This window comes from Dyadobacter tibetensis Y620-1 (assembly GCF_000566685.1).
Lineage (GTDB): Bacteria > Bacteroidota > Bacteroidia > Cytophagales > Spirosomataceae > Dyadobacter > Dyadobacter tibetensis.
In genome coordinates this window covers 115,344-173,014 of the sequence record NZ_AZQN01000002.1, presented here as the reverse complement: position 1 = coordinate 173,014, position 57,671 = coordinate 115,344, and the positions used below count along the sequence as shown (strand labels likewise).

Here is a 57,671-nt window from a genome sequence, read left to right as displayed (position 1 = left end):
CTTAAACTCCGGATGAGTTATGGGGCTACCGGTAGCAATAATATTGGTAACTATCGTGCCTTTGCAACGGTGGCTCCTAGCGGTGCAGTTTTAGGCACTAACGAAGCGGTGGTTCCAGGATTTAATGTCGCATCTTATGCCAACCGGAATTTAGGATGGGAACGCACGTTTTCTTTAAATGCGGGTGTAGATATGGGGTTCTTCAACGACCGTCTTCGCTTGGCAGTAGATGCTTACAAATCTACAACAGACCAATTGTTATTATACCTGCCTATTCCTGGTGTTACTGGATTTGATGGCTATTGGGTAAATCGTGGAAAAGTAGAAAATCGGGGACTTGAATTTGAAGTAACTGGAAGAGTAATAGCCAAGCCAAATTTCTCGTGGACAGTTAATTTAGTTGGAGCCACAGTAAAGAATGAACTCAAGGATTTTGGTGGAAGTGAACAGTTGATCAGCAATGGTGATACCAAGCGTAATAACTACTTCTTAGCTAAAGTGGGTCAGCCTCTCGTTCAGTTTTATGGTTATGAATCTGACCGTGAAGTCTCCTTGAAAGGAACCAACTACTGGCCAATTGGAGTGGCCGCAGAGCGGATCTTTGTAAAGGATATAGACGGGAATGGAAAAATTGATCTAAATGACCGTAAGGTATTAGGTAGTCCCTATCCAAAGTTTACCTGGGGAGCTACCAATACCTTTAAATATAAAGCCTTTGATTTGAGTATGGTATGGCAGGGATCTCACGGAGCCAAGATCTATAATATAGACCCGAACTATTATGAGACGCAATATGCGACTGCAGCCGTAAGTTCATACCTGAATTATTCCAAGGAGGAGCAAGCTTTTGCTCGGTTGAAAACCGAAACAGATTATAACGTTCAGGATGCCTCTTATGTAGCACTTAGAAATCTTAATCTAGGGTATTCTGTACCTGCATCTGTATCCAAAAAAATTGGATTATCAGGTCTTAGGGTATATGCCAGTGCGGCGAATCTGGTATTTAGTATGGCCAAAAACTATACTGGTTTGAATCCAGAAGGGATTTCTCCTGATTTCGAGGCTGATCCATTGAAAAAGGGATGGCAGAAAGGGGCTTATCCTATCGCTCGTACCATCTCATTAGGATTGAACATTGATCTATAATTGTTACCGTAAATGTATACCATTATGAAAAAGTCTCATTTTATTAAGCTTGCATGTGTATTCATACTATCGGGATGTAACACAGAAAATTTCCTCGACCTAAAGCCAGAATCGGCCCTGGTAGAAGAAAACTATTTTAAAACTACCGCTGAAGTAGAAACTGGTGTATTGAATATTTATGATGCCCTACAAAAGGTGGTGCCTGCTGAAATTCAATTAACGGAACTCCGAAGCGACAATATTTCTCCTGCCAATCTAGAAGGGGAATGGGCTGCGATCGAGAATTTCAACGAAACACCTTCAAATGATTTCGTAAATACCTTTTGGGTTACGAGCTATGCCACTGTAGCTCGTTGCAATATTGTTCTTAAATACTTGCCAAATGTTACCGAGGCAAACAAAAAAGCCGAATTTGAAGGAGAAGCCAAGTTTGTAAGAGCCCTTCAATTTTTCAATCTAGTGCGTTTGTTTGGCGATGTTCCAATGCCATTGACTTCTGTAGAGGTGGACGACGAGAAGTCTTTAGCCCGAGTAGCATCGGCCACCGTTTACCAGCAGATCGTAGCCGATCTTCTGGTTGCGGAGAGTAATCTTCCAGTAAAATGGGATGCTGCCTACTTAGGCCGAGCTACCAAGGGAGCCGCTCAAGCCTTGTTAGCCAAGGTATATTTAACTCAAAAGAACTACGCAGGCGCGAAAGACTTGCTTGAAACGGTAATAGCCAGTAAAAATTATCAGTTGCGTCCCAATTATGCCGATGTCTTCAGTCCTGGTGCAGAAATGAATAATGAAATCATCTTCGCTATTCGCTACCGCTCCGCCGCTAATGGGGAGGGACAAGGTTTTTCGTATGATTTCTCTAAAGACGGCGCTACGAGGGGTTTGAAGCCCATGTCGGATTTGCTTGGATTGTATAGTAATGACAGCAAGCGTATGGCGACTTCGGTTTTGGGTTCTGGCTCGGATGCCTTTGTGAATAAATTTCCCGACGCCGCCAACACGGGTGCCCGCCGCGATGCTGGCACAGATTGGATCGTACTTCGCTATGCCGATGTGTTGCTGATGTATGCGGAAGTATTGACTCAACTCAACGAGGCAGCAGCAGTGGCACTGGCTCCCTTGAACCAGGTGAGAGAACGTTCCAGTTTGTTGCCCTTAGCGGCCGCTGATGTGTCAACAAAGGAGGGCCTCATGGCGGCTGTAGAAAATGAAAGACGTGTCGAACTGGCCTTTGAGAACTACCGCTGGTACGACCTTCTACGTTGGGGAACTGCTGTGGAGGCCATGAAGAAACATTTCAATATTATAGGCCGTAATGTAACGGTGGAAGACTTCCGCCTGCTATATCCGATACCTCAAAGGGATATTGACCTTAGTAAAGGAATCATCAAACAAAATCCAGGTTATTAATATATCATAATCAAATCTATCATGAAATACCTTAGTGAAAAGTTTATTAAAGACGAGGAGTTAAATTGGGAAACCGTAGGTGAGGGCGTTCGCCGTAAGGTAATGGCTTACGATGATCAGATTATGCTGGTCAAGGCGGAGTTTCAGAAAGGAAGTATCGGTCCTATTCACGATCATTTTCATAGTCAGGTGACTTATGTAGAAAGTGGGGCCTTTGAAGTAACCATTGGGGCTGAAACAAAATTATTGAAAACCGGAGATGTTTTTTATATTCCACCTCATGCACCTCATGGAGCACTTTGTACGGAGGCTGGCGTATTAATAGATGTGTTTAGCCCCATTCGTGAGGACTTTATGGTGGCATCTCAGGAAGAGGTAGCTCAAGAGAATGATGTTTAATCAAAAAAATTAATAACTGAATTATGAAAAATAGATCATCTGCCGATTCTGGTACTGACATCGCAACGCCTCTGGACGAAAGAAAGGAAGAGGTAGGTGGACTGCGATGGTGGATCATTGGACTTATCGCCATAGCGACCATCATCAATTATATCGATAGAAATGCCCTGGCCGTAATGTGGCCAGGTATTGCTCAGGATTTGGAGCTTGGTAAGGAGCAGTATGCCGTGGTGGTATCCGTTTTTATGGTCGCTTACGGACTGAGTCAAAGTCTGTCGGGGGGGCTGTTCGACCGGGTAGGCACGCGAATGGGCTTTGTCATTTCCATCGCCTTATGGTCCGTTGCCGCAGCGTTGCATGCAGTGGCCAGGGGCTTAGGAAGTTTTGCCCTATTTAGAGCCTTGCTTGGGCTGGGGGAAGCAGGTAACTGGCCGGGTGCCACCAAGTCTAATGCCGAATGGTTTCCTGTGCGGGAGCGTGCCTTTGCACAAGGGCTATTCAATTCGGGAGCATCCCTGGGAGCCGTTATTTCTGCTCCGCTGATCGCCTATTTCTACGAGATCATTGGCTGGCGTGCTACCTTTTTGCTTATTGGGGCTCTGGGACTACTTTGGATAATTCCCTGGTGGATTATCAACAAGGCTACCCCGGATAAGCATCCTTGGCTTTCTAAGGCAGAGCGAGCTCATATTCTAGATGGTCAGTCTCCTGAGGTGGTTCAAGGAGACGTAGCCTTGCCTCTGAAGAAAATGCTAAAATATAAGCAGGCCTGGGCGGTTATCCTTTCACGTTTCTGTTTAGATCCTGTATGGTGGTTATTTATCAGTTGGCTGCCTATATATCTCCACGATGAATTTGGGTTTGATATTAAACAAATAGGAACCTTCGCTTGGTTTCCTTATGTAGGTGCAGCTATAGGAAGTCTCGGTGGGGGCTGGTTGGTAGGTCGTCTTATTAAAAGTGGATGGCCTGTTATTAAAGCTCGTAAATTTTGTATCACCCTTGGGGGGCTGATCATGTTGCCAGCCCTGATTGCCAGTGCATTTGTTCATTCTCCCGAAGAGGCTATGATTGCCATTTTCGTCGCACTGCTAGGATTTCAGGTGGCTATTGGTAATATACAAACTTTACCGTCCGATTTTTTCTCAGGAAAATCTGTAGGGACTTTGGCTGGTATTAGTGGTACAAGTGCCGTACTAGGAGTTTTAGTAACCACTTGGCTGGTGCCAGTCTTGACCCAAGATAGTTATGTTCCTTTCTTCGGAATGGCGGCCCTGTTGGTGCCGCTGGGAGTAGGAGCTGCATTGTTATTGAGCGGTTCTAGTAAGCCTGTTATTCGTTAATAACAATAGCTTCGGACGCATTAGTTTTCGTTTGCTTTCAGAAAGTAGCCGTACCCATGCAGAATAGCCACCATGACGGTGGCTATTCTGCATGGGTACGGTCTGTGATGCCACTCGTGCGCTCAATCTTTTGGTCTGCGTTCAGTCAGTTTTTCCGGAGTTTCTCCTTTATGAGGTCGTTGACCCTGGCTGCTGATTCTGACAAGGGTTGGTACGAAAATGGAGACTCCCTATTTTGATGATAATTGGATTTTAGTTCTTGAGTGAAGTTAGGGGCTCCCGTTCAGGGTATCACCACACTGCCTTAATTTTTGAAAAAAGTCTTGGTCACCAGAGCCAGTAAGATTGCGCAGGTATAGCTCATTAGAGTTCCAACGAGTACATATTCTGATTTTTTGGTGATATAGGCAGAAGGTATGGTCTCACTAGCTTTGTCGTTGAAGCGTAATAATGACTTGGCGGCTATGAGAAATCCTATGGCTGAGAATTGTCCGATCAGAACAAAAATAAAGATTAGTAGGCGTTCGGTCATGCCTATCCAGCGACCGGCATGGGCCAGGTTATCGTCCAGGTGGGGAACGAGTGCTTCTAATTCAGCACGCCAAGGCTTGGTAAAGATGCCTACCAAAAAGGAAATTGGATTTAGGCTCAGTAGGATACCGGCTGTAAGCGCCAGGTAGCGAGGCTGTTGATACCAGTTTAGCAGGGTGCTCAGTGCTTGGGTCATATGGCCACTGAGGAGTCCGGCCGTAAATACAATAGATAATAAGTGTAAAGCCTGATCCGCTAGGAACCAGCGGGCATTATTCTTCTCTTTGGTGTCGAACTTTATCTTTATTAAATCGATGATCCCATGTATTACTGCCAACAGTATGGCTGGAAGAGGATTACTCCAATTGCCGAGCAGAATTCCGAGCAGTATGTAGGTGCTTAATGCTACGACTCCAATATGATAGTAAAATGGTTTAGACCTCCCACCTTCTTCTCGCTTCGCCAGAACCCAGCTGGAAGGTTGTAGATAAAAGTCGGCCAGTATATGAGCGCCCAGTAATGCGAGTAGTTCAGTCATGATTGTGGTCCCTTTGGAATAGTAACTTAGGGAATTGATTGAGTAATCCCTCCAGTGCCCACCAATTAGCGGCCTGCGCCCTTTGGGATGCTGCCGGTTGACTTATGCCTAGTTCTTCCGACATTTGGGTCAGCGTTTTATTTTGTAGGAGTCCAAAGATAATTTCACTTTGAGCTCTTGTCCAGCTTTGTACTAAAACCTCCAGAAGGTCTAGCAAAGGGCTCCATAGCGGTTGAATGGGTTGAGTAGCAATCCCTATTCTTGATTTTCGTCCTTTCAGGTTATCTGCGAGTTTGCCGGATAGCCGAAAAGCCGTTCCATCAGAAGTTCCGGCCCTATTGGTTAGTTGCTCTATAGTACCTATTCCGATGGCGACTCGAAGATCAAGATCGACTTTGCCTTCCTGTTGCATTTTTAAGAATACTCTTCCCAATATCGCTGCCAGAAGAGCTTGCTGAGGGGTGCTCAATACCCCCTGGAAGCTATCTCCCCTGTATATCTCTGGCAGAATCGTCCAGTCTAACCGGGGATCCTGTTGGAGAATACGTTGAAGCTCCTTTAACCAGATACCCGTTTTTTCCGTTGGGTATCGGGTTGAATTCACCATGTCGGCAGTAATGACAGCATATACCTGTGGCATTTGTTTATTAGGTTGGCGGTGAATGGGTCTCTTCTGGCAATTAACTTATTAGAAAGGTCAATTATAAGGAATAGAGCTTATGTATACAAATTATAAGCATATAGACTTATATAATGAAGTTATAAGTCCAGGGGCTTATAATGAAATTGCATAAGTTTAAGCACTTAAGTGGAGTACTTCAACTGGTGGATGAATTAAAAAAAAGGATTCCTTAGCCCAGATGATGCAGGACGAGTGCATTCCATTCATCTTTTAGGGAGCCCTTGAACATGGCCATTCCTGCTCTTCGATACCAGTAATTAGCATTCCATTCGTCACCTTCTACCCGATGGAGATAGGCATGGATACGGTCAAAAGCAGGGTCACCTTCCCGACTTTGGGCTATTTCATGAGCTTGCTCCCATTCTCCTTTCCCATCGTGCCATAAGGCCTTTAGAAGTACAGGCAGGTTGTCGGGAGGAGTTGGGGCGGCCAGGCTGGAAGAGAAATCATCGAAATTCATCATATTTTTTTATTATCGGATACCAAATTAAAGTCTGCAAAGAACTAAATAACATTATTAGATAGGTAAAAGCAAGATGGACGCTATATGGGTCACAAATTAATTTCTAGGTTGTCGACCCGATCTGGATGACCTACAAAAATTCGATTGGTGCTAAAAAGGAACAAACCGTGCTCAACCAATCCTACCAGTCCATCTAGTTGTTTAGCTAGTGAGACCGGATCTTCTATCAGTCCAAAATCCGTATCGAGGATGTAATTTCCTTCATCGGTAACAAATGAACTCCCATTTTTTTGCCGAAGCACCCCTTGGCCATTAAGTAATTTTAACTCTCTTTGAACCAAACCCAATCCCATGGGAATCACTTCAATTGGGACTTTGAATCGTCCTAATTGTTTCACCATTTTGGAAGAATCGGCAATAATAATATTGGTGTCAGACAGGGATGCGACAATTTTTTCTCGTAAAAGTGCGCCACCGCCTCCTTTTACTAGCCATCCCGCTGAGGTGAACTCGTCGGCGCCATCAATAGTTATATCGATGTTTTCCACCTGACTGATGTCGACCAGAGGGATTTGTTGGGCTATGGCGAGTTCCCGGGTTTGCGTAGAGGTAGGGACAGCCCTAATACTCAATCCAGAACGAACCAAATTACCAATCTCCATAATAGCATAGAAGGCAGTTGAACCCGTGCCAAGGCCAATGATTTGATGATCCTGAATTAATTTGACCGCTTCCAGAGCGGCTCTTTGTTTCTCTGATTTGGCATTGCTCATTTCAAGGGCTGGATATCGGTATGATAACGAATATATTTAAATCGGTGCAACTCGCAAAAGAATCAGGAGCAGAAGACCAAAAAAGCGATAGAAATTTTTGGTTGTTAAAACAATAAAGTTGTGTAAATTCTACTAACTTGCCTGTTAAACACCAAATAAAATTTACACAAAATGCTTAAACCTTTAACCTTGTTTGTCCTTGGATTATTGCTATTCCGTAGTAGTTATGGGCAACAGACATTTCCCAGGAATGGAGTATACGACGAAAGACCCGGGCGTTACGCTTTTATTAATGCCAATATAATGGCTAACCCGCAAACCAATATCCCCAATGGTACCATGTTGATTGAAGATGGGGTCATAAAGGCAGTGGGGGCTAAGGTACCCATACCTGAGGGTACGGTACAGATAGATTTGCAAGGAAGATATATCTATCCTTCTCTAATCGATCTTGATTCGGACTATGGAATGCCCGCTGTTCAGCAGCCTGAGCGGGGGCGGGGGCGTCAGACACCTCAGCTGGAGTCTAATAAAAAAGGTGCTTACGGATGGAATCAAGCCGTCCAACCCGAGGTGAATGCGGGGTCCATATTTATTCCAAATGCTGCAGAGGCTGAGGGGTTACGCAAATTAGGATTTGGAGCCGTATTGGTTCATGCACACGACGGAATCGTAAGAGGATCGGGCGCTTTAGTCTCCCTAACGGACGAAGCTCCTACCCAGGCACTCTTAAAGGAAAGGGCCTCAGCGCATTTTTCTCTAAATAAAGGAAGTAGTACGCAGACCTATCCAGGATCTATCATGGGTGCCGTGGCCCTTTTGAGACAAACTTATTATGACGCAAAGTGGTATGAGGGAAACCCCAAAAAAGAGGGGGAAAATCTCTCACTGAAGGCTTTCAATGAAATTAAGAAACTACCTGCCTTTTTCGAGTCTACCGATAAGTATGGCATTATGCGGGCCGATAAAATAGGGGACGAATTTGACATACAATATATCGTTAAAGGAAGTGGTGACGAGTATCAACGCTTAGAGGAAATTAAGAAGACCAATGCCACCCTGGTCTTACCCCTTAATTTTCCGAATCCATACGACCTAAGTGATCCATGGGATGCAGAATTGGTAAGTTTAACTGATTTAAAACATTGGGAATTGGCGCCCAAGAATGCGGCAATGGTGGCTGAAGCGGGAATTCCATTTGCCCTGACGTTGAGCGGGATTAAAAATAAGTCGGAGTTTTGGAAAAATATTAGATTGGCTATAGCCTATGGACTGAGCAAAGAAAAAGTATTGGAAGCACTTACCATTCAGCCTGCACGTCTTCTCAATGTCGAAAAGGAACTGGGGAGCTTAGCAGCAGGAAAAATGGCTAACTTCCTTATCACCTCCTCCGAACTGTTTGCAGAAAATAATATAATTTATGAAAACTGGGTACAGGGAAAGCGTTATGTCCAGACAGCTTCTGATAGGCCGGATGTGCGGGGCGTATATGACTTACTTATTGAGAATCAGCCCAGCGGAAAGCTGCGTATAGAAGGGACAGTGGACCAACCTACCTTCACCATTTTGATGGTAGATTCAAGTAAGATTTCCCCGAAAGTAAGTCTTGCCAATGAGATCATCACGCTTTCGTTTAAGCCTAAGAAAGAGCAGGCGCAGACATTAAGGCTAACAGGATGGAGAACTTCAAAAGGTTTTAAAGGTGAAGGAGTTGCAGCAGATGGCCAGAAACTGAACTGGTCGGCACACTTGGCGGAGACGTATGTGGCGCAGGTAAAAAGTGACTCTACAAAAGCCACTGACCTGACTGTAGGTCCCATTTACTACCCCTTTGCTGGCTACGGTAATGAGAATATTCCTCAGGCTCAGGAAGTATTGATTCAGAATACCACCGTTTGGACCAATGAGAAGGATGGTATCATGGAGAATACTGACGTACTCGTAAAAAATGGAAAAATAGCCCAGGTAGGGAAGAACCTGAAAGCCGGATCTGGGGTGAAAATAATCAATGGGCATAACAAACATCTTACTAGCGGAATTATAGACGAACATAGCCATATTGCACTCTTTGCGGTGAACGAAGGAGGGCAGTCGAGCTCGGCTGAAGTTAGAATGAGCGATGTAGTCAATCCCGACGATGTAAACATTTATCGCCAGTTGGCTGGAGGCGTAACGGCTTCTCAGTTATTGCACGGGTCAGCCAACGCTATCGGTGGTCAAAGTGCGATGATCAAGTTGAAATGGGGTGGGAGCGTGGACGACCTCCTAGTACCGCAAGTGAAGTCTATAAAATTTGCTTTGGGAGAGAACGTGAAACAATCCAACTGGGGGGATGTACAGCGGTATCGTTTTCCCCAAACGCGTATGGGGGTAGAGCAAGTATATTTCGATCATTTTATCAGGGCTAAGGAATATGCTGCACAGTGGAAAGCATTTAACAATTCAGGGAAAAAGGGCGCTAATCTGGCTCCTCGTAAAGACATAGAGCTGGAAGCACTGGCCGAAATACTAAGCGACGAACGTGCTATCACCTGTCACTCTTATGTGCAGTCGGAAATTAATATGCTGATGAAAGTGGCAGATTCACTGAATTTCCGGGTAAATACTTTTACACATATACTTGAAGGGTATAAGCTGGCGGATAAAATGGCCAGTCGCAAAATTGGTGCGAGCACCTTTGCCGATTGGTGGGCTTACAAAATGGAAGTGAAGGAGGCCATACCTTATAATGCTGCCCTCATGTACCATGAAGGAGTTAACGTAGCCATTAATTCTGACGATGCCGAAATGGCGAGACGTTTGAATCAGGAAGCCGCCAAAACCGTATTATATGGAGGAGTGCCCGAAGAAGAAGCATGGAAGATGGTGACCTTAAATCCTGCCAAATTATTGCACGTCGACGATCGGATGGGTAGTATCAAAGTAGGAAAGGATGCCGATCTGGTCCTTTGGAATGAACACCCATTATCTGTTTATGCACGTCCTGAATTCACGATGATAGAGGGTGCCTTTTATTTCGATCGCCAGATGGATGAAAAAAAGCGGGCAGATATTGCTCAGGAAAAAGCAAGGATTACTCAGAAAATGTTATCCGCAAAGGACCAGGGTAAGGCCACCCAGAAGCCAACAAACGTACAACCAAAAATGTGGCACTGCGAGGATATGGTTGGCATGGATGCTCATCATGGAGATCATTGATTAGATTCTGAATTGGAAACATTTAAAGAGAAAAAAATGAGAAATAAAACATTAATATTTACCATGTGCCAGCTATTGATCACCAGCCTTTTCTTAGGTATGGCCATGGCACAGAACCCTGCACCCGGCCGTATGGCCCAGGGAGTGGTTACCCTGAAAGGGGCCACTATTCATATTGGTGATGGTAATATAATCGAGAATGGTGCAATTAGTTTTTTAGACGGGAAGTTGACCTATGTAGGAAATGCCAATGCGGCCCCCGGAGGAACTGTTCATGATGTCACCGGCAAACATATTTATCCAGGACTAATCTCTTTAAACACAACGGTAGGGTTAAAGGAAGTTGCATCGGTAAGGGCCACCTTAGACTATTATGAGGTAGGGGATATCAATCCACATATTCGTGCTTTGGTGGCTTATAATACGGATTCTGAGGTAATTCCTACATTGCGGGCAAATGGTATCCTATTATCTCAAGCGGTTCCTGAGGGAGGAATAGTTTCTGGAAGTTCTTCCACTTTTTATTCCGATGGCTGGAACTGGGAAGATGCGGTTCTGAAAAAAGATGACGGGGTATGGCTGTCTTGGCCCGCTTATATGTCTACCGCCATAAATGCCCAGGATCTTTCTACCCTAACCAAAAAAAATGAACAGAGACAAGCAGTGGTGGAGTTGTTAAAAACTACTTTTGCGGAAGCGATGGCCTATGCTCAAATAAAAAATCCGAGCCCCGTTAATATCAGGATGGAGGCTATGAAACCAATATTGAGGGGGGACGCAAATCTGTATATCCGGGCAGAACATGCCAAGGACATGATTGAAGCAGTAAGATTTGCTAAAGAATTCAATATTAAAAAAATAGTTATCGCCGGTGGAGATCAGTCCTATAAGATTGTTGATTTTCTAAAGGAAAATGATGTAAGTGTAATCGTGAATCCTACACACCGTCTACCCAATAACGCCGACGAGCCCGTTTATCTTCCCTATGAACTGCCAGGTCTGCTTCAGCAAGCGGGTGTCCGTGTGGCGATTACTTATTCTGGTGAATGGTGGAGAACGCGCAACCTGGCTTTTCTTGCCGGAACGGCGGCCGGATTCAGCAAGATGACATCTGAACAGGCATTGCAGCTGATTACAAAAAATGCTGCTGAAATTGCAGGTGTGGACCAGGAAGTAGGGACCCTCGAAGTAGGTAAGCATGCCAGTATTCTGGTCTCAACCGGTGACCTTCTGGATATGCGGGGAAACGGGATAGAAAAGGCTTATATCCGTGGTGCCGAAGTGAAACTTGATGACAAACAGAAACGGCTTTACATGAAGTACCAGGAGAAATATCAGGCCAAATAATACAGTAACTTAGTAAAAAGCCCCGGAATTCTATCTAACTGGAAGTCCGGGGCTTTTCGTATTTATTATCTGTAGTATTTCGTAAATATTGTCCTTACGGAATCAATCATCAGGCAGTCGATTTAATGATTAGGCAAGCATGATGAAGCCTGTTAAATATTGAGTGATTCCACCGTGCGATTGGTTCGTAAGCTATGGCTACCAGCCATCAATATGGCCAGACCTCCTAAAGAACAAACGGCCATAAGGCCTACCATGGGAAGCGCACTTTGGCTATGGAACATACTGACACTTGCAGAAGTTAAAGCCCCTGCGCCCATCCTCCAGCTACCCAGCATAGCGGATGCACTTCCGGTATGTTTTTTAAATGGGGCCAAAGCCAAGGCAGCCGTATTAGGTCCGGTAAGCCCCTGGCCCATCAAGAATACGAACATCACGGCAATGAGGCTGTACATATCAAACAAATGTGCCCATACGCCTAGTATAAGGAATATTCCAACAATGCTTTGAGTATACAACGTGGCCCGTATAATTTGCTGGCTAGTCCAGCGCTTCAGCAGTAAGTGATTCATTTGGGTAGAGCCGATCATGGCCGAAGCCAAAAGTGCGAACACCCAGCCGTATTGCTGTTCGGTTAACTGATATTGATTCATAAATACATCGGAAGAGCCCGCAATATAGGCAAAGGGTGCGGCGGTTGCCAGACCACCAGCCAGGGTATATACAAGAAATTGTGGCTGGCGTAATACCGTGGCAAAACCGCCCAGAACTGCCTTGGGTTTCAGAGATACCGTCGGATCTGCGACTTTACCCGTCGGTAAAAAGAAGTAAATGGCTCCAATCATTAGGGCCACAATAACGGCCAGAATGATAAACAGCCAATGCCAGCCCAGCCCGACCGTCACATACCCGCCTAAGGTAGGGGCAATCATAGGCGATACAGCAATCACCAGGGTAATAGTAGAAAAAACCTGAGCTCGTTTTTCCGTTGGGAACAGGTCGCTAACCAGAGCCTGAGAAGCTACCAATCCTACACACCCTCCCATAGCCTGTAAAAAACGCATAATAACCAGCGATTCGACCGTATTGGTAAATGCGCAGCCTATTGAGGCTAATATGTATATGATTAGTCCACCATACAAAGGTGTCTTCCGCCCAAAGCGGTCGAGTAGAGGACCATAAATAAGCTGACCGATGCTAATCCCTATTAGATAACTAGTAAGAGAAAGTTGCACTTTATTAATACTAGTTCCCAGGTCCACAGCGATCGCAGGAAACCCCGGAAGGTACATGTCAATTGAAAATGGGCTAATAGTGGCTAATGCGCCAAGTATCAGGATGATATAGGAATATCGTTTTTTACTCATGTGTGCTATTCTAAAATAATAGATAGCTAACCTGATAATGAGTGATTTTGTTCCTAAAGAATTAGAAATGTCACTTCCACTCTAAAAAGCATCAGCAGGGGTTAGGAGGGTGCTATTTAATCTTGGATAATTAAATATATTTGAAACAAAAACGCCCGGCTGATTTTAAGAGCCAGGCGCCATTTTGTATTATAGGAATATTATTTTTTCGTTACTCTTAAAGATATTCTTCGGTTCTCAGCGCGTCCTGCTTCGTTGTTATTACTGGCCACGGGATGTTCTTCTCCGTACCCTTCTGACTCAATTCTTTTGGTATCAATTCCTAATTCAACCAGCGACTTCTTAACCGTTCGAGCACGCTCGGTCGATAATTTCAGATTGGAAACGGCATCACCCGAGTTGTCGGTGTAGCCACCTATCTTAATTTCTGCATCAGGAAAGGATTTTAAAATCAAGGCAACGTTCTCTAATTGTTCCTCAGATTCAGGTTTTAAACGTTCACTTCCCGTTTCAAATAGTAAACGATCGAAATTAAACCAGGTGTCTTTGTCAACAGTGCGGTCAGAGGTTATAAAATCAACCAGACTTTTTTCAACTGGATTGCCCGACGGTGCTATATTGAGCAACATGCCATTAAAGGCTAATTTTCCCTCAGAGGCTATTTCGGACGTTTGTACATTTATAAGGGCGGATTCTTCATGGACGCCTTCCACGGCGATATGAGGTGCTATAACCAGAGAAACTATGGACATCAATTTGATTAATATATTCATAGATGGGCCGGAAGTGTCTTTGAAGGGGTCGCCTACTGTATCGCCAGTTACTGCTGCCTTATGTGGTTCCGATTTTTTATAGAATGTTTCTCCATTAATAACGGCTCCTTTTTCAAAAGATTTTTTTGCATTGTCCCAGGCCCCACCGGCATTATTTTGAAAAATACCCATTAAGACTCCCGACACGGTCACTCCGGCCAGGGTACCGCCCAACACTTCTGGGCCAAAAAGGAAACCGACTAGCACGGGTACAATTAAGGCTATCAGACCGGGCGCAACCATTTCGCGGATAGAAGCTTGGGTGGAAATATCTACACATTTGTCATATTCTGGTTTTGCCGTTCCTTCTAATATCCCTGGTATCTCCCGAAACTGCCTTCGGACTTCTTCCACCATTTTCATGGCTGCTCGCCCCACGGCTGCTATGGCCAAAGAAGAGAAAATAAAGGGAATCATAGCCCCGACGAATAATCCTGCCAGTACATTGGCCTTATATATGTCAATAGAATTGATTCCGGCAACACCACAAAAAGCGGCAAAAAGTGCTAAAGACGTCAGAGCTGCCGAAGCAATGGCGAAGCCTTTACCACTGGCAGCGGTGGTGTTCCCTACCGCGTCCAGAATATCGGTGCGGCCCCTTACCTCTTCCGGAAGGTGAGCCATTTCCGCTATTCCACCGGCATTATCGGCAATAGGGCCGAAGGCATCTATGGCAAGCTGCATGGCTGTAGTAGCCATCATTCCGGCGGCGGCTATGGCCACCCCATACAATCCGGCAAGTTCGTAACTGATAAAGATCCCGGCTGCCAGTACAAGAGTTGGAATCACTGTCGACTCCATTCCCACTGAGAGTCCTCCAATAATATTCGTAGCATGCCCGGTGGAGGACTGGTTCACTATGGACTGAACAGGCCTCTTGCCCATTGCGGTATAATATTCGGTTACAATGGCCATAATAGCCCCAACTACGGATCCTAATAATATAGCATAAAATACATCCATACTAGAAAAATCAACTCCACGGATGGTCATATTTCCTGAGGGCAGCATCCACATCACCAAGGGGTAGCAAACCAGGAGAGTGATGATAATAGATCCCCAATTCCCCCGATTCAGCGCGGCCTGTACATCACCGGTTTCACTACTGATTTTTACGAATAGCATACTAATTATGGAGGCCATCAGACCTATTCCGGCTATTACCATCGGTAACAGAATAGGAGCGATTCCTCCAAAATCGTCCCCTTGTGAGATGATTTCCCGGCCCAGTACCATTGTAGCAAGAATGGTTGCGACATACGAGCCGAACAAGTCCGCTCCCATACCTGCTACATCTCCGACGTTGTCCCCCACATTATCGGCAATGGTTGCCGGATTGCGCGGGTCATCTTCAGGAATTCCAGCCTCTACTTTGCCCACCAGGTCGGCTCCCACATCTGCAGCCTTGGTGTAAATGCCACCACCAACCCGGGCAAATAGAGCTATTGATTCGGCTCCTAAAGAGAAGCCGGCTAATACTTCTAATACTTTTTCCATGGCCAGGCCATTTACATCAGAACTGCTGCCAATAAAAGCCTGGTATAAAATGATGAACAACCCACCTAAACCGATGACAGCCAGGCTGGCAACACCAATTCCCATAACCGATCCTCCTGTAAAGGAAACCTGCAGTGCCTTACTAAGACTTGTGCGAGCTGCCTGTGTGGTTCTGACATTCGATTTGGTCGCTATATTCATTCCTAAATAACCTGCAAAGGCAGAGACAAAGGCTCCAATAAGGAATGATACCCCTATATAAATACTTGAATTTTCTACCAGTGTACCGCTATACCCTAGCAGTATACTTACAATGATTCCGAAAATGATCAGCACTCTCCATTCTGCTCTTAAAAACGCAAGTGCACCTGCGGCGATAGCGTCGGAAATCTCCTTCATGTTTGGGTCGCCAGACGCCTGTTTGATAACCCAACCTCTCTTAAAAAACATTACCAGCAAGCCAATTAAGCCCAGTGCAGGTACTAAATAGGTAATATTGCTCATGCGTACACGTAAGGATTTAGTTAAGAAATTAAACTTTCGTAAATATAGAGATTGCAGAGCCATATCAAAATGGTTCTAGAACATATTTAGGGTAATTCTAATTCTTTTTATGAAAATTAAAAGAGTGTTTTCGGTTTCTATCGCTGAAAATAGGACGGGTTCGACTTATTTATGGCATTATAAATAGCTGTTGGTAAGTATATTAGATAAAAATGAGGTTGTTAGGATCAACATTATTGAGAGGAGCTTAGACAAGCCGCCCCGCTCCTGGTGGAACGGGGCGGCTTTCTGGCAAAGTGCGAGAGCAGCAGTTATCTAAGGAGATGATGATAGCGCGCCATATAATAAGGAAGCAAGTAAAAGGTTCCCTCATGCTCCGACCATCCATCTCCCTCTGAAAGGTTAAGGTCGAAGGAATCCCTGTCCTGACGCACATGACCTCGTTCATCTAGTGGCAGCGCATACCCATCATGTCCCCAGCCCTTTTCTGAGTCGGTTCCTGGTGTGGGATCTTTGATTATGTCGAGACGATGCGTATTGGGCATACTGTATCCGATCAGGTCTAAGGGCATTTTTTGTAAATTCTCCAATATGAAGGGAGTGTGATTTCGGGGCTTATAGTGCTCACGAACCACTGAAGGCGCGTAAAGATGGTTTTCTGGAAAAAGATCGGTACGCACAAATAATTTTTCATCCACTTGTTTTCCGAAGTTCTTCGCTAAAGCTTCATAGATGGTATCCCAGAATGAATTTTTTTGTTTGCTCATATGGAGCCATGCCGTTTCTAAGGCCTGTCTGTACATCAGTATGAGGGCGGGGTCGGATTCATATCGCAACAGGCCATACATACTCATCAGGCAAAGATTATTATCCCAGGGGACCACATTTCCTGAGGGGAAATACTCTTTAGGATGTAAAGCGAATATGTGGTAGTTATGCTTATTTCGTAATAGGGCTGACTCTTGCTCATATTTCGCATTTCCTGTTACATGTTTGGCTACGTTCAAAAAGGACAGCATCATCATGGAATTCAATCCCCGCTGGTCATAACCATAGACAGAATGGAAATACTCGGGAGAAAAGTCTCCCCAACGTGTCACTTTACCATCATAGTCGACGAGTTTATATCCATGACGTAATAAATGATCCATCATGTCTGCAACTACGGCTTTAACCTCCATTTTCTCTTCTACTGTTTTGGCAACCAAATCATAATAAATTCCATAGAAGAAAAAGTGACCCGCCAGTTCATCAGAACTCGTGTCGCATTTGTAGCGGTATTTTCCATCTTTACTCAATGGAAAACGAGGGTAGATATCCTTCCATTGCGGATCAGTTTCCTGTCTTTTTTTATTGAACTCTCTGCTGTACTGTTCATTAACCGGTTCATGCCAATCGGTTGGAATTATGACCCGTGCAGGAAAACCTGGCTCTGGAGTAATGTCACTCAACCATTTGCAGGCTTTGAAGCTTCTGTCTGCCAGTTCTTTAGCAACAGGATCACCCGTGACAGCATAGCGAAAAGCCTGGGCTGCTCCATACATCGCCGTATATTTACCATCATTATCTGAAATAGCTAACCGGGATGTGGTAAGATCAAATTGTTTGGTTAATTCACTATGGGCAATAAAACCCATTCGATTATGGCGGGTTTCTACCTGATTGGTAAAGTAATGCGCCTTTTCTTCCAGAGTCATGGGAGTAGGCGAAATTTGCGCAATTCCCCCTGCCGTTGCAATAAAGGCATTACCATTTGGATCAACAACAATATCTTGAACCCGGTCATCGGGCAGCCATCGTCGGCTGCTTTTATAGCTAAAATGGTTGTTCCTTACCACAATAACGCCTTTCTGGGTGCCAAACCATACACTTCCGTCGGCCCCCGAAGCAGCGCAGGTAAATTGGTTATAGGGTAAGCCTTGTTTGCCTGTAAATAGAGTCCATACTCCCTTCGATAATTTTCCAATGCCATCCTGACTCCCGAACCATAGATCTCCAAAGGAGTCGACGGTCAAGGCGGAAACCTGGCGGGGAGCCCAACTATAATTAGTATCGGCGGGATAAATGGGACGCCGCTTCCCATTGGTCTGAAAATACAGCCCTGTCTCCGTTCCTACCACCAGCTGCTTTCCATACACTACGCTGCTGAGAACTTTCTCGGATTTGTTTCCATCAATAGCCTGCTGGGTTGCCATGGTAAGGCCGGAAAAATCTTTAGTCCAGGTTCCATTTTTGAAAACATATGCTTGACTTTCGGAAAATGCTATTGGCCTGCCCTTATCCATAATAATCCGATGTATCGATCCCAGTATACTTCCATCTGTAGAAGTATATTGGGTGACAATTTCTTGATTGAATTTTTGCTCACTGATATCTTGCCCATAGAGGACCAGGGTAGTAAGACTAAAAAGTATTAGTAGGTTTAGTCGCATAGAAATGTTCATTCTTTTTTAGTGAGAATACCATGCTTTGAAGAATTAAGGCTATCCAAAAAAGAGGAGGCATATCGAAGTGGAAAAAATAATATTAAAATTTTCTCTATAACATGTGACTTTCTAGCGGTGGGGCTGTCTAATTACTTTATAAACTCAATCTCGGTTGAGTTAAATAAAGGAGGGTTAATTATACAAAAGCAGGTGCCTTGCACCTGCTTTTTATTTTATATTTACCCAAAACCTTTGAACGACCAGGGGTGAGAATCTTGTTACTGTATTATTTAACTAGCCAAATTAATCTGACTATGTTCCGCATCCTGGTGATAGCCCTCCTGACAATACCCAACTTAGGTCACGCCCAAATCAAAGAGTTAGACCCCTTTTTGCAAGATGAACTATATCGTTGGGAAAATGCCAGAAAGTATACATTAGCCGTCTTGCATGCTATGCCTGAAGCGCAATATACTTTCAAACCCACTCCTGAAGAAATGGATTTTCGAAATCAAGCTGCACATTTGGCCGACAATATTCTTTGGTTAACCAGTAAATTTGTTTCCAAAGAAACCGCACCTCTATCTGTTAATAGTTTCCAGGGGACTACGAAAGCCCAGCTTATCGACTTGGTGATGCAGACCTTCGATTACGGAGCAGAAGGCTTCCGAAATCTAGACCCACTTCGACTTGCCGAGGAAATTGATTTTGCCGGGCAAAAGATGAGCAGACGACGCATCATCTTTTTAATAAATGATCACCTCACACACCACCGCGCCCAAATGATTGTCTACCTGCGTCTTCAAGGCATTACCCCTCCCAAATACGTGGGTTGGTAGTCCTGCTGCAGCATGTACGCGTTCGCCGACCCGTACAGCTGACAATATTACAGTGTTTAGTCACTTTACTGAAGGGAATATCAGAGCTTGTATTTTCAGAAGAAAATTTATGGGTATGTGGGAAATATACAAGCAAAAATAGGTTTTGGTATAATATTTATGTTACTTCTTGTTATTAGTTCAGTCAGGCTGCCATCGTTTCTATTTAAGGAATCTAACTACTGTCAGGGTCCAGGAGTCTCCATGCCATTTTGCCTAGAGGAAACATTCAGCCATCAAACGTTCGAAATACAATTAAAGTTAACGTATGAATAATTTTATGAATACCCTTATTTGGGGGAACACCGTTATTGAAATAGGAAAAGTTTTACTTTTTTTAGCCGTCAGCTTCTTAGCGATCAAGATTTTTCAAGTTTATATCATAAGTAGATTAAAGACCTGGGCCGACCATACACGGACTTCCTGGGACAATTTTTTAGTTAAACAGGTAGACGAATCTGGGATCCCCATTTTGTATATTTCTGCCACCTACCTCGCCATCACCTCTCTGAATCTACCTGAAAAGGTGAAGCAGGTGGTTCATATTGCCTATATGGTGGCTTTTGCTTTTTTCGTAATCCGAGCCATAAGTTCCACATTCCGGAGGTTTGTATATTCATTTTTAAAGGCTCAGGATAATTCTGAAGCCAAGCGTAAGCAAGCCAGTGGGCTCATTACCATTGTTACTTCCGTAATCTGGGTTTTAGGTGGAATTTTCATTGTAGATAATCTAGGGTATGATGCCACTACCTTGATCACTGGTCTGGGAATTGGTGGTATCGCGATCGCCTTAGCTGCCCAGGCAATACTTGGCGACCTGTTCAGCTATTTTGTGATCTTCTTCGATAAGCCCTTCGAAATTGGAGACTTTGTGGTAGTAGATGACAAAAATGGGGTTATAGAATATATAGGTATTAAAACAACTAGGATAAAAACCCTGAGCGGTGAGCAACTGGTTTGTTCCAATACGGACCTTACCAATTCAAGACTTCATAATTTTAAACGTATGGAGCGCAGAAGAATCGTTTTTGGATTAGGGGTGACTTACCAGACTTCTCATGAACAACTGAAAGCCATTCCTGCCCTGGTGCGTCAGATCATAGAAGCAGATGCGCTGATTCAGTTCGATAGAGGCCATTTTTCAGGATACGGAGATTTTAGCCTGAACTTCGAATTTGTCTATTACGTATTAAGTCCGGACTACGGGGTATATATGGATAAACAACAGGCTATATACCTGGATATATTCGAAGCGTTTGAAAAAAGAAAGATAGAATTTGCTTACCCAACTCAAACCTTGTTTACTCAGGCGGTTAATAGTGAGGAAACGTCAAAATTGGAAGGGACGTTAAATAACTAGTTTAGCACCTCATTTTCATTAAAAAGAGGCTCAGGCCCCTGCTGATTCACTCAGCAGGGGCCTTTCTCTATTATATTATTCTCTATGGAATTTAAAATATCTCCTATTATCCTGATATTCGCAGTTCAAAATCATGCTTATACCTTTTTCCATGTCTACTCGTTTTTTCGCCTGCACTATCGTCCTATTTCCATTGATTCTAATTGGGTGCCAGCGCCCTCTTTCTGAAAAACCTGAAAAGGGTGTTACATTTGAATTAAATAAGACACGTAAGAGTCTGTACGATAGCCTGGCTTATGATATCACCCTATGGATTCCTGAAAAAAGGACGGATTCTATAAGAGGTGAGATTAAAATTCAGTTCCAATTATCCAACAGAAAGTCTCCTGTTATTCTCGACTTTAGTCAGCCCGCAAAAATGGTGCAGGGGGTTCGATACAAAGGAGAAGAATTGAAATATGAAGTTGAAAATGGGCATATACTGCTGCCGGCGCGCCGATGGGATAGTGGATTAAATGAAATTGAAATTTCTTTTACTGCGGGAGATTTGTCACTGAATCGTAATGAAGCGTATTTATATACATTGCTTGTACCTGATCGGGCTTCCACCTGTTTTCCTCTAATCGATCAACCCAATATTAAGGCACGATATACCCTTACCCTGCATACTCCAGTAGGCTGGGAGGCTGTGGCTAACGGGAAATTAGTAGAGAAAAGGGAACTGAAAGATAACTGGTATTATCGGTTTGCACCAACTCAGCCGATCAGTAGCTATTTATTTGCCTTCGCGACTGGTAAATTTTCTAAACGAAATAAAAAAATAGGAGGACGTGAATTTTCAATGTATTACCGAGAAACTGATCATGTGAAGGTAGATCGAAACGCTGATAGTATCTTTGAAATGCATGCTCATGCTCTTGACTGGTTAGAAGAATATACTGGGATTGCTTATCCTTTTGGGAAGTTTGACATTGCACTAATACCCTCGTTTCAATATGGCGGAATGGAACATCCAGGAGCCGTATTTTATAACGAATCTGCCTTGTTTTTAGACGAGAACGCTACCATTAACAAGCGCCTGGCTAGGGCCAATGTCATTGCCCATGAGTCGGCCCATATGTGGTTTGGTGATTTGGTAACTATGGATTGGTTTAATGACGTCTGGCTGAAGGAGGTATTTGCCAATTTTATGGCTGCCAAAATTGTACATCCAACTTTTCCGGAAATGAATCACCGTTTAAGATTCCTATTGGCTCATTATCCTGCTGCCTATGATGTCGATAGAACTCTGGGCGCCAATGCGATAATCCAAGAGCTGGACAATCTAAATAATGCCGGTTCACTTTATGGTGCTATTATATACCACAAAGCTCCCGTAGTAATGCGCCAGTTGGAGATGAAAATCGGCGAAAAATTGCTTCGTGAAAGTTTACAGGACTATCTAAAATTGTATCAGTTTGATAATGCTAAATGGGATGACCTAATCAAAATTATCGATGAAAAGACTCCTCTGGATATGAAGTCCTGGAGCGATACCTGGGTGAAGTCTGCAGGTATGCCCTCATATGAACTGGTAATGAAAGATACTTTGTGTTCGTATGCGCAACTGCCTGATCAGAAGGAGGGGCGAATATGGCTTCAACCATTACAGCTTACCCTGGCAGTAGGTGATTCTGTTCATACCCTGACACCCGATTCTAATACTGGAAATAACGCCCAATGGACAGCAAGTAGCGGACTAAGCGTTTTTCCTAATCCGGATGGCGTGGCCTATGGTTATTTTTCCATGGATACTTTGAGTGTACAGACTTTCCTTTCGAATTACCAGCAATATGCCGATCCCGTTTTTCGAGGCTCCCAACTGGTAAATATATGGGAGGGTTTTTTGCAAGGAGATGGTGGAAAACCTCCGGTCTTGTTAGCAAGACTATTAGGGGTCTTACCTAAAGAGTCGAATTCCCTGTTGGTCGACTATCTTTTGGGGAGGATAAGTTCGATCTATTGGAAATTTCTGACAGAAGAACAACGACAATATTTTCAGCCTCAGGTAGAAACACTACTTTGGAAGCAATTGCTCATTACTAAGGACCTGGGACTTAAGAATACCTTCTTCAAAAGCTATAAGTCCATGGCTTATTCTCCAGAAGCTCAGGAAAAACTAAAATCATTATGGCTGGATTCTCTGAGGATAGAAGGTTTATCGCTTTCTGAAGAGGATAAGATTTCGTTGGCTCATCAGCTGGCCTTATACAATCCAGAACAATCGCAACAGATTTTAAACGATCAAAGGGCCAAGGTACTTAATCCCGATCGTAAGGGGAAGATGACTTTTATGATGCCTGTTTTCAGTGCGGATCAAACAGTGCGCGATTCATTTTTTGACTCTTTAAAATTGCCCGAAAATAGGGAAAAAGAAAGTTGGGTACTGGAAGCATTGCATTTTTTGCACCACCCGCTCAAACAGTTCAATTCGATAAAGTATCTGAAACCTTCCATGGACTTATTACAGGAAATTCAGAGGACGGGTGACATCTTTTTTCCTACCCGTTGGATGGACCATAGTTTTGGAGGGCATTCCTCTCCCGAAGCGGCAGCAATCGCCCGGCAGTTTATTAAGAATCATCCTGATTATCCCGTTTTTTTGAGAGATAAAATTTTTCAGGCCACAGACCTACTGGAAAGAGCGGTTCAGCTAAAATCGGCTCAGTAGGTTGCCGACTCCTATGTTCAGTCTTTTTCTATAGTATAAACGAGGACTTAGTTGACTTTATAAACTATGAAAAAAACTATCCTTGTATTCTTAATAGCATTTTGGGCAGTTGGCCTGGGCTACGCTCAACGTGTAGGTGAACCGTCCCAGTCCTATATATTGCCGGAAGTTCTGGAGAAAATTGATGGAAGTCCAGTGACCAATGCACAGATGTGGACGAGCGAAAGAAGGCCTGAGATTCTACAATTGTTCCGGGAGGAAGTTTACGGAATAACACCTTCTCAAACATTGCCATTAACTTTTATCAACAAAGGGGAGGAACCGGATGCGCTGAACGGTACTGCCACCAGAAAGCAAATTCGAATTCAATTTGGTAAGGATCCAGACCAGTATATCGATTTATTGCTCTATCTACCCAATCATCTTCAAGGTCCGGTTCCTGTTTTTCTGGGGCTGAATTTTGCGGGTAATCAGACGATCCATCCTGACCCTTCCATTATGATCACCGAAAAATGGATGCCTGCCTGGAAGGATCCGGGCATTGTCAACCACCGCTCCAATGAAGTTAGCAGGGGTACCAGGATCCGAAGATGGCCCGTAGACTCCATTCTCAGGAGAGGCTATGGATTAGCCACTTTCTATTATGGAGATGTGTTTCCCGATAAGGCCCAAGGGGCTTCTTCCAGTATTCAAATGCTATTTAACAGCCAGGAAAATCAGAAGTCAGGATCAGAATGGGGAGCTATTGGAGCCTGGGCCTGGGGGCTGAGCCGGGCTATGGATTATCTGATTACTGACCCGACGGTGGCTTCGGACAAGGTTGTGGTAATGGGCCATTCCAGATTGGGTAAGGCATCCTTGTGGGCAGGAGCTCAGGATCAGCGTTTTGCAATGGTTATAAGTAATGATTCTGGGGAAGGGGGAGCCGCTCTTTCTCGCAGGAAGTATGGAGAAAGGATAAAGGATTTGAACAAAAATTTTCCTCATTGGTTTGCTGCTAATTTTAAAAATTACGACGAGAAGGAACAGCAGATGCCCGTGGATTTTCATATGCTTCTGTCCTTAATTGCTCCCCGACCCCTCTATGTGGCCAGTGCCAGTGAAGATCAGTGGGCCGATCCCGAAGGAGAGTATTTATCAGCTCGCAATGCGGTACCAGTATATGAACTCTTGGGGCATAAGGTCAAACTTGGAAATATGCCTCCTCGGGCGATGAATCCGATAGGTCTACCCGGGAAAATCGGTTATCATATGCGCCATGGGAAACATGACATACTTGCATACGATTGGGAGCAGTTTTTAAATTTTGCCGATTATCACTTTGGGAAAAGCACTAATTAACCTTGCTGTAAGAACCTCCCAGCGACTTTTGGGGTTGGTAAGGGGTAGAAATGATGTATAAAACATTTTAACTCCTACCGTTCTTGTGAATATCCGTTACTTTTTACTAAAATTCTTAATCCTTCTCTATTGCTCGGGGCATGGTACAGTGCTTATGGGGCAAAATCTGCTAAGAGATTCAGAAGAGCTCCTCATGGCAGTTAAAATGGAGTTGCCGGTCAACGATTTAGTAGCGCGGTTTGAGGGAGTGGATGCTGACCTTTTAGAAGAGCAGCTGATTATGGATGATGACAGAAAGGTTTTCTGGATAAATGTCTATAATGCGTTCTTTCAGATTCTGGCGAGGGAGGGCCTTGTTGCCCCCGCCATTTTTACCGAGAAAAACTTTACCATAGCCTCGGTGCCTTTAAGTTTGGATGAGGTAGAGCATGGGATACTACGACGATATAGAGCTAAATGGAGTAGGGGTTATTTGCCCAGATTTTGTGTAGCTCCCTTGATAAAAAAATGGGCAGTGGATACCTTGGACTACCGTATTCATTTTGCATTAAACTGCGGGGCCAAAAGTTGTCCCCCAATTGGATTTTATACCCAAAACAAAATTGACCAGCAACTGGATATTGCTATGCTGACATTTTTGAAGTCAGAAACCTCGATAAATTTGGAAAACAAGACGGTAAGAACCAGTCGATTACTACAGTGGTATCGCCATGATTTTAAGGGCAGACGGGGTATTCTACGGCTATTATCGTCGGTATTAGAAAAAGATTTAACCGGGTATCGTCTCAGCTATTCCGATTATGACTGGACCCAGCAATTGGCTAACTATCGACCCTGAGAGATGTTGGTTCGTTTATGACGGGCCGGTGGAAAGTCTGGGGGATGTAATTGTATTTTAGTGCGAAAAAATAAGCTCTATTGAAGGTGGCTGTTTCCGGGATTCAAATAATGGTGTAATTATACGTTCCGCACTTTTTTACATTTCAATTTACCAGTGAAAATCACAATATTGCAATTCTTTTTAATTTGACACAATCTGGATTATGACAAATAGATTATTTGACTTTGGAATGATTGGCCTCGGCGTGATGGGGCGGAACTTACTTCTGAACATGGCGGATCATGGATTCTCTGTGATCGGTTTCGATAAGGATCAGTCCAAGAATGAAGCATTAGAGCAATCGGCAACTCCGGGAACCACGGTAAAAGGCGTTCAGGACCTGGAAGAAATGATCAGCCTTTTGCAAACTCCGAGGAAGATCATGATGTTGGTGCCAGCGGGCAAGCCTGTAGATGACGTAATCGAATCATTGCTACCATTATTAGATAAAAATGATGTAATCATTGATGGTGGAAACTCGCATCATACCGATACCCTGCGTAGAGTTGAATATTTGCAAGGCAAACAAATCCAATTTATGGGCATGGGCGTTTCTGGTGGTGAGCAAGGTGCCCGGTTTGGTCCGAGCATGATGCCAGGTGGGAATGCGGAAGCCTACGAGTTGGTGAAGCCTATGTTAGAAGCTATTGCAGCTAAGGTACAGGGGGTTCCTTGCGTTGACTATTTGGGAAAAAAGGGAGCTGGACATTATGTGAAGATGGTCCATAATGGAATCGAATACGCCATCATGCAAATGATAAGCGAAAGCTATTCCCTGCTAAAACATGGAGGACTTGATAACACGCAGCTTCACGAGGTATTTAAAGAATGGAACGATGGAAAGTTGCAGTCTTTTTTAGTGGAAATTACAGCGGAAATCTTCACGCAAAAAGACGATAAAGGTCCAGGTTATCTTATTGATGTGATTTCGGATAAAGCGGGTAGTAAGGGGACAGGAAAATGGACATCCCAAGATGCTATGGAGTTGCCAGTGGCTGTTCCTGCGATAGATTCGGCAGTGGCTATGCGTACCATCTCCAGCTATAAAGATGAGAGAAAGTTAGCCTCGACCCTTTATCCCGATCCATACAAATCTTCCCCAGCCTCCACGCAGGAGTGGATAAGTCATGTTCATGATGCCTTGTTATTTGGTACAATCCTTAGCTACGCACAAGGGTTGGCTATGCTCGCGCAAGCTTCAATTGAAATGGAAATGGACATTCCCTTACCAAAAGTTGTAAATGTATGGCGTGGTGGTTGTATCATTCGCTCTACCTTGTTGGAAGTATTTTCTAAGGCCTATGCTAAGGATGCTGCCTTGCCCAATATTCTATTGAATCCGGAGCTCGCAGAAATGGTGAACTCGGCTGTTGTAAATACCCGTAAGGTGGTGTCTCAAGCGGCTCTGTCAGGAATATCTACAAGTGCACTCATGGCTTCCCTGGCGTATTTCGACTCTTACCGTTCTGAGAAAATGCCTACCAATCTGGTTCAGGCACAACGCGATTTTTTTGGCGCACATACCTATCAACGTCTTGATATTTCAGGTTCCTTCCATACCGAATGGGGAAAATAAATAAATGAAGAATATGCAAAGTAATAAACGCCCAGGACCTACCATATTGTTTATATTTGGCGGTAGTGGCGACCTCAACTATAGGAAATTAACGCCTGCGTTATATAATTTATTTCTGGACGATTGGATGCCCGATCGTTTTGCTATTGCCGGGATAGGCCGTAGCCCATTTTCTGACGAGGCCTATCGGGAACACCTTTTGGAAGGTATCACCCAGTTTTCCCGCAGAAAGGGCAAGCAGAATGGGCAATGGAAAGAATTTAAGGAGCATGTATGCTATTTACAGATGGACGGCGATAATGCTGCTTCTTACCACCTGATTACCGACCTGGTGAAAGAAAAGGAATTGCAGTGGGGCGTGCATCCCAATGTGGTGTTCTATCTGGCGGTAGCCCCACAACTCGTTCCCTCGATAGCTTCCAAGTTGGGCGAACTGAAGATTTGCTCCGATACGAGCAGCACCCGGATTGTGGTGGAAAAGCCTTTTGGACACGATCTGAAAAGTGCTCATGAGCTTAACGAGTTGCTGACTAGCATGTTTGCTGAAGAGCAAATTTTTAGAATCGATCATTATTTAGGGAAGGAAACCGTCCAAAATATTTTAGCTCTGCGATTTGCTAATGCATTATTTGAGCCCTTATGGAATAGGAATTATATAGACCATATCCAGATTACGGCGGCAGAAAGCGTGGGTCTGGAAGGTCGTGGAGGATACTTCGAACACTCTGGTGCATTGCGCGACATGGTTCAGAATCACATCCTGCAGATTCTCTGCATGATCGCGATGGAGGCACCCGTTTCCTTTGAGGCCAATGAGATAAGAAACAAGAAAGTAGACGTGCTCAATGCCATACGTCGGATCAGAAACGAGCAGGTACACGATTTTGCGGTAAGAGGTCAGTATGGACCGGGATGGAAAAAAGGAGAACAGGTAGTAGGGTATCGCGAAGAAAAGGGCGTAAATCCCCAGTCAGCTATAGAAACTTTTGCTGCGGCGAAATTCTATATCGACAATTGGCGCTGGCAAGGTGTACCCTTTTATGTGCGAACAGGTAAGTTTCTTAATCAAAAGGATACTCATATCACAATCCAGTTCAAACCGGCGCCACATTACGCTTTCCCAGCAGAATCTGCAGACAGCTGGAGGTCCAATCGGCTGACTATAAGTATCCAACCAAATATGGACATTAGCGTGCGTTTTCAGGTGAAGCGACCGGGGCAAAGTATGAACCTCGATCCGGTTGACATGAAATTTGGATACGAAGAGTCGGGCGGAGAACATGCTCCAGAGGCTTATGAAACCCTATTGCTCGATGTGATGGAAGGCGACGCAACTCTATTTATGAGAGCCGACCAAGTAGAAGCCGCCTGGAAAGTAATCATGCCTATTCTGGACACCTGGGCTATTCGCAAGCCAGAGGATTTTCCTAATTATGCTCCTGACTCCTGGGGGCCAGATGATGCCGATGCGCTGTTGGCACGAGACGGACATAGTTGGATAAACACGGTACAAACCAAGGCGTAAGATGAAAATGAATATTTTTGAAAATGTAACAGAGCTAAATGAGGCTTTGGCTCAAAAGATAGCTGTAACGATTAAGGAAGTTGTTAAAGAAAAGGATATATTCACCATCGTTCTGTCTGGAGGAAGTACTCCAAAGCAGCTATTTCAGCTTTTGGCTCAAGAGCCATACCTAAGTGATATCCCTTGGTCTAAACTTCATTTTTTCTGGGGTGACGAGCGTTTTGTCCCGTATCAAGATGACCGTAACAATGCCAGCATGGCGTATGACGAACTTTTAAGTCATGTCCCCATCGTGCCGGAGCAGGTGCACCGAATGAAAACAGAACTTTCTCCAGCCGAGGCAGTTGCCGATTATACTTCGATTTTGGAACGTTATTTCGGTGCTTCAGGGCCTACCTTTGACCTGGTGCTTCTCGGCATGGGGGACGACGGCCATACGCTCTCGTTATTTCCTGGTACAGCCGTTATTCATGAGCAAAACGCTTGGGTTCAGGCTTTCTTTCTGATGGCACAGGATATGTATAGAATTACCCTCACCGCTCCGATAGTTAATAGAGCTCAGATGGTTGTATTTGCTTTGGCGGGAGCTGGAAAAGCACCCGCTCTGAAACAGGTTCTTGAAGGAGAAACTCAGTTAGATCTCTTTCCCTCCCAAATTATTGCTCCCGAAAATGGAAATCTCTTCTGGTATGTTGATCAACAGGCGGCCAGTGAACTTACTCTGCAATGAGATACTTAAATGAGATGTTATAAAAAAACAGCCCTGACTTCTATTCAGGGCTGTTTTTTTATATGTGATTTTAATCTACGGTCTTTTCTCAGTCGTCCTCGCAGTGGATAGTTAACCAAAACTTACAAATGGCATGCAAAAGATTTTTTAATCCCTCAAAACTGGAAGGCTTAATTAAGTAAGAATTAGCGCCTAGCTCGTAGGCAGTATAAATATCATCGGGCGCATTTGAGGTACTGAAAATGATAATTGGAATATGATCCCAGGCCTTCCTTGATCGCAATTGCTTAAGTACCTCCCTGCCATCACGTTTAGGCATATTCAGATCCAATAGTAATAAGGCCGGAAAGGCAGAAGTATCTATTTCTTCCAAATAGTCTAAAAGGGTCTCCCCATCCTCAAAAAAAACTAACGGATTTTTAATATTATTATCTTCCAAAGCAGCCTGGACTAAAAATCGATCATCGGCATCATCATCTGCCATTAATATCTGCCGGTGGTTCATAAATAGGGGCTCTACCGTTCTTTAGAAATTTGAAAATTATCTTCTGTCACCAACAAAGATATAAAATTATGTGACGATTTATTTTTAATTGCCCATACAGTTTGAATTGGGCATATTTCAGACTGCGTTTAGAAGCACAGGGATTTTTATTTTTCAAGCCTGGTCTTGGAATTTGAAAAATGTCTCTATAAGTATAACCAAAGTTATTTATAACTTATATAGAAAAAATTAGATTTTCAACCCAAAAAACATACCAGAAAGGCAAATATTTATCCTATGGCAAGTAATTTGATAAGAATAGAACAAAAGCGAAGGGGTATAACCTTAAGTAAGCTATGGTTTAACTAGGTTACAGGCAATATGCCAGGAATGATCACTGGACCCCATTTCAAGCAAACTACCATAGTGGGGCAGAGTATTTAATGGGAAGAACCCATATATCTTTGACTAACTGTCAGTTACAAATACGGAAGTAAACGTGGATTGAAATAATGAAAATGATTTCAATAAAAGTCAGCAGATGTCAGGGCTGAAGTGATGCGCAAAGGGAGAACGATTGAAACGGGGAAAACTGACTGAATTTATGGTCAACTGTGGAAAAATATTCCCAGTATTTTTAATTAACAGGCTCTAAGATTTATTTGGTAAGCGAAAGAGTTGTAAATTTATAATAACATCCATTACAGGCCTCCTCCTTCTCATAGCAGGATTTTATAGATAGACGGCCTGTAATATACTTAATTAGAATAGAAAAATTAACTATCCAATAAGTTGTTTATGCAAAGACAGACGCAAACGCAAAAACAGACATTAAAGTATTCTCCCCTGCAAATACAGATGTTGAATCTGCTTCATTTAACGACTATGGAGTTGGAGCAGCGGATAAAAGAAGAATTAGAGGAAAACCCTATCTTGGAGGAAGGGAAGGAAGAAACGGTTACAGAAGATTCGGTCGAAGATTTTGACCCGGATTTAAAGAAGGGCGAAGATGATACCCCAGCTGTTCAGGATTATTACGACTGGGACGAATTTAGAGACGATGATATTCCTGATTATAAAACCTATGCGAATAATCAGTCGGCGGATAATGAATTGTATACCAGGCCCATGGTGGATTTTGTTTCCTTTCGGGACGATTTAAAACAGCAGGTGCATTTCTTGAAGTTGGATGAAAGACAGCAGCTTATAGCCGATTTTGTCCTAGATTCATTGGATGAGGATGGATTTCTCCGTAGGTCATGTGACATCATTGCTGACGATATTTCATTTGCCAATAGTTTGTTTATAGATACCGAGGAAGTGGAGGCGATGCTTCGGGTGATTCAGCAGCTTGAACCCGCTGGTATTGCCGCCTGCGACTTACGGGAGTGCTTACTTTTGCAGATGGCACGAATTGAAATTCAGAATCAGACTTGGCATCATGCCCACAAGATTTTATCTGATTGTTTCGATGAATTGGGTTCGCGTAATTATGACAAGATTATGCGTGTGCTTGGTTTGGAAGAGGAGGATTTAAAAAAGGCATTGCAGTTAATTACTACCTTAAACCCAAAGCCGGCTTCAGGCCTTAGGAACGATTCTTTAGTCAACGAAAGCATTAAACCGGATTTTATGCTCTGGTATGGAGATAACGATGACATAGAGGTTCAGTTGACATGGGGGAACAGCCCTGCACTCCGGTTAAACAAAGTATTTACTGAAATGGCCGATCAAAAAAAGGATAAGGCTACCAATCAGTTTATAAAGACCAAAATGAATTCTGCAAAATGGTTTATTGACGCCATCAAGCAACGCGAAAATACCATGCTAAGCACCTTGAAAGCCATTGTCAAACTCCAATTTGAATACTTTCAGAGTGGTGATGTGAAAAAGCTGAGACCGATGATTTTAAAAGATGTGGCGGAAATCATTGATATGGACATTTCTACTGTATCCAGAGTTACCACCAACAAATATGTACAGACTCCGTTTGGTATAGTACTATTGAAGGATCTGTTTACCGAAGGGGTAACCAACGATGATGGCACTGAAGTATCCAATAGAGAGATTCAGGAGGCCATTCGGGAGATCGTGGAAGTAGAAGATAAACGACACCCGTACAATGATCAGCAATTGACTGATATGCTAGCAGAAAAGGGCTACTCGGTGGCCCGCAGAACAGTAGCTAAATACCGGGAACAATTGAATATTCCCACCGCCCGACTTAGGGTAACTATATAATCACTATACTTTACTTAACCTTCATGAAAAAAATAGTAGTAGTCGACGATGAACCAGATATTTGTTTCTTACTCAAACGTTTCCTTTCCCGAAACAATTTTCTTGTAGAAACTGCCCATAATGGTAAGGAAGGGCTGGCATTGATCGAAAAAATTGAACCGGATTTGGTGATGACAGATTTTAGGCTAGGCGACATCACCGGGACGGAGTTACTCACCACCATAAAGGCCAAAAATCCGCATATGCCCGTTCTGGTCATTACAGGATATTCCGACATTAAGATTGCAGTTAATGTAATGAAGCTTGGCGCCTACGACTACATAACAAAGCCATTATTCCCCGATGAAATTCTGGTGACCGTCAATAAAGCCTTGGCGGATATGGAAAATGAGACCGAGGATTCCGAGGGAGAAACATCTGGCTCGACCGGGGCTAAACCTTCGGAAAAGAGGGGACGAAAGGCATCTACCCGTTCTAAGCCAGGATTTATCATGGGGGACAGCGAGGTTTCCGATAACTTATATAAGCAAGTCGATTTGGTGGCACCGACCAATTTTAGTGTGATCATTTACGGCGAAAGCGGATCTGGTAAGGAAGCAATAGCGCATGAAATACATAATAGATCCAAGCGAAGAGACATGCCCTTTGTGGCTATGGACTGTGGAGCGATTTCTAAGGAATTAGCAGGAAGTGAACTGTTTGGACATGAAAAGGGATCCTTTACCGGTGCCCTACAGACCAAAATCGGTCATTTCGAACTGGCTAATGGCGGGACATTATTTCTAGATGAGGTTTCCAACCTTTCCTATGAAATTCAGGTGGCTTTATTGAGAGTAGTGCAAGAAAGAAAAATGCGCCGGATTGGAGGCTCAAAAGAAATTGATCTGGATGTAAGGATTATTGTAGCGAGCAACGAAAGATTACTGGAATCTGCCAAGAATGGGAAATTCAGGGAGGATCTTTATTATCGATTCAACGAGTTCACTATTGAAGTGCCTGCTCTCCGGAATAGAAAAGATGATTTAATGCAGTTCGCAGAAGGCTTTCTTCAGACCACCAATAAGGAACTCGAAAAATCCGTTAAAGGGTTTTCCAATGACGTCCGGGAAGATTTTCTAAATTATTCTTGGCCTGGTAACTTACGTGAGCTACGCAATGTAATCAAAAGGGCTACATTACTTTCGGATGGTGATATTATTGAAGAAAAGAGTCTGCCCTTTGAAATTGTGAATTATAAAAAAATTCAGGTGCTGGAGGATGATCAAGTTCGCCCCACTTATTTAGAGGCTTCTGCGCCGAGCATTCGACCCGAAGAGCCTGTAGAAGATCCAGATAGCAAACCTAGCCTAAAGACTGTGGCCAGTGAGGCAGAGTACGACATGATAATGCAGGTGTTAAGGGATGTTAATTTCAACAAAAGTAAGGCCGCCAGACTGCTTAATATTGATCGGAAAACCCTTTATAATAAGATGAAGCAGTTTGATATCTAAATACATTGCTGGTCTGAGCAATGGAGTAATAACAATTTTACAGAAAATAAAGTACCGACGTGACAAGCACTAATTTTCCTAACTACTTACTTCAAAGTATTCACCGGGCCCCTCAGGGATATCTTGTTTTTGAGAGGGAATCACCGGATAGTCCAGAATGGCTCTGCGTATATGCCAATGAAAAAGCTGAGAAGTTGTGGGGGATTAGTTCACTGCTTGGACTAAGTTATCAGATACTCTTCCCCGAGGAATATCGGAGGAATACCTGGTATGATGGTCTTGAATATAGGTTTCAATTCCCTGCTTCCGGTTATATTGGTGCTATTTCGGGGCCTAATGAATCGGAAGGGCATCTAACTGTATGGGTTCGGGACATTTCGGCCAGTCATTCAGAAAATCTGTTGCGCCATTATATGCCCGCAGTAACACGCCAGGCGGAGCAGTCGATGCTGTTCGGGGGTTGGGCTTGGAACCTGGACAACGACGCCATGGAGTGGACCGACGGCCTATATAACCTCCTGGGTTATTCCAGTGCCAACTCATTTCCGGAAGCCAGTAAAGCCTTTCTACTGAAGCACGTGCATCAGGATGATCAGGAAACGGTAGGGAGACTTTTAAATCAAATTGCCGATTTTGATGCGGACTATGTCTTGGAGTTTAGAATATGTAATCAGGCAGGAGAGGAGCAGTTGCTCTATCTGAAAGGATATAATCTTCAGAACTCTTATACCAAACAGGGAGTTTCAATTGCCACCATTTTCAATATCTCCGCGTTGCGGGATATGCAGGGAGAGCTAGAAAGAAAAGTGAAAGATCTGAATCAGTCTAATGCCGATTTGGAGCAATTTGCCTATATAGCCTCCCACGACTTACAAGAACCACTGAGAAAAATCGTCTCCTTTGGCGAGCGATTAAAAGTGTATACGGGAGAGGAAGCAGACAAGGAGCAACAGTTTTATCTGGAACGAATACTGAATGCAACTCGTCGAATGCAGGAGATGATCAATAATTTACTGGAGTTTTCAAGAGTTTCCAGTGCTGTAGAGGCACATATATCGACAGACCTTAACAAGATCGTAAGAAATACCTTAAGCGATCTGGAGCTTCTGATACAGGAAAAAGGGGCAGATATACAGTATGATCAGCTCCCCATTTTAGAAGCCAATCCTTCTCAAATGTCTCAGCTTATTACCAACCTGATCAATAATGCTCTGAAGTTTTCGAAGGTTGACGTGCCTGTGAAAATTTCTATCCGATCCACCGTAGTACCTCCCCAAAGGTTGGATTTACTTAAGTTAAAAAGATCGCAACGTTATTTCAGTTTGATATTTGAGGATAATGGAATCGGTTTCGAAGATAGCAATGCCGATAAAATCTTTACCATTTTTAAACGCCTTAGAGGAAGGTCAGAATATGAAGGGTCCGGAATAGGGCTGTCAATCTGTAAAAAAGTGGTGGAGCGTCACCATGGACTCATCTTGGCACATGGGCAACCAGGTGTTGGGGCAACATTCGAAGTGATATTGCCTGAGGTTCAATAAACTTTCATAAATTAATTTCAAAGGGTGTTCACGGCCCATATCGTGCTTAATCTCCTATACAATTCTTGCCCCTTGCTATGCGGAAACTTGTTAAAGTGTTACTGGTAGATGATGATGAAGACGATTATTATTTAACCAGAGAGTATTTAACCGAACAGGCCAATTGGGAGTTTGACATCACTTGGTCTTCTACATTCCAGGATGCCGAGCATCAATTAAACCATCATAAGTTTGATCTTTTCCTTTTTGATTACCTCCTGGGAGAATATACCGGAATTGATCTGATCAACCATGCCCAGAGGGTTGGCTGTGATCAGCCCATAATCCTGTTAACGGGAAGGGGAGATGCAAAAATTGCGATTGAAGCCCTCCGATTAGGGGCTGCCGATTTTTTGGTCAAAAACGAACTAGATGCCGAAAAATTAGAACGTTGTATCCGGTATGCTTTGGAACGGACTGCCGTACTCTCGGCCCTTAAACTTAGTGAACGTAGATACCGTCGGATTTTCGAAGAGTCAAATGATTTTCTCTTTATTTCAGATTTACGAGGTAATATTAAGGACTGTAATCCTGCAGCCTGCAATCTTACAGGACTGACTACAACGCAGCTGAAAGCTTTAAACATTCATGATTTGATAGCCGAGCCGGAGTTCTCTGCTCTTTGGGTCAGCATCACCGATCAGGTTTTGGAAGATAAGGAAGTTACGCTGCGGGTAGATGCCGATACAGAAAAAAAGTCCTGCCTGTTTTCCGCATCCCTAGAATATAATGGGGATCAGCCTTATGTGCAGGGAAGGGTTCACGACCTGACCGCAAGAAAACAAATGGAACGGGAAAAGCTTTTTGCTGAAAAAATGGCTCTGACGGGTAGATTGGTTCGTATGTTAGCTCATGAGGTGAGAAACCCTCTGACCAATGTCAATCTTTCTGCAGAACAGTTGGAGATGGAGCTGGATAATGAAGAACAAAAGTTCTATACACAGATTATTAAAAGAAATTGCACGCGTATCAATGATCTTATTAGTCAACTCCTGCAGCCCAGCAATACGATGGATATTAATCTGATTCCATCGTCAATTCATCAGGTGCTGGAGGAAGCGCTGGCTACGGCTCATGATAGGTTAACGCTCAAACGAATAGAGTTAGAAAATAATTTTTATGAGCAGGATGTTGTACTTCCTATCGATAAGGTATCCCTGCAAATGGCGTTTCTGAATTTAATAACCAATGCTATAGAAGCTATGGAAGAAGACAAGGGTGTTTTGAAAATTCAAACCAGGATTCAAAATGGAAATTTTCAGATCCTATTTGTCGATAACGGTTCAGGAATTAGTGAGGAAAATCTGGAAAAAATATTTGAACCTTACTTTACCAAGAAGAAGAATGGCATGGGTATAGGACTGGCCACAACGCTCAATATCATTCATGCGCACAGAGGACGATTGGATGTGAGATCGAAGTTAGGCTCAGGCACGACCTTCCTGATAACCTTCGATATTTGATATAACTTCAAAAGATCAGGCAAAATTATATCTACCTTCATTTATTCATTCATGCTCTGCCTATCGTGACTGTAAAGCTTTGGTGCTAAGTATATTTTGTATAAGATATGGGAAATATTTTGTCTTGTGAACTATATTTGTCTGGAGTCACTACTAACTTTATAACCGTATGCTAGGATATCAACTCTTACTTCTTTCACTTATTGACTTTCAGGAAGGTTATCGGTTAGTCGAAAAGAAGATAAATTTGTGGTTGCATGAATTGGTACGGATGATTCCAAATCTTTTTCTTTCGGCTATCCTCCTCGTATTGGGACTTATAGTAGCCAAATGGTTAAGAAAGATGACAGAGGTGTTATTCTTGAAGATATCACCTAATCGAACACTAGCCAATTTATTTGCTTCGATCTTGCAGATCTTCTTCATTGGCATCACCTTATTTACAGTCCTAAGCATTCTTAAACTCGATAAAGCGGTAACTTCCATACTCGCAGGGGCTGGAATCGTGGGATTGGCTTTGGCTTTCGCTTTTCAGGATATTGCTGCCAACTTTATTTCTGGCATCTTCATCTCATTCCGGAGACCTTTTCATATAGGTAATATTGTTAAAATAGGAGGATACATGGGTAAGGTTGAAGAGGTGAATTTGCGCGATACCATAGTCTTAACTTTTCAAGGGCAAATGGTAATTATTCCCAATAAGGAAGTGTTTCAGAACCCCATAGAGAATTACTCCTTACTGGGCAAGCGACGTATGGATCTGTCAATAGGTGTGTCTTATGGAGAAGACCTAAGAAGAGTGATGGAAATTACCCTTGATGCCGTGAAAAATATTGAAGGACTGGTAACACCTCAAGATACGAGTATGTTCTATCAGGAGTTTGGTGATAGCTCCATTAACTTTACCCTGCGCCTTTGGGTTCGTTCTCCCGAGCAACTCGCATATTTGCAAGCTGGCAGCGAAGCCATTATTCGAATTAAGGAAGCATATGATCAGCATGATATCATGATACCATTCCCCATTCGTACCATCGATTTCGGTATTAAAGGCGGAACCCCTTTATCAGAAATGCCCCTTAATTTTCCTGGGGACGATCGATAATAATGGATCTGAAAATTTATTAAATCATTGGAGTGAGGCTTAAGAAAGAGTTTGAAAAAAAATTGATTTAACGATGAAAATCCAACCCTATTTTGCTATAAATTGCGCCATATTTGGCACTTAGCCAAATGGTTTTTTCTTTGATTTATTGCAATCCGTATTTGAGCAATTAGTCGATAGCTTCCTGGAAGGAAGAGTCGGCATAGTGGAAAACTTTTTAGAGCCTGATTTGGCTGCTAGATTAAGGCGTAATTTGTTAGATCTACGGGAAGAGAATCGACTCCGGGATGCTGGAGTAGGAAGCAATGCCCGACTGGTGGAAGACAAAAAGCGTCGTAGAGATAAGATATTTTGGCTGGACAGAAAACACGAGAATCCGCATGAAAATGACTTCCTGGATTTGGTTGATGATTATGTCAGCTTCCTGAATCGAACTTGCTATGCGGGTATAGCTGGGTATGAGTTTCATTATGCACTCTACGAACCTGGGGCCTTTTATAAGCGCCACCTCGACCAGTTTAAAGATAATAAACGCAGAGCTTATACCATGATTACCTACCTAAATGAAGACTGGGCTGAAGATCATGGTGGGCAGCTTTGTGTATACCATGGTGAAAAGGAGCAGCATATAGCTCCTACTAATGGGAAATGTGTATTTTTTAAAAGTAGTGAATTAGAGCATGAAGTGCTCGTTAGTCATCAGCCGAGATTGAGCATTACGGGTTGGTTTAAAACGCATTAAGTTTTCAAAAAAACGAAGGCCACATTTCGAGTGTAAATGTGGCCTTCGTTGCGTTTTAGCTGGTTTTATAAGATAAACAGGCCAGCCATAGTAATCTTATTAATTATTGATGCTGACAATTTTGGTCTCGTCGATATGGTAAGCTTTAGCGACTGCCTGGTAGTCGCTGTAGTCGATGGCTGCAGTACGGCCGCCTATGAAGTCGGCTGGGATAATGACAATCCTGAAATTCTGATTCTGTGTATAGCCTGCACCTAAGTTTGCCAGGGGAATACTGGATCTAAGAAATACGGAGAAGTCGACTTTGGTTCGATCGAAATTATAAATTAACGTACCATTTTGAATCAATTCTGTTTGAGGAAGCAACCTCCAGGCAGGCAAAATCTGGTCGTCAATTTTTTGGTCGTCCCAGTGAATATAAACCAATACGACATCAGACTCCAGAACTTCTACCTTTGCATCACTAAATCTTAGACCGAATCGATATTGATTTTCCTTTGTAAAATTGACCCCTTTAAGGTTAAAAGCCTGGCCTATGTACGAATCTCCTGGTTCGCCTTGTGGGCCTTGGGGACCAATGGGGCCTTGAGAGCCAGAACACGCGTAAAAGAATATGGAACATAATGCGATGAGTGAATAGATGAGCTGCTGTTTTTTCATGACTAAAGTAGATTAAATAAAAAATTATCGTTTGCTGGCCAATTTGACGTCCTGGCACATTCAATGTTTAATAAGCTTAACTTCCATTAACAAAATCGATCCAAAGGATCCTCAGATTACCGGTGTTTCAAGCAAAAGTATAGATTGCTTTTTAGAACTGGTACGGAATTATTGAAAATTTAATATAGGGTAGAACCGCTTGGCATATATCTTTGCTAAGTGGACTAAATTAATACCAGAAACTAAAACTTAAGTATCTTATGATTAATCGTAAAGCGACAGCCATTTGGAAAGGCACAGGTAAGGAAGGTGCTGGAGTGGTTAGTACTCAGAGTACCGTACTAGACAATACTCAATATTCATTTAAGACCCGTTTTGAAGATGGGGTTGGCACCAACCCAGAAGAGCTTATTGCAGCAGCTCATGCTGGTTGTTTCGCTATGAAGCTAAGTTTCGAACTTAATGCTGCTGGGTTTACCGCTGACGAGCTGAATGCTACCGCTACAGTGACTTTGGATCCTGCTGCAGGAAAGATAACCAAGAGTCATATAGATCTGAAGGCAGTAGTTCCTGGCATCGGTCAGGATCAGTTTGCCGAGATTGCAGAGAAAGCAAAAAAAGAATGCCCCATTTCGGCAGTCTTAAATGCTGAGATTTCTCTTTCTGCGGAATTAGCCTAAGTTAATCCAGCCGGCAGCCACCCGGGCGACAGATTTATATTACTCCCACCCGGGTGGTTTCTAAAATCGACTATAAAAATTATATTTCATTTTATGCGGCGGCTGTATAGAAATTAATCTATAAATAGGTCGGATGCAATACGATCGGCAAAGAATTTTCCTTGAGGTGTAAGTACCCAATGATCATTTTTTAACTCTAAAAAACCTTGCTCTATTAAATTTTCCAGTTGTTGATGTCTTTGCTGCAAAAAGGTCCCTTCGGAAAGGTCTTGGAGTTTAGGTGCTGTTACACCCCATTTGGTTCGCAGGCCTGTGAGCAAATATTCATTGGTTTTATCGGCGGAGGTTAACAATTCGGTTTCATTGGGTAGTATATTCTGCTCCACTGCCGCCATATACCTGGCATTATTAGATATATTAAAGGAACGCTTAGCTCCATTGAAGGAATGTGCACTGGGGCCTAATCCCAGATAAGGTTCCGCTTTCCAGTATGCGGTATTATGTTCACTATACTGTTTGTTGGCTGCAAAATTTGAAATTTCGTACTGCTCAAAGCCTCCCTTAGTTAATTCTCGTATAAGTATTTCGAACTGCTCAGCGGCAAAAGTCTCATCAATGGGAGGCATCTTTTTGTTTTTCAACCAGTTACCGAAGGTTGTTTTTGGCTCAATAGTAAGGCAATAAGCCGAGATATGGGGGATGTTCAGAGTAAGTACCTTATGAATATCCTCGTATAGTACCTTATGGTCTGGATGTGGAATGGAGTAAATTAAGTCTACTGAAATATTCGTAATCCCGGCATCCTGAGCCCCTAGCACACAGTTTAGAGCCTCCGCAGACTGATGAGCCCGGTTTAGCGCCTTCAGATGTGGATCATAGAACGATTGAATTCCAATACTTAATCGGTTGATCCCTGCAGCGGCAATTTCTTTAATCTTTTCAGCTGTCAGGTCATCAGGATTCGCCTCTAAGGTTATTTCTGCGTTGGGGCGAATGGTAAATAATTGCTGTAGGGCCTCCAGGATCGACTCCAGTTCAATTTGCGATAACATAGAAGGTGTTCCTCCACCCAAATAAATGGTATCAATGGGAGAGTTACCGAGGTAATGCTTTTGAATGACCATTTCGGCTTTTATTGCCTCCACCATCCGACCCTTCGCAGAGGTGTTAGTACTAAAGTGAAAATCACAGTAGAAGCAGGCCTGTTTACAAAATGGAATATGGATATAAATATGCATGATCGATTAAAGCTTATTCCAGTGCCATATTAGTTTTGCTCCAGCCCAAAAGTTAGTCTTGGGAGCAGCATTGTAGTATCGGTTACCGAAAGCATTATAATCGTAGCCCAAACTATATATCCCTGCAAACAGCTTCTCCCCAGAGGCTGAAATCTCGCTGGAAATGTTTTTATTCCAAGTTTTTTTCCAAACTATTTTGGCTATCCACTGCTGATAGTCTGTAGACTCTGCCGTATTGGAGTCGTTGAGGAATACTTTTCCTCCATACTGATGACTGGCAAAAATCTGAATCCCATAAGGTAAGAGAGCATCTAACCCGGTCATTACAGTAAGGGTAGGAATGCCCGGTAAGCGGTTGTTGTCGAAATTAGCGTCGCCACGTTGGTAATCCAGGAATGTATAATTAGTCCAATTGCCATTATTCCAAATAGTTATATCGAATGGTGCCCGGTCAATAAGTAGGTAGCGAAGCTGCCATTCTAATCCTTTTTGATTCGTTTTGCCAGCATTGGCAAAAAACTCTGATCCTGAAGCGTCGCTTCTGCTGACAATAGTTTCCTTCAGATTAAATTGATACGCATTGATTTCTGCCGAAAGACGTTTGCCTATACGCCTCAGACTTACCTCCATATTACTTCCTTTTTCAGGGTTAAGTCCCGATCGAAATCCCCCTGCTGAGGGCCGGACTTCCTGCAATGTGGGAGGCGAAAATCCTTCGCTATAGGATGCTGTAACGGACCAGTTTTGATAAAACACTTTGTTAAGTGCCAGTCTTGGTGCAAAAACACCTTCAAAGGTTTTTTGTTCCTCCGTATAGGGGAGGGGGGAGAGTCGCTCATAAGCATATTTGTTAACGTTATAGCTCAGTCCTGCCTGAAAATTTAGATTTTCAGGAAAAAACAACTGCGCCTGAACGAAGGCGGAAAGATTACTACTGCCAATGTCTTCTGCTGTTTGCAACTGATCTATAACACCCGCTTTATTATCGAAATTCTTTTGAGCCGATTTACCATACTGCCATTCAAACCCACCCGTCCAGGAAGTTTTTATGGTCGAAATTGGGGCCTCATACTGCCATATATTGCGCCCACCCATGCCATATTCATTTCGTTTTTCAAAATTGGTAATAAATGGATTTTCAAAATCAGTATAAGTCAAATAGAAGGCATTACTTTGCGACCAGGCATCATTTAGTTTTAACTGGTAATTAAGACCCAGCATAACCATTTTATTGTAGATGCCTGCCTTCTGCGACTCGCTGCCAGGAAGTGTGTTGGTCGGTTGGCGAGCTAGGGTAGGGTCGGTGCGATATTGATCCAGGTTAATCCCTCCTGGTGTTTGATAGTGTAAATCAGAATACAGGCCAATTAAAGACATGATACCCTTGTTACCTGCCGAAAAGCTGCTTGTCACCCTGATGGCATCGCGCGACATTGCGCTATGCTTTCTATAGCCCTCTTGTTGCGTATGTCCATATTGAATGGTCGTTGCCCCGAGTTTTATGGCTGTACTATTACGTAGAAAGCCATATTTGCCAATGTCGAATGACTGGCTTACCGAATTTTTTCCTAACTCTCCACTGCTGTGAAGTAGCACCACGCCCCCAGTACCGGCTCCATATAAACTACTACCCGGACCTTTGATGACTTCCATTTGGTCTATACCTCCAAAATCCAGGGCATTTAGGGGCGTGTTACCACTGGCATCGGTAAACGGAATACCGTTCCAATAGAATTTAACATTGCGCACTCCGAAAGGAGAACGTATCAGGCTGCCTCTGACTGAAAAGCGATAGCTGCCGGGAGACCTTTCCTCCATGCGAAGTCCTGGTATGCTATTGACGGCTGACGTCCAGGTAGTCGAAGGAAATCGTTCTATTGTGCTGTTCTGAATGAGTCCCACAGTAGCTGTGGCTTCCAGCATATTAGTTTTGGACCCGAAGGCTCTTATGGTGATTGCTTCCAAATCTTTTCCTTGCAGGGAATCGATTTGAGCGTATGCCCCAATGAAAGGAAATTGCGTGAGAATGAAAAGGGGAAGGAGGTAGCGAACCGACAAATACATGCTAGTAGGGAGTGAATGAAAATGTAAAATTGCCGATAATTAAGCAGAGTAACAATATTACCCTGACGATCTCATGGCTTATTATGCGATCAAGAGGTATAGATTCACAGTTTTGCGGGTATTGTCCAACAGTAAAATACTTTTTTGCGCAACAATTTCTACACTATAAGCTGGATATGGCCCTGGTCGTGTTTTTGTGTATAAGCCAGTAAATGAATGAATTCAAGTAATTCAAAAAGTTTGACTAAACACTGAAAAAAATGAAAAAGGTAACATTATTTGTATCCACCATATTGATGACCGGTTTATTAGCCATGAGCAGCTGCTCACAGTCGACTGAGAATTCCGCCCAGGAAACCATGGAGGAAGCCAAAGACGATATGCATGATGCTGGTGAGGAATTCACTGCAGAAATGAAAGCCGACAAGGAGTCATTGAAGAACGATATTGACGACGCCATGGACGAGGTAGATAAAAAAATAGAAGAAGCTGACGAAAAAATAGAGAAAGCTACTGCCAAGGAAAAGGCAAAATGGGAAGAACGTAAGGAAGAACTCAACGAAGAAAAAGCTGAACTTAAAGCTTCATGGGATAGGCTGGAAAATGAGACTGCTGAAAAGTGGAATGATTTTAAAGCTGAGACCAGAGAGAAAATTAATAAGGTGAAAGCCGATATTAACGATTAAAATTAAGGGTTAAGGGTTAGGAAAGCAAAAAAGGGAGTCGGCTGACTCCCTTTTTTGTATAGTATTAATTAAGATAACGGCAAATGAACTTCGGTCATCATACAGCGGGCAGACCCACCTCCATATTGTTCTATGATCTTCAGATCTGTGTGCAGGATACGGGCATAGTCACTCAGGATCGTTCTTTGCTTGGGCGTTAGTGCCTCGTAGGCGGAGGTAGACATCACCAGAAATTTTTCCTGAGCCTTATTACGAACCATCAGCATATTTCCTGCAAAATGTTTAACCTGCTCCAGTGATATTTCAATAAGATATTTATTGGTCTGCTCTAATACCTCTCTTACTTTTTGGCGTTCGTCAGGATTTTGAATTGATTCCAGGCACACTACTGCGAAGATATCACCTACATTCATCATTACATTGGTATGATAGATGGGATGAGCCGCATCGTCACTGGCGTGAAAGCTAACAATTTCATAGCCCATGGCCTCCCCAAAAGCCTTCAGAACATCGGGATGTGTCCGTTCCGACAGGCATGCATAAGCTATTTTGTAACGCCGATCCAATACCATACTCCCCGTGCCTTCCAGGAATTTCCCTTCATCTTCGAAATGAGTAAGGTCTATAATTTCTTCAATATGGTACTTGCTTTTCAGTTGTTCTACGATGTCCAGGCGCCTTTCTGCCCGACGATTGGGGGCCATCATGGGGTATAATACCACCCTGCCACTTTGGTGGTAGGTGACCCAGTTATTAGAGAATACAGTATCGGGATTTTCTTCTCCTACTTTCTCCGGGAAAATGCTGACTTCAACCCCGGCCATCTGTAGCTGGGCGACCATCAGATCAAATTCAGCTTGCGCCATTCCATGAATCACTTCAGGGCTGCGTTCATCCGATAGCGGTTGCTGAAACACATTGGTAGCAGCCGTCTGCTGATTAAAAGCAAAACGATTGGGCCGGATCATGAGAATCCGGGAGGTGGACTGAGGTTGTATCTGTGCTGTGGACGAAATTTCGCGCATAGGTCGTAAATATTGTTATGTCTAACTAAATATAGCTTTCTCAAAAAATAGGAATTGGGTTCTTTCCCTATCTGTAAATGGCTGGTGTATAGGAAGGTCTTCCTTGCAATTTACTTGCTTATTTCTGCCTTTGCAAATAATATTATTCTCTCAATAAAGGCATACTCATACAATGGGATCCTCCTCTTGCCCGAGACAATTCGGCCGATGGAATGGTAATAAAGGTGTCTGTAATTGTTTCTGGAGCTAGCCGTCCTGCCTCAAACTCCTCCAGAAGATTCTGGGCTGAAATTATACGGAACCCCTTGCTTCGAAATGCCTCCAATGTTTTATCGTTGCGATCGTAGCCCACAACCACTCCATCCTTAATAGCTAAAAGGTTACATGAGTCGGTCCATTGCTCACGTTCGCCAAAGGGGAAGGCCCCATTACCCGAATAAATAAACTGAACTTCCTCATTACAGGCCAGATCATTCCGGCTAATATCGGCTAACAGGTCTTCCAGGTTTTCGATTTCTATCGGTTTACTTTCCAGTCCCTTAAAAAATTGTAATATTTTAAATTCTTGATCAATATTGGATTGGGCGAAAAAATGGAGGACGTCCTTCTTTTTAGCCTCATCTCCTGTACGAGCCAGAGAAGCCAGCAGCACCCAGATGTTTTTTTTAACCTGGGTAAAAATGGTGTCAATATGCATATAATCCCTCTTCTTTGGGATTTTGATAATCGTTATGGTATCCACCACATTTTTTTCAAAGAGGATTTTCATTACCTGCTGGGCTGCATATATGGAGGTGCGCTCGCTACAGCCTATTAATAAATGCCTGGGAGCAACCATCATAACATCACCACCCTCTAGGGTACAACGCTGGAAATCACTGGCTTTCTCCTCATCTGGCAGCAGGAAATGGCGCTCATTTTCTGGTATTTCTATGATTTTGTCGCGATAGGTCAGGAACATAGGATGATGAAAAAAGACCGTCTGAGCAAGTATTGATTCACGGGTGCGAGCCGATTTGGCAGGCTTATTCAGTAATATATGATCGTTGATAACGATCCCGATGTCTCGCATAAAAATCAGGTTGGGCAGAGGCGCAAATAACATCTTTGTATCGGAAAGGGATCCGGATATAAAGATGGTCGCCAACTCAGTAGCGTCGAACTGCTGAAGCATTTGTTGGGTCTTATAAGAACATTTTTCAATACCACAGATCGCTGCCGTGAGATTGCTTCTGGTGCTGGAGTCAAGTAGTATGTCGGCCAAAAGCTTTTGGAAATCAATTACTTTATCAGAATTAAAATAATTGGCTCCACCTGGAATATAGAAAGATCGAGATTCATCTTCGTCAATCTTTCGAATTTTTCCCTTTACCTTGTCCGGATCCAAGAAGTACAGTAAAATTTTCACATAATAATCGTATTCTTCCCTACGCATCGTTTGGAGGTGAACAATATCCTCGAAAAGCCAGTCCTGGGCCTTAGAGGGAACTACCTTACCAAGCCCCCTGTCTGGACTATGAATTAATAGTTTTCTTAAGGTTCCCGTTTCAGAGCTAACATTAATCTTATCGGTCGTAGTTTTTATTGGCTTCATAGGGTTATGGTAAGCTTTACCTGTTTAGAAGTGTTGGGCAGTTTGATTAGATTGGTAATATATCTACAAGTTATGGAACATAGCAAGCCCAATTACCGTTTATAAATTGATCGAAAGATGCGAAGGGGAATAACCCCGATTTTAATTTACGAACAAAGGTTGTTACTTTTGCGGTAAATTACCAAGAACTACATATCAAGTACAACATAAGTTATGCTCTCAATTAATGAATTACGTGCCTCGATAGAAGGTAAAGAAATATTGAAAGGAATTAATCTGGAAGTAAAACCGGGTGAGGTTCATGCCATCATGGGCCCTAATGGTTCTGGTAAGAGTACTTTGGCCTCGGTGTTAGCCGGAAGGGAAGAGTACGAAGTTACTGGCGGATCGGTTTCCTTTAATGGCCAGGATCTTTTAGAATTGGCCGCTGAAGAACGTGCCGCTGAAGGCGTATTTCTTGCTTTTCAGTATCCAGTGGAAATACCTGGAGTAACCACCATTAATTTCTTGAAAACTGCAGTGAATGAGATTCGCAAATACAAGGGTGAGGATCCTTTGGATGCGGCTCAGTTTCTGAAAATGGTACGGGAAAAAGCCAAGTTGGTTCGTATGAATGATTCTTTACTTAAAAGAGCGCTTAACGAAGGGTTCTCGGGTGGAGAGAAAAAACGCAATGAAATTTTCCAAATGGCTGTACTTGAGCCAAAGTTGTCTATCTTGGATGAAACTGATTCAGGTTTGGATATCGATGCACTTCGTATCGTGGCGGAGGGTGTTAATTCACTGCGTTCCCCCGAACGTGCTTCCATTGTCGTGACGCATTATCAGCGTCTTCTGGACTATATTGTACCCGATTACGTACACGTACTCTATCAGGGACGTATTGTTAAGTCTGGAACGAAAGAACTAGCCATGGAGTTAGAAGTAAAAGGTTACGATTGGATCAAGGAAGAGGTAGAAGCATTGGGTTAATTAAGGTCTATGGACCCTAAGGGCTCAAGATTATTTATTCCTGAGCTACCAAACGTTTTCAACCTATTACAATTTAAGAATTCCAATGAGTACAGAAACTATAGATTTAAAAACAAAGCTGGTTGCTGATTTCTACGCCAAAGAGGCTGTGATCAATGGAGAAGCTACTTCCGATTTTCACCAGAAGAAAAGAGCTGCGATCTCCACTTTTGAGGAATTGGGATTTCCCAGCAGGAAAGATGAGGAGTGGAAATACTCGAGCGTGAAAGATCTGGTGAGTGCCAGCTATAAATTTAATGAGCCTGGCGCCTTATCTGCTGAGGACGTTGCTTCCTTGAATATACCAGATCAGAACGCTAATATCCTGTATTTCGTGAATGGCCGGTACCATCCGGAAATGTCTCAGCTAATATCCTCATCAGATAAAATTGTTATTTCTTCCTTGCAGGAAGCCTATCAAAAGGACCCTGCTATGGTCAATAAGTATTTCGGAGCTGTTGATTCCTCAGGTGATGCATTCACAGCACTTAATACGGCTTTTGCAGCGGATGGGGTGTTCATTCATGTTCCTGCTAACCAGGTAGTAGAACATCCTGTTATTCTCCGGTTTATATCCGATGCACGTCAGGAAAATGTAGGCTCTCAGCCTCGTAATATCGTTGCAGTAGGCCAAAATGCCCAGGTTAAGTTTGCTGAAGCTTTTCGAACCATAGGAGAGCAACGCTCCTTTACCAATGTGGTAACGGAGATACATATGGATCAGGACTCCCATGTGGAATATTACAAGGTCCAGAATGAAAGTAACCAGGCTTATCATGTTGGTTCCACAGAAGTGTTTATGCTGGATAAGTCGCATTTTTATGCGGCTACGGTCACGCTTAACGGGGAGTTTGTCCGCAATAACCTTTCGATTCGCATCAATGGGGAGCACTGTGAAGCGCATATGTACGGGCTATACTTTCCCGACGGAACCCAGCATGTAGACAATCATACGGTTGCTGATCATATGAAGCCTAACTCCGAAAGCAATGAGCTTTATAAGGGTATTCTTCGCGATAAGTCCAAGGGAGTCTTTAACGGTAAGATTTTTGTGCGCCCCGACGCTCAGAAAACCAATGCCTTTCAGTCTTGCAAGAACATTGTTCTGTCCAACGAGGCTACCATGAATACAAAACCTCAGCTTGAAATTTGGGCTGACGACGTGAAGTGTACTCATGGCACCACCACGGGGCAGATCGATGAGGAGGCACTTTTCTACATGCGCTCTAGAGGGATCTCCCGTCCTGAAGCCATGTCACTTTTGATGTACGCCTTCTGTGCCGATGTAGTTTCTCAGATTAAGATCGATTCTATAAGAGAATATTTAGAGGGAGTAATCGCCGAAAAATTGACCAATAACTAAATTTCTGGAACCGTCTTTAGCGTACCAGGGTTAGCTAATATACCTGAACCCAACCTGATTCCCTTGGGTTGGGTTTTTTACTTAAATACGAAAAAGGATGTATAGCACGCTGGATATAACCTCCATCAGAAAGGATTTTCCCATACTTGAACAAGTTGTTAATGGAAAGCCTTTAATATATTTTGATAATGCCGCTACAACACAGAAACCTCAAGCGGTACTCGATGCCTTGAGTGGATATTATGGTCAGGACAATGCCAATATACATCGGGGTATTCATACCCTGGCCGAGAGAGCTACGGCGGCTTTTGAAGATTCCCGGAAGGCACTTCAAGCCTTTATCAATGCCCCTTCAGCCGACGAAGTAATATTTACTTATGGCACCACCGACAGCATTAATCTAGTGGCTCAGGCATATGGACGGCACTTTCTAAAGAAGGGGGACGAAATCATCATCAGTACCATGGAACATCATTCAAATATTGTTCCCTGGCAGATGCTCTGTGAGGAAAAAGGCTGTCTCCTGAAGATAATTCCTATTAATGATGCTGGGGAGTTGGATATGGAAGCATATGAACTCCTGCTATCCGAAAAAACAAAACTGGTTTCCGTAGTGCATGTCAGCAATGCCCTGGGAACGATCAATCCCGTCAAGGAAATTATTAAAAAAGCTCATGCGGTGGGAGCCAAGGTTTTATTGGATGGGGCCCAGGCTTGTTCCCATCTGGAAATAGATGTCCAGGATCTGGATTGTGACTTTTATGCCTTATCTATGCATAAAATTTATGGTCCGACCGGTATGGGTGCCTTATTCGGAAAAAGAGAAATTCTAGACGCCATGCCTCCTTATCGGGGCGGAGGGGAGATGATCAAAGAGGTGACTTTTGCCAAAACGACCTATAATGAGCTCCCCTATAAGTTTGAAGCGGGCACGCCCAATATTGCAGATGCGATAGCCTCTAAGTTTGCCCTGGATTATATAAATCAGTTGGGGAAGAACAATATTGCCACCTACGAAAATGAATTGCTGAATTATGCAACTCAAGCAATCGGGGAGGTTCCCGGTGTTAAAATTGTAGGTCAGGCGAAGGACAAAGTGAGCGTGCTTTCCTTTGTGATCGACGGAATTCATCACCAGGATATTGGTGTGTTGCTCGACCAACAGGGAATTGCTATTAGAACTGGGCATCACTGTACCCAGCCGCTGATGCAACGTTTTGGCTTGTCTGGAACCTCACGGGCCTCCTTTGCTGTTTATAATACGACTGAAGAAATTGACGCCTTTATTCAGGGCTTGTATAAGGTTAGAAAAATGCTGGGCTAACCGCCTGGAGACTATGAGAAGGGAGTTATACCCGTAAACCATTAAGGAAAATTATATCTATGACCATTAATGAAATACAGGAAGATCTGATAGCGGATTTTGAGCTATTTGACGATTGGGAAAGTAAATATGAATATATAATAGACATGGGAAAGCAGCTGCCTGCCATGGATACCCAGTATAAAACTGAAGAGAATATCATAAAGGGTTGTCAATCGCTGGTATGGTTACATGCCTATATGGAAGATGGTAAACTGATGTTTTCCGCCGATAGCGACGCCATCATCGTCCGTGGTTTGGTGAGCATGCTGGTGAAAGTGCTCTCGGGGCATAGTCCTGAGGAGATAGCTCAGTCCGATCTTTATTTCCTGCAAGCTATTGGTCTTCATCAGCATCTGGCCCAAACGCGTTCCAATGGATTAGCCTCCATGGTGAAGCAAATGCGGGCCTATGGATACGCTTTCCAGGCAGTAAAGTAAAAGTAAATATAAAATGCATTCACGATTTTTATTATCAATAATATGACAGAAGCAGAATTGCGCGAGGAGATTATAAAGGCCATTAAGGAAGTATACGATCCGGAAATTCCTGTAGACGTATACGAATTAGGTCTTATCTACGATCTTAAGATTTTTCCAGTCAATAATGTCTATGTCTCTATGACTTTGACTTCCCCTTCATGTCCTTCGGCAGGTACACTGCCCGGGGAGGTGGAGCAGAAGATCAGAGAGGTTGAAGGGGTTAACGACGTGAGTCTGGAGCTGACTTTCGATCCGCCCTACTCTACAGAAATGATGTCTGAAGAGGCCAAGTTGGAACTTGGATTCATGTAAGATCCATTAATGTTTTTTTTGACAATCAGAATGATCAAAGTTTGGTCATTATTTTATTTACAACTATAAATTTTTAAAATATGTATCCTCCACAACTTGTAGCTCCCATGAAGGCAGAGCTAGTTGACGCTGGTTTCCAAGACTTAAATACCGCTGAAGCGGTAGACAATTTCATGCAGAACATGAAAGGAACCGCTTTAGTAGTAGTCAACTCTGTATGTGGCTGTGCAGCTGGTGCTGCCCGCCCTGGAGTGCGCGCTTCCCTGCAACGCAGCGAAGTAAAACCTGACCAACTGGCTACAGTCTTTGCAGGAGCCGATCTTGAGGCCACTGCAAAAATGCGTGAATATTGCCTGCCTTATCCTCCTTCATCACCCGCAGTGGCATTGTTTAAGGATGGAGAACTAATTCATTTTGTTGAGCGTCATCATATAGAGGGTCGTACAGCAGAAATGATTGCTCAGCATCTTCAAATGGCATTCGAAGAATACTGCGCTACGGAAGCTTAAGGTATCCGAATTTTTGATTGCAGCGGCTACTTTCTTATCTTTAAGGAGTAGCCGCTCATTTTTGTGGCCCATATTATTAATTAACCAGTCCCTTATATTATGAAAGGTCATCGTTTTGCCGAATTTGTGCCGGGACCAGTCGGTGGTAATTCAAAATTTGATCAGCTTTACCATATTTTCGAACAGCTCTTGTTGCTTACCTCAGGTGACGTAGGAGAGGCTATGGCCTGGTTGAGTGAGCTCGACCGCCAGCATAAGCTAACAAACGATCAGTATGGAGTAGGAGATTTCTTCGAAGACTTGAAGAAAAAAGGCTATATCAAAGAGGAGAGGGGAACGGAAGAAGGGAAGTTTGTTATGACTGCCAAATCCGAGAAAAGTATCCGTAAGAGTGCTTTGGATGAAATATTTGGTAAACTAAAAAGGTCTAAATCCGGTGGCAGCCATCATACTCCTTTTACAGGAGTGGGAGACGAGCTCAATAGTGATATACGCCAGTTTCAGTTTGGCGATAGTCTAGACCAAATTGCAATGACGGAGTCCATCAAGAATGCACAGGTCAATCATGGAATTGGTGATTTTATGCTGATGGAGCAGGATCTGGAGGTAGTTGAAAAAGATCAGAAAACTACTACTTCCACCGTCGTGATGATCGATATCAGCCATTCTATGATTTTATATGGGGAAGACCGGATTACCCCGGCCAAAAAGGTGGCCCTGGCCCTGGCGGAACTGATCCGTACCAAATACCCCAAGGATTCTCTAGACATCATTGTCTTTGGGAATGATGCCTGGCAGATCCAATTGAAAGATTTACCCTATTTGTCCGTAGGGCCATATCATACCAATACGGTGGCTGGCCTAGAACTGGCCATGGATATTCTAAGAAGGAAAAAGACACGCAATAAGCAGATATTTATGATCACTGATGGGAAACCTACCTGTTTGAAAGAGGGGATCCGATACTATAAGAACAGCTTTGGGCTCGATCGTAAGATTATTAGCAAGACCTTAACGCTTGCTGCACAGGCTCGCAAACTGGATATACCCGTGACGACATTTATGATTGCATCCGATCCTTATCTGAAGCAGTTTGTACAGGATTTCACCAGAGTCAATAATGGAAGGGCTTATTACAGCAATCTGCAGGGACTGGGAGGATTTGTGCTAGAAGATTTCCAAAGAAACAGGCGGAAGAATATGAAATAACTCCCGCCTGTTGCTAAGTCTAATTTTTTCCGGCCGAAATGAGGTTTGCGAATAGTCTGTAGGCACCACTGACACCGGCAGGAAGCTCCCTAAAGAAGGATAGGCCTGTATATATATACGTTCCTTTACCATATTGGGCATATAGCAATCCACCTTCTAAGTCGGCTTCTCCTGTGTCATGACCTTTAAGGATAGGCTGGTACTCACTGGACCATGTTTTACCAAAATATAATCCTCTCTCCTGAATCCATCCATCAAAGTCGGCTTGAGTGATTTTATTAGGACTATTCAGCAGGGGATGTGCTGGCTTTATGAAGCGGATTTGGGCATCTTCTTCGGTAATCCGATCCCGGCCAGTGACCAATGGGTAAGGGCCAATATTCTCAACCTTCATTCCCGATGGAATCGTATACTGCACCACCATATTTCCTCCTTCCCTAACGTATTCCATCAGCTTGGATTGATAACTGGTCAACAGATCTTCCGTATTATATGCTCGGACTCCTACCACGATGGCGTCGAATCCCGCCAGATCCTTATTCAGCGCGGTGGCATCTAGTAGGGTCACTTCACAGCCAATCTGCCGGAGTGCAGAAGGCACCTCGTCACCGGCTCCGGCAATATAACCGATCTTTTTTGCTTTGGTTTTTATATCAATCTTGACCATTCTCGCTTCAGCGGGGGGAAATAAGGTTTGTGTAGGAATATGACGATAGTTAATCGATTTGATCGACTTTTCGTACCACTTACCATCAACCGTCGCCTGGGCCTTAATAATGGCTTCCTGATTGGCAGCAGGTGGCGTCACTTCAAACTGATACCAAGCCTCTTGATATTGCTGAGAAAGTTTGAAGTCATGGGATTCCGGGGTGATTTTCCAGCCCATAGGGAGTGCAAGCTTGACCTTTCCTTGTAAACCTTCAGCCTGGGCTTGCACCAATACTTTCACCACCCGGGGGGAGCTGTCCGGAAAAATTACTACCGGATCTGCCAGATTTACTGTGATCAATGGCCTTAATTCAAATGGCCTGTATATCTCTCCTTCTGCAGGATCTGTATATTTATATTCCCACGGTTTATGGTAAGTAAGTGAGATTCCAGCAATATTAAAAGTAAAGCGAGTAAAGGTCTCTGAGCGATTTTCTGGATAACCGATGTCTTGCTGATCAAGAATATTGAACATACCCCCTTCTAAAGGCCGTTCGAGCCAGTAGGGTTGAGAAATAGGAAGGGTCTCAGGTATTCTGACATTAGAATTGATCGTTACCATCGCATTATCTTCCAATTTGATATTTACAAGACTATCGGTCTTCATCCCAGTCCAGAATATTTTTTCTAATGTCACCGGAAAATCAGAGCGCTCTACAATCGAAGTCTTAATATCTACCTTTTTACCAGCCACCCCAGAATAGTGTACAGGATTGGTTTCATACCAGAGGCCTAGGCAATCTATCAACAGAGATTTTACTTCCTCTTGCTTCTTCTTTACATATATGTCTTGCTGATCCAGTTTTTCCAATTCTTTGTAGATCGATACCAGAGCCGGTACCGACTGATCGGGAGCTCCAATTTGAAATTCGACGATAGCTTCCTTTATCAACTGCTCAACTTTATGACTCCCTTGAATCCGCCTCCAGCTTAGGTCAATCCCTTCAAAAAGTCCATTCTGGGATTTTTCACCTAGGGTATGCAACAAATAATCCTTACGTTTCCCTCTAGTAGGCGAAGTTCCAAAGGCCTGGCTTTTGTGTTGGCTGCGACTATTCGCGGCAATTTCAGTATAAGATTGACCCAAGAGTGGGTTATAACCGCCAATCTCAACGCCAATAAAGTCTTCTGTTTTTTCCGAAGGTTTTTGGTTAGTAAAACCTGGCGTATAGCTATTCCACACCAATCTTTTAGCCTTCCAGACGGGATAAAACTGAAGTTGTTCCGGATATGCTTTTGGGTCTGCTGCCATCACAAAGGCTTTCTCTGCCAAATAAGCCGATGTTTGGTGGTGGCCATGGCCTGCTCTTGGATCGGGTGGAAACCTGGTGATAAGCACATCAGGTTGAAACTTACGAATCATCCAGACAACATCTCCCAGCACCTTGCCCTCATCCCAAAATTTGAGGGTTTCTTCCCTGGTCTTGCTATAGCCAAAGTCATAAGCTCTGGAAAAAAATTGCTCCGCACCGTCATTTCTTCTCGCCGCCAAAAGTTCCTGGGTTCGAATTAATCCAATATTGTACCCCTGTTCTGAACCAATCAGATTCTGTCCCCCATCCCCTCTGGTAAGTGACAAATATCCGGTACGTACGAGCTGATCTTTGGCAAGGAAAGAGAGCATCAAAGTGTTTTCGTCATCGGGATGAGCGGCTATATAAAGGGCCGACCCTAGCACATTAAGTTTTTTCAGATTCTGATAAATTTCTCCTGGTGGGGTTTGAGCACGTAAGTTCGTAGCCAGTAAGCTTAAAAGAAGGAAGGCGAAAAATTTTGGCATGTTTAGTCAGGTACTTAGGTTGAAGGAATGAGTGAATGGGTATAGGTTAAAACATAGGAGCTCAGGATTTCATAAGTGATCGGCAGGCAATGCCTATCTCCCGAATCGTAAATATAAGCAGATAGTTGGCCACTTTGTTCCATGGAGAAAGGACATATTTCAATTTGATCCCTGAATATCAGTCTCGCATTCCCATAGCATTTATACACGGCTTCTTTAGCCGACCACACAAGATTTAGTTGAAGCCGGTCATGAGGATCAAGCCATTGCTGTTCCGCTTCGTTGCAGAAAAAGTCCCTGCCAGGAATTACAGAGTTCCGTATTTCCTGTATATCGACCCCTACCGCTTTATTTTTGCAAAGCACCAAAGCAACCATGAGGCTGGAATGAGAAATGGAAATATTATATTCGTTTTGGGATAAACCAGGTTTCCCCGTACGATCATATAAAATCTGGGGGCTACTGGGCAACATATTCCGAAGGAGCATTCGAGTAGCGAGCCATTCCTTTTTTCTGCGTTCGCTCCATTGTCCCTGACGGTGATAATGTGATTTATCTGCTTCTAGAAGGTTATTTTGCAATTCGGCCAGATCCTCATGGATTGTCCAGCAACCTAAAATGTGATCGCTGCCCAGTTCTTTTATGAAGGTGAGACTCATTTTTTATTGTTAATTTTACCAACCAAATCGACTGCCAAGCATCAGCGAATCCAGACACTTAGCCGCCTCAATAAGCAGAATAACTCATGACGATAAAGCCAGAAAAGCCCAGGATAGTAAATAGGATTGCTCAAGGCCTCCTTGTTTTCTTTCTCAGTTTGGGCCTGTTAATGGCATGGTTTATATGGATGATTCGCATTCCCGAACCGGAGATTAAAAGTACAAAAAACCTAGACAGTTACCAACGGGAGCAGATTGGACCCTTTCATTATAAGGTAGGCAATTGCTGGCTTAAAAGAAATGATCGTGGCGTTTGGGAAATGTATCTAGAGGGATCACCCTATGAAAGAGGCTTGATTTATGGCATTTTGTCGAAAGAATTGATGGAAAAGCAAGAGCAGGCTTTTGTGGATCAAATCAATGAACTCATTCCTAATACAGCCTTTCTTCAAATATTAAAAGGTTTTGTGGGCTGGTTTAACAGGGATATTGACGAGTATATTCCTGAAGAAAATTTACAGGAAATATTTGGCGTTAGCCAGTCATTCTCTAGCCAATATGACTATATCGGCCCCAAATTTTACCGAATATTAAACTATCACGCCGCCCACGATATCGGCCATGCCCTCACCGACCTGAATATGGTAGGCTGTACCTCGTTTTCTGTGAATGGCCTTCGTTCTATAGATTCTACCTTACTCATCGGGCGCAATTTCGATTTTTATATGGGTGATGCCTTTGCGGAAGACAAACTGATCGTCTTCGTCAAGCCCGACCAGGGCCATGCCTTTGCTTCTTATGCCTGGGCAGGCCTGACGGGCGTCGTGTCGGGGATGAATGTAAAAGGGCTTACGGTAACTCTGAATGCCGCCAAATCTGATATACCTTATGCTGCAAAGGCGCCAATATCCTTGTTAGCAAGAGAAATATTGCAGTATGCCTCTAATATCGACGAGGCCATGGAAATTGCCCAAAGAAGGCAGACTTTTGTTTCGGAGTCCCTGCTTATTGGCTCGGCATCGGATAATCGCTCGGTTATTATAGAAAAGTCGCCCAAGAAAATGGGCCTATACCAACCTTCGACTTCTACTTTAGTTTGTGCCAATCATTATCAGAGCGATACTTTCCAAAGGGATAGTGTAAATATCCGAAATATGCAGGACAGTGATTCTGGCTACCGCCATGCACGTATGCAGGAATTACTAGAGCAGGCATATCCTCTAAATGTCTCCAAGGCGGCCAGTATCCTACGCAATAAAAAAGGGATAGGTGATGAATCTATTGGTCTTGGTAACCCAAAGGCAATCAATCAGTTGATTGCACATCATGCTATAATATTTAAGCCGGCTAAACGACTGCTTTGGATATCCGCAGCTCCATATCAGCTAGGTGCATTCCTGGCCTACGACTTGGCTAAGGTTTTCGATAGTGGCGGAACTGTAATGCAAACTGATAGTCTTCGTATTCCTGCCGACCCATTTATCAGAACCCAATCGTTCCGGGATTATGAACATTTTAAGCAAACAAGACATAGCATCAACCGATTTGCCAATATGGGAATACCCTTTGAGCTAAGTGCTAATGCGTTATCTCGATTTGTGAGTCAAAATCCTAAAAGTTATTTGACTTATTTAGCTTTGGGTGATTATTTTTATGCAAAAAAGGAGTTTGAAAAAGCTTTAGCCTTTTATAATCAATCCCTGGAATACCCCACCGCCTCCAGGAATGAAACGGCACAGATACAATCCAAAATTGCAGCTTGTCAGGACCGACTATAATGATACCCTCAA

45 protein-coding genes (1 of these 45 only partly in view) are annotated in these 57,671 nt (G+C 43.4%); 30 read left to right on the top strand and 15 right to left on the bottom strand.

Annotated elements, in window-relative coordinates:
• The 4 genes in view from X939_RS0104350 to X939_RS0104335 are tightly spaced (at most 24 nt apart) and all read left to right on the top strand, a layout consistent with a single transcriptional unit that may run on beyond the window.
• Positions 1 to 1,146, top strand: the end of a protein-coding gene (locus X939_RS0104350; protein WP_025762046.1) for a SusC/RagA family TonB-linked outer membrane protein. The gene continues 1,920 nt to the left of window position 1, outside the view; 1,146 of the gene's 3,066 nt are visible here — the last part of the coding sequence; its start codon lies beyond the left edge, outside the window; its stop codon occupies positions 1,144 to 1,146.
• A gap of 24 nt (positions 1,147 to 1,170) precedes the next feature.
• A complete protein-coding gene (locus X939_RS0104345) occupies positions 1,171 to 2,556 on the top strand; it encodes a RagB/SusD family nutrient uptake outer membrane protein (protein WP_198034361.1) in 1,386 nt (461 codons plus the stop codon).
• Positions 2,557 to 2,577: 21 nt separating this feature from the next.
• Complete coding sequence (locus tag X939_RS0104340) at positions 2,578 to 2,955, top strand: cupin domain-containing protein (protein WP_025762044.1); 378 nt, start codon at positions 2,578 to 2,580, stop codon at positions 2,953 to 2,955.
• Between the two features lie 23 nt (positions 2,956 to 2,978).
• On the top strand, positions 2,979 to 4,298 hold the full coding sequence (locus X939_RS0104335; protein WP_025762043.1) for an MFS transporter: 1,320 nt from the start codon (positions 2,979 to 2,981) through the stop codon (positions 4,296 to 4,298).
• Between the two features lie 304 nt (positions 4,299 to 4,602).
• Here the strand turns inward: X939_RS0104335 and X939_RS0104330 are convergent, their stop codons facing one another.
• The 4 genes from X939_RS0104330 to rpiA all read right to left on the bottom strand — a co-directional run bounded on the left by X939_RS0104330 (position 4,603) and on the right by rpiA (position 7,285).
• Positions 4,603 to 5,367 carry a DUF3307 domain-containing protein gene (locus X939_RS0104330; RefSeq protein WP_025762042.1) on the bottom strand — a complete coding sequence of 255 codons (765 nt, stop codon included), beginning with the start codon at positions 5,365 to 5,367 and terminating at the stop codon, positions 4,603 to 4,605.
• On the bottom strand, positions 5,360 to 6,007 hold the full coding sequence (locus X939_RS0104325) for a hypothetical protein (RefSeq protein WP_025762041.1): 648 nt from the start codon (positions 6,005 to 6,007) through the stop codon (positions 5,360 to 5,362). Before X939_RS0104325 ends, X939_RS0104330 begins: the two co-directional genes overlap by 8 nt.
• 211 nt (positions 6,008 to 6,218) lie before the next feature.
• Positions 6,219 to 6,512, bottom strand: coding sequence for a hypothetical protein (locus tag X939_RS0104320; protein WP_310588033.1), 294 nt, complete (start codon positions 6,510 to 6,512; stop codon positions 6,219 to 6,221).
• Between the two features lie 89 nt (positions 6,513 to 6,601).
• Positions 6,602 to 7,285 (bottom strand): ribose-5-phosphate isomerase RpiA, encoded by a 684-nt coding sequence (gene rpiA / locus X939_RS0104315; protein ID WP_025762039.1) that lies wholly within the window; start codon positions 7,283 to 7,285, stop codon positions 6,602 to 6,604.
• Between the two features lie 171 nt (positions 7,286 to 7,456).
• Here rpiA and X939_RS0104310 point away from each other — a divergent pair, with 171 nt between their 5' ends.
• Complete coding sequence (locus tag X939_RS0104310) at positions 7,457 to 10,483, top strand: amidohydrolase family protein (RefSeq protein WP_025762038.1); 3,027 nt, start codon at positions 7,457 to 7,459, stop codon at positions 10,481 to 10,483.
• Between the two features lie 36 nt (positions 10,484 to 10,519).
• Positions 10,520 to 11,830 carry an amidohydrolase family protein gene (locus tag X939_RS0104305; protein WP_229235993.1) on the top strand — a complete coding sequence of 437 codons (1,311 nt, stop codon included), beginning with the start codon at positions 10,520 to 10,522 and terminating at the stop codon, positions 11,828 to 11,830.
• Positions 11,831 to 11,982: 152 nt separating this feature from the next.
• Here the strand turns inward: X939_RS0104305 and X939_RS0104300 are convergent, their stop codons facing one another.
• From X939_RS0104300 to X939_RS0104290, 3 genes are all read right to left on the bottom strand, one after another.
• Positions 11,983 to 13,197 (bottom strand): multidrug effflux MFS transporter, encoded by a 1,215-nt coding sequence (locus X939_RS0104300; RefSeq protein WP_025762036.1) that lies wholly within the window; start codon positions 13,195 to 13,197, stop codon positions 11,983 to 11,985.
• Positions 13,198 to 13,397: 200 nt separating this feature from the next.
• Positions 13,398 to 16,010, bottom strand: a complete 2,613-nt coding sequence (locus tag X939_RS0104295; RefSeq protein ID WP_025762035.1) for a sodium-translocating pyrophosphatase — start codon at positions 16,008 to 16,010, stop codon at positions 13,398 to 13,400.
• 311 nt (positions 16,011 to 16,321) lie between these two features.
• Positions 16,322 to 18,454 (bottom strand): glycosaminoglycan polysaccharide lyase family protein, encoded by a 2,133-nt coding sequence (locus X939_RS0104290; protein ID WP_131694663.1) that lies wholly within the window; start codon positions 18,452 to 18,454, stop codon positions 16,322 to 16,324.
• A gap of 296 nt (positions 18,455 to 18,750) precedes the next feature.
• Here X939_RS0104290 and X939_RS0104285 point away from each other — a divergent pair, with 296 nt between their 5' ends.
• The 8 genes from X939_RS0104285 (at position 18,751) to pgl (ending at position 29,436) form a co-directional block, all read left to right on the top strand.
• Entirely contained in the window at positions 18,751 to 19,275 is a 525-nt protein-coding gene (locus tag X939_RS0104285; RefSeq protein ID WP_025762033.1) for a DinB family protein, read from the top strand.
• A 319-nt stretch (positions 19,276 to 19,594) separates the two neighbouring features.
• Positions 19,595 to 20,674, top strand: a complete 1,080-nt coding sequence (locus X939_RS0104280) for a mechanosensitive ion channel family protein (protein ID WP_044198594.1) — start codon at positions 19,595 to 19,597, stop codon at positions 20,672 to 20,674.
• Between the two features lie 151 nt (positions 20,675 to 20,825).
• Positions 20,826 to 23,384, top strand: coding sequence for a M1 family aminopeptidase (locus X939_RS0104275; RefSeq protein ID WP_025762031.1), 2,559 nt, complete (start codon positions 20,826 to 20,828; stop codon positions 23,382 to 23,384).
• A gap of 66 nt (positions 23,385 to 23,450) precedes the next feature.
• Entirely contained in the window at positions 23,451 to 24,725 is a 1,275-nt protein-coding gene (locus tag X939_RS0104270) for an alpha/beta hydrolase family protein (protein ID WP_025762030.1), read from the top strand.
• 85 nt (positions 24,726 to 24,810) lie between these two features.
• The gene (locus tag X939_RS22050) at positions 24,811 to 25,563 is read left to right on the top strand and encodes a DUF547 domain-containing protein (RefSeq protein WP_131694664.1); all 753 of its coding nucleotides are present in this window, start codon (positions 24,811 to 24,813) and stop codon (positions 25,561 to 25,563) included.
• Between the two features lie 205 nt (positions 25,564 to 25,768).
• Positions 25,769 to 27,181 carry an NADP-dependent phosphogluconate dehydrogenase gene (gene gnd / locus X939_RS0104260; protein ID WP_025762028.1) on the top strand — a complete coding sequence of 471 codons (1,413 nt, stop codon included), beginning with the start codon at positions 25,769 to 25,771 and terminating at the stop codon, positions 27,179 to 27,181.
• 13 nt (positions 27,182 to 27,194) lie between these two features.
• Positions 27,195 to 28,706 (top strand): glucose-6-phosphate dehydrogenase, encoded by a 1,512-nt coding sequence (zwf, locus tag X939_RS0104255; RefSeq protein ID WP_025762027.1) that lies wholly within the window; start codon positions 27,195 to 27,197, stop codon positions 28,704 to 28,706.
• A 1-nt stretch (position 28,707) separates the two neighbouring features.
• Positions 28,708 to 29,436, top strand: a complete 729-nt coding sequence (gene pgl, locus X939_RS0104250; RefSeq protein WP_025762026.1) for a 6-phosphogluconolactonase — start codon at positions 28,708 to 28,710, stop codon at positions 29,434 to 29,436.
• 88 nt (positions 29,437 to 29,524) lie between these two features.
• Here the strand turns inward: pgl and X939_RS0104245 are convergent, their stop codons facing one another.
• Positions 29,525 to 29,941, bottom strand: coding sequence for a response regulator (locus tag X939_RS0104245; protein WP_025762025.1), 417 nt, complete (start codon positions 29,939 to 29,941; stop codon positions 29,525 to 29,527).
• A gap of 777 nt (positions 29,942 to 30,718) precedes the next feature.
• On the opposite strand from X939_RS0104245, the gene rpoN reads away from it, so the two are divergent.
• From rpoN to X939_RS0104215, 6 genes are all read left to right on the top strand, one after another.
• On the top strand, positions 30,719 to 32,161 hold the full coding sequence (gene rpoN / locus X939_RS0104240; RefSeq protein WP_025762024.1) for an RNA polymerase factor sigma-54: 1,443 nt from the start codon (positions 30,719 to 30,721) through the stop codon (positions 32,159 to 32,161).
• Between the two features lie 23 nt (positions 32,162 to 32,184).
• Entirely contained in the window at positions 32,185 to 33,651 is a 1,467-nt protein-coding gene (locus X939_RS0104235) for a sigma-54-dependent transcriptional regulator (protein WP_025762023.1), read from the top strand.
• A 59-nt stretch (positions 33,652 to 33,710) separates the two neighbouring features.
• Positions 33,711 to 35,192 carry a sensor histidine kinase gene (locus tag X939_RS22890; protein ID WP_025762022.1) on the top strand — a complete coding sequence of 494 codons (1,482 nt, stop codon included), beginning with the start codon at positions 33,711 to 33,713 and terminating at the stop codon, positions 35,190 to 35,192.
• 77 nt (positions 35,193 to 35,269) lie between these two features.
• Positions 35,270 to 36,694 (top strand): hybrid sensor histidine kinase/response regulator, encoded by a 1,425-nt coding sequence (locus X939_RS0104225; RefSeq protein WP_025762021.1) that lies wholly within the window; start codon positions 35,270 to 35,272, stop codon positions 36,692 to 36,694.
• Positions 36,695 to 36,863: 169 nt separating this feature from the next.
• Complete coding sequence (locus X939_RS0104220) at positions 36,864 to 37,796, top strand: mechanosensitive ion channel family protein (RefSeq protein WP_044198480.1); 933 nt, start codon at positions 36,864 to 36,866, stop codon at positions 37,794 to 37,796.
• Between the two features lie 148 nt (positions 37,797 to 37,944).
• The gene (locus X939_RS0104215; protein ID WP_025762019.1) at positions 37,945 to 38,538 is read left to right on the top strand and encodes a 2OG-Fe(II) oxygenase; all 594 of its coding nucleotides are present in this window, start codon (positions 37,945 to 37,947) and stop codon (positions 38,536 to 38,538) included.
• A 99-nt stretch (positions 38,539 to 38,637) separates the two neighbouring features.
• Here the strand turns inward: X939_RS0104215 and X939_RS0104210 are convergent, their stop codons facing one another.
• Complete coding sequence (locus X939_RS0104210; RefSeq protein ID WP_025762018.1) at positions 38,638 to 39,198, bottom strand: hypothetical protein; 561 nt, start codon at positions 39,196 to 39,198, stop codon at positions 38,638 to 38,640.
• A gap of 260 nt (positions 39,199 to 39,458) precedes the next feature.
• Between X939_RS0104210 and X939_RS0104205 the strand changes: the two genes are divergently transcribed.
• Positions 39,459 to 39,878, top strand: a complete 420-nt coding sequence (locus tag X939_RS0104205) for an OsmC family protein (protein ID WP_044198479.1) — start codon at positions 39,459 to 39,461, stop codon at positions 39,876 to 39,878.
• A gap of 113 nt (positions 39,879 to 39,991) precedes the next feature.
• Here the strand turns inward: X939_RS0104205 and hemW are convergent, their stop codons facing one another.
• On the bottom strand, positions 39,992 to 41,116 hold the full coding sequence (hemW, locus tag X939_RS0104200; protein ID WP_025762016.1) for a radical SAM family heme chaperone HemW: 1,125 nt from the start codon (positions 41,114 to 41,116) through the stop codon (positions 39,992 to 39,994).
• A 6-nt stretch (positions 41,117 to 41,122) separates the two neighbouring features.
• Positions 41,123 to 43,180, bottom strand: a complete 2,058-nt coding sequence (locus X939_RS0104195; protein WP_025762015.1) for a TonB-dependent receptor — start codon at positions 43,178 to 43,180, stop codon at positions 41,123 to 41,125.
• A 260-nt stretch (positions 43,181 to 43,440) separates the two neighbouring features.
• Here X939_RS0104195 and X939_RS0104190 point away from each other — a divergent pair, with 260 nt between their 5' ends.
• On the top strand, positions 43,441 to 43,866 hold the full coding sequence (locus tag X939_RS0104190) for a hypothetical protein (protein ID WP_025762014.1): 426 nt from the start codon (positions 43,441 to 43,443) through the stop codon (positions 43,864 to 43,866).
• 68 nt (positions 43,867 to 43,934) lie between these two features.
• On the opposite strand, the gene ctlX is transcribed toward X939_RS0104190, so the two are convergent.
• Together ctlX and X939_RS0104180 are read right to left on the bottom strand one after the other, a co-directional pair.
• A complete protein-coding gene (gene ctlX, locus X939_RS0104185) occupies positions 43,935 to 44,891 on the bottom strand; it encodes a citrulline utilization hydrolase CtlX (protein ID WP_044198478.1) in 957 nt (318 codons plus the stop codon).
• A 142-nt stretch (positions 44,892 to 45,033) separates the two neighbouring features.
• A complete protein-coding gene (locus X939_RS0104180; protein ID WP_025762012.1) occupies positions 45,034 to 46,485 on the bottom strand; it encodes an arginine deiminase family protein in 1,452 nt (483 codons plus the stop codon).
• Positions 46,486 to 46,698: 213 nt separating this feature from the next.
• Between X939_RS0104180 and sufC the strand changes: the two genes are divergently transcribed.
• From sufC to X939_RS0104145, 7 genes are all read left to right on the top strand, one after another.
• Positions 46,699 to 47,457 carry a Fe-S cluster assembly ATPase SufC gene (gene sufC / locus X939_RS0104175; protein WP_025762011.1) on the top strand — a complete coding sequence of 253 codons (759 nt, stop codon included), beginning with the start codon at positions 46,699 to 46,701 and terminating at the stop codon, positions 47,455 to 47,457.
• A gap of 85 nt (positions 47,458 to 47,542) precedes the next feature.
• A complete protein-coding gene (gene sufD / locus X939_RS0104170; protein WP_025762010.1) occupies positions 47,543 to 48,859 on the top strand; it encodes a Fe-S cluster assembly protein SufD in 1,317 nt (438 codons plus the stop codon).
• A 97-nt stretch (positions 48,860 to 48,956) separates the two neighbouring features.
• Positions 48,957 to 50,183 carry a cysteine desulfurase gene (locus X939_RS0104165; RefSeq protein ID WP_084299310.1) on the top strand — a complete coding sequence of 409 codons (1,227 nt, stop codon included), beginning with the start codon at positions 48,957 to 48,959 and terminating at the stop codon, positions 50,181 to 50,183.
• Between the two features lie 59 nt (positions 50,184 to 50,242).
• Positions 50,243 to 50,662 (top strand): SufE family protein, encoded by a 420-nt coding sequence (locus X939_RS0104160; protein ID WP_025762008.1) that lies wholly within the window; start codon positions 50,243 to 50,245, stop codon positions 50,660 to 50,662.
• 42 nt (positions 50,663 to 50,704) lie between these two features.
• Entirely contained in the window at positions 50,705 to 51,016 is a 312-nt protein-coding gene (locus X939_RS0104155) for an SUF system Fe-S cluster assembly protein (RefSeq protein WP_025762007.1), read from the top strand.
• Positions 51,017 to 51,096: 80 nt separating this feature from the next.
• Positions 51,097 to 51,525 carry a BrxA/BrxB family bacilliredoxin gene (locus X939_RS0104150; RefSeq protein ID WP_025762006.1) on the top strand — a complete coding sequence of 143 codons (429 nt, stop codon included), beginning with the start codon at positions 51,097 to 51,099 and terminating at the stop codon, positions 51,523 to 51,525.
• A gap of 99 nt (positions 51,526 to 51,624) precedes the next feature.
• Entirely contained in the window at positions 51,625 to 52,734 is a 1,110-nt protein-coding gene (locus tag X939_RS0104145; protein ID WP_025762005.1) for a vWA domain-containing protein, read from the top strand.
• 19 nt (positions 52,735 to 52,753) lie between these two features.
• Here X939_RS0104145 and X939_RS0104140 read toward each other — a convergent pair whose 3' ends face one another.
• Positions 52,754 to 55,222 carry a PIG-L family deacetylase gene (locus X939_RS0104140; RefSeq protein ID WP_025762004.1) on the bottom strand — a complete coding sequence of 823 codons (2,469 nt, stop codon included), beginning with the start codon at positions 55,220 to 55,222 and terminating at the stop codon, positions 52,754 to 52,756.
• A 14-nt stretch (positions 55,223 to 55,236) separates the two neighbouring features.
• On the bottom strand, positions 55,237 to 55,881 hold the full coding sequence (locus X939_RS22885; RefSeq protein ID WP_025762003.1) for a 4'-phosphopantetheinyl transferase family protein: 645 nt from the start codon (positions 55,879 to 55,881) through the stop codon (positions 55,237 to 55,239).
• Positions 55,882 to 56,051: 170 nt separating this feature from the next.
• On the opposite strand from X939_RS22885, the gene X939_RS0104130 reads away from it, so the two are divergent.
• The gene (locus tag X939_RS0104130; protein ID WP_229235992.1) at positions 56,052 to 57,659 is read left to right on the top strand and encodes a C45 family peptidase; all 1,608 of its coding nucleotides are present in this window, start codon (positions 56,052 to 56,054) and stop codon (positions 57,657 to 57,659) included.
• The last annotated feature ends 12 nt before the right edge of the window (positions 57,660 to 57,671 follow it).

What these genes read in the sequence shown, in the direction of transcription:
- X939_RS0104345 (WP_198034361.1), top strand. Translation starts at nt 1,171, where the DNA reads ATGAAAAAGTCTCATTTTATTAAGCTTGCATGTGTATTCATACTATCG.
- X939_RS0104340 (WP_025762044.1), top strand. Translation starts at nt 2,578, where the DNA reads ATGAAATACCTTAGTGAAAAGTTTATTAAAGACGAGGAGTTAAATTGG.
- X939_RS0104335 (WP_025762043.1), top strand. Translation starts at nt 2,979, where the DNA reads ATGAAAAATAGATCATCTGCCGATTCTGGTACTGACATCGCAACGCCT.
- X939_RS0104330 (WP_025762042.1), bottom strand. Translation starts at nt 5,367, where the DNA reads ATGACTGAACTACTCGCATTACTGGGCGCTCATATACTGGCCGACTTT.
- X939_RS0104325 (WP_025762041.1), bottom strand. Translation starts at nt 6,007, where the DNA reads ATGCCACAGGTATATGCTGTCATTACTGCCGACATGGTGAATTCAACC.
- X939_RS0104320 (WP_310588033.1), bottom strand. Translation starts at nt 6,512, where the DNA reads ATGATGAATTTCGATGATTTCTCTTCCAGCCTGGCCGCCCCAACTCCT.
- rpiA (WP_025762039.1), bottom strand. Translation starts at nt 7,285, where the DNA reads ATGAGCAATGCCAAATCAGAGAAACAAAGAGCCGCTCTGGAAGCGGTC.
- X939_RS0104310 (WP_025762038.1), top strand. Translation starts at nt 7,457, where the DNA reads ATGCTTAAACCTTTAACCTTGTTTGTCCTTGGATTATTGCTATTCCGT.
- X939_RS0104305 (WP_229235993.1), top strand. Translation starts at nt 10,520, where the DNA reads ATGAGAAATAAAACATTAATATTTACCATGTGCCAGCTATTGATCACC.
- X939_RS0104300 (WP_025762036.1), bottom strand. Translation starts at nt 13,197, where the DNA reads ATGAGTAAAAAACGATATTCCTATATCATCCTGATACTTGGCGCATTA.
- X939_RS0104295 (WP_025762035.1), bottom strand. Translation starts at nt 16,010, where the DNA reads ATGAGCAATATTACCTATTTAGTACCTGCACTGGGCTTAATTGGCTTG.
- X939_RS0104290 (WP_131694663.1), bottom strand. Translation starts at nt 18,454, where the DNA reads ATGAACATTTCTATGCGACTAAACCTACTAATACTTTTTAGTCTTACT.
- X939_RS0104285 (WP_025762033.1), top strand. Translation starts at nt 18,751, where the DNA reads ATGTTCCGCATCCTGGTGATAGCCCTCCTGACAATACCCAACTTAGGT.
- X939_RS0104280 (WP_044198594.1), top strand. Translation starts at nt 19,595, where the DNA reads ATGAATACCCTTATTTGGGGGAACACCGTTATTGAAATAGGAAAAGTT.
- X939_RS0104275 (WP_025762031.1), top strand. Translation starts at nt 20,826, where the DNA reads ATGTCTACTCGTTTTTTCGCCTGCACTATCGTCCTATTTCCATTGATT.
- X939_RS0104270 (WP_025762030.1), top strand. Translation starts at nt 23,451, where the DNA reads ATGAAAAAAACTATCCTTGTATTCTTAATAGCATTTTGGGCAGTTGGC.
- gnd (WP_025762028.1), top strand. Translation starts at nt 25,769, where the DNA reads ATGACAAATAGATTATTTGACTTTGGAATGATTGGCCTCGGCGTGATG.
- zwf (WP_025762027.1), top strand. Translation starts at nt 27,195, where the DNA reads ATGCAAAGTAATAAACGCCCAGGACCTACCATATTGTTTATATTTGGC.
- pgl (WP_025762026.1), top strand. Translation starts at nt 28,708, where the DNA reads ATGAAAATGAATATTTTTGAAAATGTAACAGAGCTAAATGAGGCTTTG.
- X939_RS0104245 (WP_025762025.1), bottom strand. Translation starts at nt 29,941, where the DNA reads ATGAACCACCGGCAGATATTAATGGCAGATGATGATGCCGATGATCGA.
- rpoN (WP_025762024.1), top strand. Translation starts at nt 30,719, where the DNA reads ATGCAAAGACAGACGCAAACGCAAAAACAGACATTAAAGTATTCTCCC.
- X939_RS0104235 (WP_025762023.1), top strand. Translation starts at nt 32,185, where the DNA reads ATGAAAAAAATAGTAGTAGTCGACGATGAACCAGATATTTGTTTCTTA.
- X939_RS0104225 (WP_025762021.1), top strand. Translation starts at nt 35,270, where the DNA reads ATGCGGAAACTTGTTAAAGTGTTACTGGTAGATGATGATGAAGACGAT.
- X939_RS0104220 (WP_044198480.1), top strand. Translation starts at nt 36,864, where the DNA reads ATGCTAGGATATCAACTCTTACTTCTTTCACTTATTGACTTTCAGGAA.
- X939_RS0104210 (WP_025762018.1), bottom strand. Translation starts at nt 39,198, where the DNA reads ATGAAAAAACAGCAGCTCATCTATTCACTCATCGCATTATGTTCCATA.
- X939_RS0104205 (WP_044198479.1), top strand. Translation starts at nt 39,459, where the DNA reads ATGATTAATCGTAAAGCGACAGCCATTTGGAAAGGCACAGGTAAGGAA.
- hemW (WP_025762016.1), bottom strand. Translation starts at nt 41,116, where the DNA reads ATGCATATTTATATCCATATTCCATTTTGTAAACAGGCCTGCTTCTAC.
- X939_RS0104195 (WP_025762015.1), bottom strand. Translation starts at nt 43,180, where the DNA reads ATGTATTTGTCGGTTCGCTACCTCCTTCCCCTTTTCATTCTCACGCAA.
- X939_RS0104190 (WP_025762014.1), top strand. Translation starts at nt 43,441, where the DNA reads ATGAAAAAGGTAACATTATTTGTATCCACCATATTGATGACCGGTTTA.
- ctlX (WP_044198478.1), bottom strand. Translation starts at nt 44,891, where the DNA reads ATGCGCGAAATTTCGTCCACAGCACAGATACAACCTCAGTCCACCTCC.
- X939_RS0104180 (WP_025762012.1), bottom strand. Translation starts at nt 46,485, where the DNA reads ATGAAGCCAATAAAAACTACGACCGATAAGATTAATGTTAGCTCTGAA.
- sufC (WP_025762011.1), top strand. Translation starts at nt 46,699, where the DNA reads ATGCTCTCAATTAATGAATTACGTGCCTCGATAGAAGGTAAAGAAATA.
- sufD (WP_025762010.1), top strand. Translation starts at nt 47,543, where the DNA reads ATGAGTACAGAAACTATAGATTTAAAAACAAAGCTGGTTGCTGATTTC.
- X939_RS0104165 (WP_084299310.1), top strand. Translation starts at nt 48,957, where the DNA reads ATGTATAGCACGCTGGATATAACCTCCATCAGAAAGGATTTTCCCATA.
- X939_RS0104160 (WP_025762008.1), top strand. Translation starts at nt 50,243, where the DNA reads ATGACCATTAATGAAATACAGGAAGATCTGATAGCGGATTTTGAGCTA.
- X939_RS0104155 (WP_025762007.1), top strand. Translation starts at nt 50,705, where the DNA reads ATGACAGAAGCAGAATTGCGCGAGGAGATTATAAAGGCCATTAAGGAA.
- X939_RS0104150 (WP_025762006.1), top strand. Translation starts at nt 51,097, where the DNA reads ATGTATCCTCCACAACTTGTAGCTCCCATGAAGGCAGAGCTAGTTGAC.
- X939_RS0104145 (WP_025762005.1), top strand. Translation starts at nt 51,625, where the DNA reads ATGAAAGGTCATCGTTTTGCCGAATTTGTGCCGGGACCAGTCGGTGGT.
- X939_RS0104140 (WP_025762004.1), bottom strand. Translation starts at nt 55,222, where the DNA reads ATGCCAAAATTTTTCGCCTTCCTTCTTTTAAGCTTACTGGCTACGAAC.
- X939_RS22885 (WP_025762003.1), bottom strand. Translation starts at nt 55,881, where the DNA reads ATGAGTCTCACCTTCATAAAAGAACTGGGCAGCGATCACATTTTAGGT.
- X939_RS0104130 (WP_229235992.1), top strand. Translation starts at nt 56,052, where the DNA reads ATGGCATGGTTTATATGGATGATTCGCATTCCCGAACCGGAGATTAAA.